This window comes from Leucobacter edaphi, from assembly GCF_016522535.1.
GTDB classification, from domain to species: Bacteria; Actinomycetota; Actinomycetes; order Actinomycetales; family Microbacteriaceae; genus Leucobacter; species Leucobacter edaphi.
In genome coordinates this window covers 511,183-568,532 of the sequence record NZ_JAEHOI010000002.1, presented here as the reverse complement: position 1 = coordinate 568,532, position 57,350 = coordinate 511,183, and the positions used below count along the sequence as shown (strand labels likewise).

The 57,350-nt window shown below is 68.8% G+C and carries 51 protein-coding genes and 1 tRNA gene (2 of these 52 only partly in view); 12 read left to right on the top strand and 40 right to left on the bottom strand.

Going from position 1 to position 57,350, the window contains the following annotated elements:
* Positions 1 to 147 carry the 3' end of a beta-ketoacyl-[acyl-carrier-protein] synthase family protein gene (locus tag JD292_RS03965; protein WP_200131408.1) on the top strand. 1,095 nt of this gene lie to the left of the window's left edge, so the window shows 147 of its 1,242 coding nt (coding positions 1,096-1,242); the start codon falls outside the window, past its left edge; it ends in the stop codon at positions 145 to 147.
* Between the two features lie 116 nt (positions 148 to 263).
* Positions 264 to 1,052 carry a glutamine amidotransferase gene (locus tag JD292_RS03960; protein ID WP_200131407.1) on the top strand — a complete coding sequence of 263 codons (789 nt, stop codon included), beginning with the start codon at positions 264 to 266 and terminating at the stop codon, positions 1,050 to 1,052.
* Here the strand turns inward: JD292_RS03960 and efeB are convergent.
* The 5 genes from efeB to JD292_RS03935 all read right to left on the bottom strand — a co-directional run bounded on the left by efeB (position 1,049) and on the right by JD292_RS03935 (position 6,321).
* On the bottom strand, positions 1,049 to 2,392 hold the full coding sequence (gene efeB / locus JD292_RS03955) for an iron uptake transporter deferrochelatase/peroxidase subunit (RefSeq protein ID WP_439649261.1): 1,344 nt from the start codon (positions 2,390 to 2,392) through the stop codon (positions 1,049 to 1,051). The genes JD292_RS03960 and efeB overlap by 4 nt on opposite strands.
* A 6-nt stretch (positions 2,393 to 2,398) precedes the next feature.
* Positions 2,399 to 3,616, bottom strand: a complete 1,218-nt coding sequence (gene efeO, locus JD292_RS03950) for an iron uptake system protein EfeO (RefSeq protein ID WP_369411138.1) — start codon at positions 3,614 to 3,616, stop codon at positions 2,399 to 2,401.
* A 13-nt stretch (positions 3,617 to 3,629) separates the two neighbouring features.
* The gene (efeU, locus tag JD292_RS03945) at positions 3,630 to 4,526 is read right to left on the bottom strand and encodes an iron uptake transporter permease EfeU (protein ID WP_200131406.1); all 897 of its coding nucleotides are present in this window, start codon (positions 4,524 to 4,526) and stop codon (positions 3,630 to 3,632) included.
* 174 nt (positions 4,527 to 4,700) lie between these two features.
* Complete coding sequence (locus tag JD292_RS03940; RefSeq protein WP_200131405.1) at positions 4,701 to 5,189, bottom strand: Dps family protein; 489 nt, start codon at positions 5,187 to 5,189, stop codon at positions 4,701 to 4,703.
* A gap of 238 nt (positions 5,190 to 5,427) precedes the next feature.
* Positions 5,428 to 6,321 (bottom strand): hypothetical protein, encoded by an 894-nt coding sequence (locus JD292_RS03935; protein ID WP_200131404.1) that lies wholly within the window; start codon positions 6,319 to 6,321, stop codon positions 5,428 to 5,430.
* A gap of 144 nt (positions 6,322 to 6,465) precedes the next feature.
* Between JD292_RS03935 and JD292_RS03930 the strand changes: the two genes are divergently transcribed.
* A complete protein-coding gene (locus tag JD292_RS03930; RefSeq protein WP_200131403.1) occupies positions 6,466 to 7,035 on the top strand; it encodes an NADPH-dependent FMN reductase in 570 nt (189 codons plus the stop codon).
* Between the two features lie 31 nt (positions 7,036 to 7,066).
* Here the strand turns inward: JD292_RS03930 and JD292_RS03925 are convergent.
* A tRNA-Ile gene (locus JD292_RS03925) sits at positions 7,067 to 7,140 on the bottom strand.
* Positions 7,141 to 7,195: 55 nt separating this feature from the next.
* Complete coding sequence (locus JD292_RS03920; protein WP_200131402.1) at positions 7,196 to 7,657, bottom strand: Lrp/AsnC family transcriptional regulator; 462 nt, start codon at positions 7,655 to 7,657, stop codon at positions 7,196 to 7,198.
* Between the two features lie 147 nt (positions 7,658 to 7,804).
* On the opposite strand from JD292_RS03920, the gene JD292_RS03915 reads away from it, so the two are divergent.
* The 3 genes from JD292_RS03915 (at position 7,805) to JD292_RS03905 (ending at position 11,300) form a co-directional block, all read left to right on the top strand.
* A complete protein-coding gene (locus JD292_RS03915; protein ID WP_200131401.1) occupies positions 7,805 to 8,488 on the top strand; it encodes a cyclase family protein in 684 nt (227 codons plus the stop codon).
* Between the two features lie 62 nt (positions 8,489 to 8,550).
* Positions 8,551 to 9,810: a kynureninase gene (kynU, locus tag JD292_RS03910; protein WP_200131400.1), complete on the top strand. Its 1,260-nt coding sequence runs from the start codon at positions 8,551 to 8,553 to the stop codon at positions 9,808 to 9,810.
* 44 nt (positions 9,811 to 9,854) lie between these two features.
* Positions 9,855 to 11,300, top strand: coding sequence for an amino acid permease (locus JD292_RS03905; protein ID WP_369411137.1), 1,446 nt, complete (start codon positions 9,855 to 9,857; stop codon positions 11,298 to 11,300).
* A gap of 105 nt (positions 11,301 to 11,405) precedes the next feature.
* Here JD292_RS03905 and JD292_RS03900 read toward each other — a convergent pair whose 3' ends face one another.
* From JD292_RS03900 to efp, 12 genes are all read right to left on the bottom strand, one after another.
* Positions 11,406 to 12,035 (bottom strand): DUF308 domain-containing protein, encoded by a 630-nt coding sequence (locus JD292_RS03900; RefSeq protein ID WP_233613269.1) that lies wholly within the window; start codon positions 12,033 to 12,035, stop codon positions 11,406 to 11,408.
* A 161-nt stretch (positions 12,036 to 12,196) separates the two neighbouring features.
* On the bottom strand, positions 12,197 to 13,282 hold the full coding sequence (locus tag JD292_RS03895; RefSeq protein ID WP_200131567.1) for a DMT family transporter: 1,086 nt from the start codon (positions 13,280 to 13,282) through the stop codon (positions 12,197 to 12,199).
* Positions 13,283 to 13,350: 68 nt separating this feature from the next.
* The gene (gmk, locus tag JD292_RS03890; protein WP_200131399.1) at positions 13,351 to 14,265 is read right to left on the bottom strand and encodes a guanylate kinase; all 915 of its coding nucleotides are present in this window, start codon (positions 14,263 to 14,265) and stop codon (positions 13,351 to 13,353) included.
* Between the two features lie 30 nt (positions 14,266 to 14,295).
* Complete coding sequence (gene pyrF, locus JD292_RS03885) at positions 14,296 to 15,165, bottom strand: orotidine-5'-phosphate decarboxylase (RefSeq protein WP_200131398.1); 870 nt, start codon at positions 15,163 to 15,165, stop codon at positions 14,296 to 14,298.
* On the bottom strand, positions 15,162 to 18,458 hold the full coding sequence (gene carB / locus JD292_RS03880; RefSeq protein ID WP_200131397.1) for a carbamoyl-phosphate synthase large subunit: 3,297 nt from the start codon (positions 18,456 to 18,458) through the stop codon (positions 15,162 to 15,164). The genes pyrF and carB overlap by 4 nt, the downstream gene beginning before the upstream one ends.
* A gap of 6 nt (positions 18,459 to 18,464) precedes the next feature.
* A complete protein-coding gene (carA, locus tag JD292_RS03875) occupies positions 18,465 to 19,667 on the bottom strand; it encodes a glutamine-hydrolyzing carbamoyl-phosphate synthase small subunit (protein ID WP_369411135.1) in 1,203 nt (400 codons plus the stop codon).
* Positions 19,664 to 20,218: a PH-like domain-containing protein gene (locus JD292_RS03870; RefSeq protein WP_200131396.1), complete on the bottom strand. Its 555-nt coding sequence runs from the start codon at positions 20,216 to 20,218 to the stop codon at positions 19,664 to 19,666. The genes carA and JD292_RS03870 overlap by 4 nt, the downstream gene beginning before the upstream one ends.
* The gene (locus JD292_RS03865; protein WP_200131395.1) at positions 20,215 to 21,603 is read right to left on the bottom strand and encodes a dihydroorotase; all 1,389 of its coding nucleotides are present in this window, start codon (positions 21,601 to 21,603) and stop codon (positions 20,215 to 20,217) included. Before JD292_RS03865 ends, JD292_RS03870 begins: the two co-directional genes overlap by 4 nt.
* On the bottom strand, positions 21,600 to 22,556 hold the full coding sequence (locus JD292_RS03860) for an aspartate carbamoyltransferase catalytic subunit (RefSeq protein ID WP_200131394.1): 957 nt from the start codon (positions 22,554 to 22,556) through the stop codon (positions 21,600 to 21,602). Before JD292_RS03860 ends, JD292_RS03865 begins: the two co-directional genes overlap by 4 nt.
* Positions 22,553 to 23,110 (bottom strand): bifunctional pyr operon transcriptional regulator/uracil phosphoribosyltransferase PyrR, encoded by a 558-nt coding sequence (gene pyrR, locus JD292_RS03855; protein WP_200131393.1) that lies wholly within the window; start codon positions 23,108 to 23,110, stop codon positions 22,553 to 22,555. The genes JD292_RS03860 and pyrR overlap by 4 nt, the downstream gene beginning before the upstream one ends.
* 233 nt (positions 23,111 to 23,343) lie before the next feature.
* The gene (gene nusB, locus JD292_RS03850) at positions 23,344 to 23,760 is read right to left on the bottom strand and encodes a transcription antitermination factor NusB (RefSeq protein ID WP_200131392.1); all 417 of its coding nucleotides are present in this window, start codon (positions 23,758 to 23,760) and stop codon (positions 23,344 to 23,346) included.
* Positions 23,760 to 24,323, bottom strand: coding sequence for an elongation factor P (gene efp / locus JD292_RS03845; RefSeq protein ID WP_200131391.1), 564 nt, complete (start codon positions 24,321 to 24,323; stop codon positions 23,760 to 23,762). Before efp ends, nusB begins: the two co-directional genes overlap by 1 nt.
* A gap of 241 nt (positions 24,324 to 24,564) precedes the next feature.
* Between efp and JD292_RS03840 the strand changes: the two genes are divergently transcribed.
* Entirely contained in the window at positions 24,565 to 25,521 is a 957-nt protein-coding gene (locus JD292_RS03840; protein ID WP_200131390.1) for a hypothetical protein, read from the top strand.
* A 181-nt stretch (positions 25,522 to 25,702) separates the two neighbouring features.
* Entirely contained in the window at positions 25,703 to 26,266 is a 564-nt protein-coding gene (locus JD292_RS03835) for an acyl-CoA thioesterase (RefSeq protein ID WP_200131389.1), read from the top strand.
* 4 nt (positions 26,267 to 26,270) lie between these two features.
* Here JD292_RS03835 and JD292_RS03830 read toward each other — a convergent pair whose 3' ends face one another.
* Positions 26,271 to 27,215: a serine/threonine-protein kinase gene (locus JD292_RS03830; RefSeq protein ID WP_200131388.1), complete on the bottom strand. Its 945-nt coding sequence runs from the start codon at positions 27,213 to 27,215 to the stop codon at positions 26,271 to 26,273.
* Positions 27,216 to 27,246: 31 nt separating this feature from the next.
* Positions 27,247 to 29,187, bottom strand: coding sequence for a vWA domain-containing protein (locus JD292_RS03825; RefSeq protein ID WP_200131387.1), 1,941 nt, complete (start codon positions 29,185 to 29,187; stop codon positions 27,247 to 27,249).
* A gap of 123 nt (positions 29,188 to 29,310) precedes the next feature.
* On the opposite strand from JD292_RS03825, the gene JD292_RS03820 reads away from it, so the two are divergent.
* Positions 29,311 to 30,798: an AAA family ATPase gene (locus JD292_RS03820; protein ID WP_200131386.1), complete on the top strand. Its 1,488-nt coding sequence runs from the start codon at positions 29,311 to 29,313 to the stop codon at positions 30,796 to 30,798.
* Positions 30,799 to 30,855: 57 nt separating this feature from the next.
* On the opposite strand, the gene aroB is transcribed toward JD292_RS03820, so the two are convergent.
* The 10 genes from aroB to JD292_RS03770 form a co-directional block, all read right to left on the bottom strand.
* Positions 30,856 to 31,941, bottom strand: coding sequence for a 3-dehydroquinate synthase (aroB, locus tag JD292_RS03815; protein WP_200131385.1), 1,086 nt, complete (start codon positions 31,939 to 31,941; stop codon positions 30,856 to 30,858).
* 2 nt (positions 31,942 to 31,943) lie between these two features.
* Positions 31,944 to 32,834, bottom strand: a complete 891-nt coding sequence (locus tag JD292_RS12430) for a shikimate kinase (RefSeq protein ID WP_200131384.1) — start codon at positions 32,832 to 32,834, stop codon at positions 31,944 to 31,946.
* Entirely contained in the window at positions 32,831 to 34,027 is a 1,197-nt protein-coding gene (gene aroC / locus JD292_RS03805) for a chorismate synthase (RefSeq protein ID WP_200131383.1), read from the bottom strand. The genes JD292_RS12430 and aroC overlap by 4 nt, the downstream gene beginning before the upstream one ends.
* 5 nt (positions 34,028 to 34,032) lie before the next feature.
* Positions 34,033 to 34,932: a shikimate dehydrogenase family protein gene (locus JD292_RS03800; protein WP_369411134.1), complete on the bottom strand. Its 900-nt coding sequence runs from the start codon at positions 34,930 to 34,932 to the stop codon at positions 34,033 to 34,035.
* Positions 34,933 to 34,934: 2 nt separating this feature from the next.
* Entirely contained in the window at positions 34,935 to 36,041 is a 1,107-nt protein-coding gene (gene mltG / locus JD292_RS03795) for an endolytic transglycosylase MltG (protein WP_200131382.1), read from the bottom strand.
* Positions 36,038 to 36,547: a Holliday junction resolvase RuvX gene (gene ruvX, locus JD292_RS03790; protein WP_200131381.1), complete on the bottom strand. Its 510-nt coding sequence runs from the start codon at positions 36,545 to 36,547 to the stop codon at positions 36,038 to 36,040. The genes mltG and ruvX overlap by 4 nt, the downstream gene beginning before the upstream one ends.
* Before the next feature lie 3 nt (positions 36,548 to 36,550).
* Complete coding sequence (alaS, locus tag JD292_RS03785) at positions 36,551 to 39,205, bottom strand: alanine--tRNA ligase (RefSeq protein WP_200131380.1); 2,655 nt, start codon at positions 39,203 to 39,205, stop codon at positions 36,551 to 36,553.
* A gap of 170 nt (positions 39,206 to 39,375) precedes the next feature.
* The gene (locus JD292_RS03780; protein WP_200131379.1) at positions 39,376 to 39,615 is read right to left on the bottom strand and encodes a hypothetical protein; all 240 of its coding nucleotides are present in this window, start codon (positions 39,613 to 39,615) and stop codon (positions 39,376 to 39,378) included.
* 198 nt (positions 39,616 to 39,813) lie between these two features.
* Positions 39,814 to 40,443 (bottom strand): 30S ribosomal protein S4, encoded by a 630-nt coding sequence (gene rpsD / locus JD292_RS03775; protein WP_200131378.1) that lies wholly within the window; start codon positions 40,441 to 40,443, stop codon positions 39,814 to 39,816.
* Positions 40,444 to 40,739: 296 nt separating this feature from the next.
* A complete protein-coding gene (locus JD292_RS03770) occupies positions 40,740 to 42,158 on the bottom strand; it encodes a replication-associated recombination protein A (RefSeq protein WP_200131564.1) in 1,419 nt (472 codons plus the stop codon).
* A 201-nt stretch (positions 42,159 to 42,359) separates the two neighbouring features.
* Here JD292_RS03770 and JD292_RS03765 point away from each other — a divergent pair, with 201 nt between their 5' ends.
* Together JD292_RS03765 and JD292_RS03760 are read left to right on the top strand one after the other, a co-directional pair.
* Positions 42,360 to 43,595, top strand: coding sequence for a DUF349 domain-containing protein (locus JD292_RS03765; RefSeq protein WP_200131377.1), 1,236 nt, complete (start codon positions 42,360 to 42,362; stop codon positions 43,593 to 43,595).
* 107 nt (positions 43,596 to 43,702) lie between these two features.
* Complete coding sequence (locus tag JD292_RS03760) at positions 43,703 to 44,248, top strand: hypothetical protein (RefSeq protein ID WP_200131376.1); 546 nt, start codon at positions 43,703 to 43,705, stop codon at positions 44,246 to 44,248.
* 35 nt (positions 44,249 to 44,283) lie between these two features.
* On the opposite strand, the gene JD292_RS03755 is transcribed toward JD292_RS03760, so the two are convergent.
* From JD292_RS03755 to leuA, 7 genes are all read right to left on the bottom strand, one after another.
* A complete protein-coding gene (locus JD292_RS03755) occupies positions 44,284 to 46,539 on the bottom strand; it encodes a RelA/SpoT family protein (protein WP_200131375.1) in 2,256 nt (751 codons plus the stop codon).
* Positions 46,540 to 46,619: 80 nt separating this feature from the next.
* Positions 46,620 to 47,660, bottom strand: a complete 1,041-nt coding sequence (gene secF, locus JD292_RS03750) for a protein translocase subunit SecF (protein WP_200131374.1) — start codon at positions 47,658 to 47,660, stop codon at positions 46,620 to 46,622.
* A gap of 2 nt (positions 47,661 to 47,662) precedes the next feature.
* Positions 47,663 to 49,408 (bottom strand): protein translocase subunit SecD, encoded by a 1,746-nt coding sequence (gene secD / locus JD292_RS03745; protein ID WP_200131373.1) that lies wholly within the window; start codon positions 49,406 to 49,408, stop codon positions 47,663 to 47,665.
* Between the two features lie 59 nt (positions 49,409 to 49,467).
* Positions 49,468 to 49,929, bottom strand: coding sequence for a preprotein translocase subunit YajC (yajC, locus tag JD292_RS03740; protein ID WP_200131372.1), 462 nt, complete (start codon positions 49,927 to 49,929; stop codon positions 49,468 to 49,470).
* Positions 49,930 to 50,022: 93 nt separating this feature from the next.
* Positions 50,023 to 51,042, bottom strand: a complete 1,020-nt coding sequence (gene ruvB / locus JD292_RS03735) for a Holliday junction branch migration DNA helicase RuvB (RefSeq protein WP_200131371.1) — start codon at positions 51,040 to 51,042, stop codon at positions 50,023 to 50,025.
* Positions 51,039 to 51,671: a Holliday junction branch migration protein RuvA gene (ruvA, locus tag JD292_RS03730; RefSeq protein WP_200131370.1), complete on the bottom strand. Its 633-nt coding sequence runs from the start codon at positions 51,669 to 51,671 to the stop codon at positions 51,039 to 51,041. The genes ruvB and ruvA overlap by 4 nt, the downstream gene beginning before the upstream one ends.
* Before the next feature lie 126 nt (positions 51,672 to 51,797).
* Positions 51,798 to 53,567 carry a 2-isopropylmalate synthase gene (gene leuA / locus JD292_RS03725; RefSeq protein ID WP_200131369.1) on the bottom strand — a complete coding sequence of 590 codons (1,770 nt, stop codon included), beginning with the start codon at positions 53,565 to 53,567 and terminating at the stop codon, positions 51,798 to 51,800.
* A 257-nt stretch (positions 53,568 to 53,824) separates the two neighbouring features.
* On the opposite strand from leuA, the gene JD292_RS03720 reads away from it, so the two are divergent.
* On the top strand, positions 53,825 to 55,765 hold the full coding sequence (locus tag JD292_RS03720) for a DUF2207 domain-containing protein (RefSeq protein ID WP_233613267.1): 1,941 nt from the start codon (positions 53,825 to 53,827) through the stop codon (positions 55,763 to 55,765).
* A 60-nt stretch (positions 55,766 to 55,825) separates the two neighbouring features.
* On the opposite strand, the gene era is transcribed toward JD292_RS03720, so the two are convergent.
* On the bottom strand, positions 55,826 to 56,731 hold the full coding sequence (gene era, locus JD292_RS03715; RefSeq protein WP_200131368.1) for a GTPase Era: 906 nt from the start codon (positions 56,729 to 56,731) through the stop codon (positions 55,826 to 55,828).
* On the bottom strand, positions 56,728 to 57,350 hold the end of the coding sequence (locus tag JD292_RS03710) for a hemolysin family protein (RefSeq protein WP_200131367.1). 676 nt of this gene lie beyond the right edge of the window; only the last 623 of its 1,299 coding nucleotides appear in the window; the start codon falls outside the window, past its right edge; it ends in the stop codon at positions 56,728 to 56,730. Before JD292_RS03710 ends, era begins: the two co-directional genes overlap by 4 nt.

Genomic DNA, 57,350 nt, shown 5'->3' with positions numbered 1-57,350 from the left:
AACCTGGTCTCCCCCGATCCCGAGATCCCGCTCACGGTTTCTGGCGAGTCCCAGGCACTCGGCGACGGGCCGCAGCTCGCGATCTCGAACTCCTTCGGGTTCGGCGGCCACAACGCGGTCGTGGCGATCCGCTCCTACGACGCCTAGGCATTCTTCGGCCCCGGGCCCCGATTCCGACCTTCGTCGGCGGGACCGGGGCCGTTTCGTGTCTCCGGGTGACAGTGGTCGCGCCGCGGGGCGCGCGGGGGCGATACGGTAGAGGGATGAAGCCGTTTCTGCTCATCACGACCCGTGGTGAGGACGATGTCGCTGCCGAGGAGCACGCGTCGTTCTGTCGTCTGACCGGGCTGCTTCCCGAGGACCTGGTGTGGCTTCGCGCCGATCAGGTGCCGCTCGGGGCGATCGACTTCGCTGGTTTCTCCGGCATCATTCTCGCCGGAAGCCCGTTCACGGTCAGCGAGCCCGTCGAGCGGAAGTCCGCGGTCGAGCTGCGCGTCGAGCGCGAGCTGGGGGTCCTGCTCGACGAGGTCGTCAGAGTGGATATGCCGTTCCTCGGGATCTGCTACGGCATCGGTACGATCGGTGCTCACCAGGGGGCGCGCGTGGATCGCACGTACGGCGAGACCTCGCAGGCGGTGACGATTTCCTTGACTGCGGAGGGGCAGGCGGATCCCCTGTTCACCGAGCTGCCCGCGGAGTTCGACGCGTTCGTCGGGCACAAGGAGGCGATCTCCGAGGTGCCGGATTCGATTACGGTGCTGGCGAGTTCGCCGTCGTGCCCGGTGCAGGCGTTCCGCGTGGGACGCAACGTGTATGCGACGCAGTTCCATCCCGAGCTCGACGTCGCCTCGTTCACGGCGCGGGTGCGCGCCTACGCTGATCACGGGTATTTCGAGCCGCACGAGCTGGAGACGATCATCGCCCGCGTGGACGCTGCCGACGTCCGGGCGGCGCACATGGTGCTGGGCCGCTTCGTCGAGGAGTACATCGATTCTCGCCCGGTGACGCCGCCAGCGAAGCCCGGCCCGACGGTGCTGGTCGAGGGCGCCTAGTCGAAGAGCGCCTGCGCGACGAACTCTCCCTGCCGGATCCCCCCGGGGATCGCCCAGAGGCCCGAGGCGATGTGCCGGATGTACTCGTTGAGCAGGTCCGGTTTGAGGGAGCGCTGCACGGTGACGAAGGTTTCCGGGGTCTTCTGGAAGCAGATGAAGAAGAGGCCGGCGCCAAGCTGTCCGAGCCCGTTTGACCCGTCGACGTAGTTGTAGCCCCGCCTGAGCATCTGCACCCCGCCGTTGTTTTCGGGGTGGGCGAGACGAACGTGCGCCTCGACGTCGATGGCCGGGGCTCCGCCGCGCTCGGCCGAGAAGTCGGGGGCTTCGAACTCGGTGCCGCCGGACAGGGGCCCGCCCTCGATCTTGGTGCGGCCGATGATGCGCTCCTGTTCTCCGAGGGAGGCCCGGTCCCAGGTTTCGATCGTCATCTGGATCTTCCGCGCGACGAGATAGCTTCCGCCCTGCATCCAGCCCGGCGCCTCGCTTCCGACCCAGATGTCGCGGTTGAGCGCCCTGGTGTCCTGGGCCATCACGTTCGCCGTGCCGTCCTTGAACCCGAAGAGGTTGCGGGGCGTGTCCTGCTCGCGGCTGGTCGATGCGGTGCGGCCGAAGCCGAGCTGGCTCCACGCGAGGTGCGCCCGCCCAGCGGCGATACGGGAGAGGTTCCGGATCGCGTGGACCGCGATCTGCGGATCGTCCGCGCACGCTTGCACGCAGAGGTCTCCCCCGGACTGCGTGGCGTCGAGCAGGTCGAAGGCGAAGGACGGCAGCGGCTCGAACGCTGCGGGGAGGCGGTGCCGAATGCCGTAGGGGTCTTCTCCCGTGGTCTCGTCCGCGGGCACGAACAGGGTGCGACCGAGACCGAAGGTGATCGTGAGATGGCCTGCTCCGAGGCCGAGCGCCTCACCCGTGTCGTCCGGCGGGAGAAGCGCGTTCTCGGGTGCAGCGCCCGCCCCGACGGGCTTTCCCGCGGTGAGCAGCGCGGCCGCCTCGGTCCAGTCCCTGAGCAGCTTGATGAGTCCCTCGCGGCCGACGTTGGGAAGCATGTTGAACGCGGCGAAGTGCAGGCGATCCTGCGCGGGCGTGATGATGCCCGCCTGATGGGTCCCGTGGAACGGGACGACGCCGCGCGCGCTGCCCTGGTTCCCCGTGTCGAATGAGGCCGAGACGACGGCAGCTGAGCCGGCCCCGCCGATCGCTGCGCCGGCGAGCCCGGCTCCGAGCGCGCCGAGGAGGCCCCGGCGCGTGGGGCGGGGGTGTCCGGGCGTCGGCTCGGTGCCGGTGTCCTCCGAGCCCAACGCGGGGTTCGGCTCGGAGGACTCGTGGGGGCGTTTGTTCACAGCCTCTTACTTTACGACAGCCGCGGTGAGCTTCGACATGGGCTCGCTGAGCGCGCTCAGGGCAGCCGCGAGTTCGGCGCGCTGCTTCTCGTCGACCTTGTCGTAGCTCGTGAACCCCTTCTCGTAGCTGCCGTAGCTCGCGAGGAGCTTCGTCATGTCAGCGAAGCGCGCATCGAGTTCTTTGACGAGGTCCTTTTCGCCGTTCTTTTCTGCGAGCGGGCGCACGGTGTCGAAGGCCACCTGGGCTCCCTCGACGTTCGCGGTGAAGTCGTAGAGGTCGGTGTGCGCGAATTCGTTCTCCTCGCCAGGCAGCTTGCCGTCGGGCTTCGCGATCTCGTCGAGCAGGCTCTTGGCGCCCTCGGTGATGTTGGCGAGCGTGAGGGTGAACTCCTTGCTCGCGACCTTGTCCTTGAGCTCGGTGACGTCGGCGATCAGCTGCTCGCCGACCTTGGTCCGCTCCGCGGCGGACATCGGCACGAGATCGTCCTTCGGATAGTGGGCCTTGTCCGGCTCAGCGTAGTTCTTCTTCGCTTCGTCGAGCCAGAGATCCTGTTCGATGCGGTGGAAACCGGTGAACGGGATGCCTTCCTCGATGGCCCCCGGCTTACGGTAGTCGATCTTCGGATCGAGGTCGCCGAACTGCTCGGCGGTCGGCTCGATGCGCTCGTAGGCGATGCGGGCGGTCGGGAAGAGTTCCTTCGCCTTCCCCGTGTCGCCGGCGATCCACGCGCGCACGAACTCCTCCGTGGCGGGCACGAGCTCCTCCGTCTGCGACTTCACGTAGCCGACGTACTGGGCAACGACGGCCTCGTGATCCGCGTTGCTCGCGATCGACTCGCCGGTCACCGCGAAGGCGGCCTCTCCGATGCCCTTCCCGATCATGCCGGGGCGGCAGCTGGTGAAGTAGTTCCCGGGGTTCGCCTGGACGGTGAGCTGGCGGGTCGCTCCCGGTGCGATGTTCTCCACCTCACCGATGATCGTCAGCTTGTTGGCGCCGAGCACGTAGAACTCGTTGACCTTGCTGCCCTTGTTGGTGACGTCGAACGTGATGGTGCCGCTCTGTGCGCTCGCACTCGAGACGGTGCAGCCATCGTCATTCGCGGTGACCGCGATCGCCGCGGCCCCCGGGGCTGCGTTCTGCACGCAGCCGGAGAGCAGCAGGGATGCCGCACCCAGCGCGACGATCGATGTGGCGACGTTGCGACGTGAAGGGATCTGAGCCACTTCTGGTCCTTTCTCAGTGGGCAGCCGCGGGGACCGCGGCTCGCTTCTCTCGTTCCTGCGCGAACGAGCCGCGCAGGAACAGGGTCATGGTGGGTACGACGTAGAGCAGCCAGACAGCGACCTCGAGCCAGGTCATCTGCGGCGAGAACCCGATGGTGCCCTTCAGCAGCGTGGCGAGCACCCCGTCGGGAGGCACCGATCCGGAGACGTTGAACGCCCACGCGCCCTCCCCGTACCAGCTGGCAAGCGGGCCGGCGTTGGCCGGCGCGGGCGCGAAGGGGCCGGGCAGGACCGCGGCCTCCTGGAGGTCGTGCACCCCGTATGCCAGGACGCCAGCGGCGAAGACGATGAGGAGCACGCCGGACCACCGGAAGAACCGGGTGAGATTGATGCGCAGCATGCCTCGATACAGCGCCCACCCCAGCACGAGCGCGATGGCGATGCCCGAGATGGCGGAGAGGAAGCCGAGCAGCGGGCTCACCGAGCTCGCACGCGTGGTCGCCCAGATGAATAGCGCCGTCTCGATGCCCTCGCGGCCGACCGAGATGAAACCGATGACCGCGACTCCCCAGCCGCTTCCGATGAGCGCCCGGTTGAGCTGCCCGCGGAGCTCCGTTCCGAGCCCGGCGGACGCGCGCAGCATCCAGAACACCATCCAGGTCACCATGCCGACTGCGAGAATCGAGAGGGACCCGCCGATGATCTCCTGCGCCTGGAACGACAGGCCGTAGGCGCCATAGGTGAGCACCGCGCCAATTCCGAGCGAGAGGGCGACGGCCGCGGCGACTCCGTACCAGATGAGCCGGACGGCATCCGGCCGCCCGGCCTTCTTCGCGGCGGCAAGAAGAATGCTCACGACGAGGGCGGCTTCGAGACCCTCGCGAAGGCCGATCATGAGGGTTCCGAGCACGTGCGGGCACCTTCCGGTTCATGTGACTGAGGTAAGGCTGCCCTTACGGGAAGAACTTACCACAGGATCATCGGATGAATCGAGGGTGAATTCCGCAGGCCGGCGCGCCAGGGGACACAGCAAACGGGGCGTGCCCGGCACCGTGGCCAGGCACGCCCCGTTCAGGCGGTAAAACTACGCAGCGAGATGAGAGGAGAGGAACCAGCGATCCTTGTCGAGCTGCTGGGCAATCGCGATCACGATGTCCTGGCTCACGAGGTCGATGTCGTCAAGACCCTTCACGGCCGCGTAGACCGTCTCGAGGGTGGCGTCGAGCTGCGCGACCATCTCCTTGATGGTCACGGTGGAGTTCTGGAAGCCGTCGCTGAGCTCCGGCGTCGTGGCACGAGCCGCTACCGTGCCGATCCGGCCGTCGACGGGGAGGCCCAGAGCGACGATGCGCTCCGCGACGGTGTCCGACGCATCCTGGGCGTGCGCGACGAGATCATCGAGGAACTCGTGGACCCCGATGAAGTTCTCGCCACGAACGTGCCAGTGAGCCTGCTTGCCGTTGACGGCCAGCGCGATGAGATCCTGCACGACCGGGGTGAGGAGCTGGGCGACACCGGACGGACGGTGCAGGTCGCCCTGAGCGGCGGGGATGGTGATCTGAGTGGAAGTCATAGACGTGGTTCCTTTCATCCGAACTGCGCTTGTTGGGTTCAACGCTACGCTCTTCTCGGCATTCCGCAAGCAAGGTAAGGCTGCGCTAAACGGCGCAATCACGCGGAAGTTGACGCCTTCTCGACGGGAGCTCGCGCCCTCCCCCTGCGGGAACGAGTGACGCGCTGCGCCATGCAATCGCCCGTTTTCCGGGCTACGCCGCAAGTCAGCACCGCCTCCACGCGCGGTCAGTGATCCGTCACACGATTTCTACCTGCGCCATTGCCACGACATTCGCGGCGCTCATTTCCGCGTAGGTGTGCCCATCCTTGGAATAGATGCTCACGTACTTGATTTCTTTCGGACTCGCGAGATTCATCTGCTTCGCGCCAGCCACCAGGGCATCGGCAACCTTCTGCCCCGACAGCTTGTCGAGTTGAACCTTGGTGATTTCGTTCGGGTTCGGGGATGTGCACGTCGTGGAATAGGTCACGCCATTGGGGTATCCGAAGCCCATGTCGAGCTGGCAGTCTTCGGTCCCGGATTTGACGATGGGACCCGAGATCGAAAGCAGCGGATCCGTGCTGTGGATTGACATCATGATGCCGGTGCTCTCGTTCCCCATCGACTCGCGAGCGCCGGCGATGTACTGCTCAAGGGAGCTCGCGTCGGTGAGATCCTTCGTGAGTCCGATGTCCTTGCCATTGAGGGACTGCAGCATGGGTGGGCCAGAGTCCTTCGGGCAACTCCCGTTGATGAGGCTCCCGTTCTCACCGAACAAGACGGCCTCGGCGTTCCCCTCACCCGCGCACTTCTCGCCAGCGCGCTGAGCCATCTTCACGAGGCCAGCGACCGGCACTTTGTCCACTGGCACGCCCGTCATGAAGTCTGCGGCCTCAGAGGTCGCCTCGCCGCCGCTAAGCGAGACCCAGGAGGGAGGCGCGTCGCCTTTTCGGTAGCCAATCATGCCATCGCCGTCCTGCCCGAGGGAGACGCTGAAAACGCGATCCCCACCCTTGGCTGAGAGTTGGGTCTCAATCGCTTTGCTTACGGCTGCTGGGTCTTTCGCATCGACGCCGGAGCCCCCGCAGGCGCTCAGGCTCAGTGCAGCGGCGACGCACACCAGGCCGCCCGCAAGAACACGGATCTTCATGTCGGCTCCAATCCGGGGTGCTGCCTCGACACCTCCCGTGCAAGCATAACCGTCACACAGCCATCGCACAGCTTCGGTGGGCACTGATCGGCGATATGCTCCGAGAATGGGAAGCAGGCATCACGGATCCACAGGGAGAGCCGCATGGTAAAACTCATGATCATCCTCGGCAGCGTGCGCGAGGGGCGCGTCGGACTTCCGATCGCCGAGTGGGTGCGCGACCGGGCCGAGGCCGACGGCCGCTTCGAAGTGGACTTCGTGGACCTCAAGGAACTGGCACTGCCGCTCATGGCGGAACCGAACCACCCGCGGCTGCGCCAGTACACGATGCCGCACACCTTCGCCTGGTCCGAGCGGGTCGACGCCGCCGACGCCTTCATTATGGCCTTCCCCGAGTACAACCACAGCTACTCCCCCGCCATCAAGAACGCGATCGACTATCTCAACGCCGAGTGGGATCTCAAGCCCGTCGGTTTCGTGAACTGGGGCGGCGCCTCGAGCGGGACCCGGTCGCAGGCTGCGCTGCGACCCGTCGTGACCTCATTGGGCATGGTCCTCACGCATCGCATGGTCGAGATCAGCGGCCCTCAGTCCCAGGTGGACGACGACGGCCGGTTCATCGCCGACGAGAAGCAGAACGGCGTGCTGACCAGGGAACTCGACGAACTCTTCGCGCTGGATCGGGCCCTGCGACCGCTGCGCGAGGCCCGATAGCGAGCGCTCGCGACCCGCGCGGGCCAGGAAGTAGGGCGTGCGGGGCTTGAACCCGCGACCGACGGATTATGAGTCCGCTGCTCTAACCGACTGAGCTAACGCCCCGCACAACCCTGCCAGCTTAGCGGAGCCGTGCGATCCGTCGCGCCTCGCGGCGCCGCTAGACGGGGAGTTCGCCGGGCAGGTGCTCGAACACGATCTGCGTCTGCGTCTGCGCGAACGAGGGGTTTTCCCCGAACGTCTCGGCGACCAGGTCGCGGAGCGCGGGGACGCTCGCGCAGGCCAGGTGGACCATGATGTCGCGGTCACCGCCGATCAGGAAGACCTGCTGAACGCCCCGGACGCTGCGCAGCTCCCGCGCGAGGTCTGGGATCGAGTGACGGTCCTGGCTGTGGACGCGAACCTGGACGAGCGCGTTGACACCGCGCCCCACCGCCTCCTGATCGAACTCGGCGCGGTAGCGGGTGATCACCCCGCGGCTCTCCAGCGCCCGCACTCTGGCGTGGCAGGTCGAAACGGCGAGACCAACCCTCGCCGCGAGCTCCTTGTACGGAACGCTGCTGTCCTGCGCGAGGGCGGCGACGATGTTCAGGTCCGTCTCCGACAGCGGGATCGTATTCACCTTTGCCTCCGTTTCGTCGCCAACAACTCGACATTCATTCCAGTTTATCCACTGAAACCGAATCAGATCCGGATCGCGAGCGGAACGGCACGCCGCCGTGTCATGATCGCCCCACCTCACGTATCTGTCCGGAAAGGATGCGCAACGATGCTCATCGATCTGAGTCCCGCGGTGGACGCCCAGGCGCCCACGTGGCCCGGCGATGCCCGTTTCTCGGTGGAGGAGCGCTGGAGCCACGCGCGCGGAGATGCCGTCGAGGTCGCAACGGTGACGACCACGGGTCATGTCGGCGCGCACTACGACGCACCGCGACACATCCTCCCCGGAGCAGCGGACGGCGCAGCCGTCGCGCTCGAATCCACGATCGGGCGGTGCCTGGTCCTCGACGTGCGAGAGGATGTCGGCCGCGGCACTCAGCCGTGGTCCCCGGTGCCAGCCGAACGACTCATCACCGTGATCTCCGAGGCTGCACCGCTTTCCGGATCCCGGCCCGGGGCCCCGGAACAGCGCGTCGAGCGAGTCCTGATCCGCCACTTCGACACGGCGCTCGCCACCTGGGAGCCGGCCACGCCGGGAATCGACCCCGCGTTTGTGGACTGGTTCGGTGAGCAGGGCGGACTCCTGATCGGAACCGATCTCGCCTCGCTCGATCCCGCCGCGAGCAAGGATCTCCCGGCGCACCGGGCCGCGCTCGATGCCGGCATCGCAATTCTCGAGGGCCTCGATCTCTCCGAGGCGCCCGTCGGGGTCCATGAACTCATCGCGCCGCCCGTGCACTGGCTCGGCACCGACGCGCTGCCCGTGCGCGCGGTGCTCCGCGTCGAGGGCTGATCCGCCACGCATCCGCAGGGCGCACCCCATCGCCGCCCGCTCCCGAACACGAAGGAGATCCCATGTCAGAGCTCACCACCCGCGAGGCCTGCGTCGCCGCCGATGCCGCCGATCCGATCGCGCATTTCCGCGAGCGGTTCACACTGCCGGACGGCCTCATCTACCTCGACGGCAACTCGCTCGGCGTGCTTCCGGCCGCGGCGCCCGCGCGCGCGGCCGATGTCGTCACGCGCGAGTGGGGCACCGACCTCATCGGCAGCTGGGGCAAGAACGACTGGTTCGAGACCCCGGTGCGAATCGGCGAGAAGCTCGCGCGTCTGCTCGGCGGCTCCGAGGGCGCGGCAGTCGCTACCGACACGACCTCCATCAACGTGTTCAAGGCGCTCGGTGCCGCGATCGGGATCCAGGCGGAGGATCATCCTGAGCGCCGCGTGATCGTCTCGGAGCGCGAGAACTTTCCCACCGACCTCTACATGGTCGAGGGCCTCATCACCCTGTTGGATCGCGGCTACGAGCTGCGCCTCGTCGACGGTCCGGACGATATCGACGCCGCGCTCGGCGAGGACGTCGCCGTCGTGCTGCTGACGCACGTCAACTACCGGACCGGCCGCATGTGGGACATGGCCGGGGTGACCGCGAAGATCCACGCCGCCGGCGCGCTCGCCATCTGGGATCTCTGCCACTCCGCGGGCGCGGCTCCCGTGGAGCTCGATGCGGCCGACGCCGACTTCGCCGTCGGCTGCACCTACAAGTACCTCAACGGCGGCCCGGGCTCCCCCGCGTTCCTCTGGCTCGCCGCGCGCCACCAGGATCGCGCCCAGAACCCGCTCTCGGGGTGGTGGGGCCACAACGTCCCGTTCGAGATGGCCCTCAACTACACCCCGTCGGACGGCGCGCGCCGCTTCCTCGTGGGCACGCAGCCCATGATCTCCCTCGCGACGATGGAGGTCGGCGTCGACATCGCCCTCGAGGTGGACCAGGCCGAGCTGCGCGCCAAGTCGCTCGCGCTCACGAACCTGTTCATCGAGCTCGTGCAGACGCGGCTCGCCCACCACCCCCTCACGCTCGTCACCCCGCTCGACGAGAGCGAACGCGGCAGCCACGTGAGCTTCCGCCACCCTGAGGGCTACGCCGTCATGCAGGCGCTCATCGCGAACGGCGTGGTCGGCGACTACCGCGAGCCCGAGGTGCTGCGGTTCGGCCTCACCCCGCTCTACCTGGGCTACGCCGACGTCTGGGACGCCGTCGAGACCCTGCGCCGGGTGCTCGACGAGGAACTGTGGCGCGCACCCGAGTTCCAGATCCGCGGCGCCGTCACCTAGGCCGCTCCCCATCACGCACATCAGCCGCCCGAAGGAGAGCGACAGTGAGTAAAGATTTCAGCGATATCCAAACCCGGGAGATCGGGCTCAAGAAGACCCTGACCGCGGGGCAGCTCGGCATGATCGCGCTCGGCGGTGCGATCGGCACGGGACTCTTCCTCGGCAGCAAGTTCGCGATCGGTTTCGCCGGTCCGAGCGTGATCCTCAGCTACATGATCGGCGGCGCGATCGCCCTCATGCTGATGGCGGTCCTCGCGGAGATGACCGTGAAGCACCCCACCTCGGGATCGTTCGGCGCCTATGCCGAGTACTACATCGGGCCGCTCGCGGGCTTCCTCACCCGCTACATGTACTGGATCTGCATCGTCCTCGCCGTCGGCACGGAGGTGACCGCCGTGGGCGAGTACATGCAGCTCTGGTTCCCCGGTGTTCCGCCCTGGATCTGGGTCGTCGTGTTCGCGGCGGCGCTGATCCTCGTCAACGCCATGAACGTGAAGAACTTCGGCACCCTCGAGTACTGGTTCTCGGCGATCAAGGTGTTCGCCATCATCGCGTTCGTGATCATCGCGGCCTGGCTCGTGTTCTTCAGCGGCAACCAGGACTACGGCGTGAAGAACGTCACGGCGGAGGGCGGTTTCATGCCGAACGGCCTGACCGGCATGTGGTTCGCGGTGATCGTCTCGATCTTCAGCTACCTCAGCATCGAGATGATCGCGGTCGCGGCCGGCGAGGCCAAGGAACCCGAGGCCGCCGTCAAGAAGGCCTTCAAGGCGACGATTCTCCGCCTGCTCGTCTTCTACTTCGCCACGCTGACCCTGATCGTCATGATCGCCCCGGTCTCGGAGATCATGGCCGGTGGCAGCCCGTTTGTCACCGTCATGCAGGTCGTCGGCATTCCGTTCGCGGACTCGATCCTGAACTTCGTGGTGATCATCGCCGCCCTGTCCGCGATGAACAGCCAGCTCTACATCTCCACGCGCATGATGTACTCGCTTTCGCGCGCGGGCGAAGCGCCCCGCGCGTTCGGCAAGGTCCGGAAGAACGGCGCGCCGCTCAACGCGCTGCTGCTCTCGACCGCGGGCATCGCGGTCGCGACGATCATCTACGTCCTCTACCCGGATGAGGCGTTCACGATGATGTTCGCGGTCTCGATGTTCGGCGCGATGTTCACCTGGTTCATGATCTTCCTGACGCACATCCTCTTCCGGAAGAAGCTCGCGGCGAAGGGCGAGAAGCTCGGCTACCGGATCAAGGGATCGCGGATCGGGGCCTATCTCGGCGCCCTCATGATGATCGCGGTGACCGTGTCGACGGCCTTTACCGAGCAGTTCAGGGCCACGCTGCCCTTCGGTATTCCGTGCCTGATCCTGACCGTGATCGCCTTCTTCTTCGTGCAGCGGAACAAGCGCAAGCGGGGCATCGCCGGAGGGCACGACGGGGCGATCGCCGCATCACCCGAGGACGCGAGCGCCGGAGGGCACGCGGGCTAACCCGCACGAGCCTCCCCACTGATTCCGGGCGGTGCGCTGTCTGCCCAACAGCGCACCGCCCGGTCCCGTTTTCCCCGACCGAGCACGGGCCAAAGCGGTGCTGGCCTAGCGGTCGGAACTCCCGACGGGCGAAGCACCGCCGGCGCCGCCCGCATCGGGGCGGTCGACGATGATGATCGTCTCCTCCGCAGCCGGGGTGCGGCGGACGGAAACCGCACCGCGCACGATCATCACGCCGACGGCGATCATCACGACCCCCGTGACAACGGCGATGATGCTGAGCGCAATGCTCGGCCAGATCAGGGCGACGATACCGGCGACGAGGAGCAGGATTCCCGGGATGAGCACCAGCGGGCGCGCGCCCGCCAGCCGCGAACCGACCGCCAGCCACCCGATCGCCACCACGACGAGGAATCCACCGAGCAGGGTCACGAGAACGCTCGCGGTCGTCGGAGTGAACGCCATCGCGAAGACGCCGAGCAGGATCAGGAGCGTTCCGCCGACGAGCGAGCCGGGACCGCGGCGCACGAGCACCGCGATGCCGTTCGCGATGATCGCGGTCCCGAAGATGAGGACCAGGAGCCAGCTCGCCGAGAAGAATGGCCAGATCACCAACGCGACGCCGGCCAGCGCGACGATCACCCCGGCGATGACCCCGCCGATCCTTGCAGAACGTCCTCCCGCGGGAGAAGCCGACGCCGAGGCGCGCCGGGCAGGGAACGGGGACATGGTCATCGGGGCTCCTTCCGCGCGCCCACCGAGCGATCCTGGCGCCGCGCTCTCCTCAGGCTATGCCAATGAGCAGGGGTTCCCCCGAGAAACCGGGAGACTCCCCGACGCTGCTGGCGAACGCTCGCCCGGCTGCCTTCCCGGGACGACGCCGGCCCGGCGACCGCTCAAGCCCGCTCGCCCTGGTCCCCGGTCCCGGGGAGTCCGGAGTCGTGAGCGGGTGACGGGTCCAGGTCGCCCTCCGAGGCGACGGCATCGGGCCCCGCGGTTGCTGCCGAAAGCTCCCCGTGCTCGACGGCGTCATCCACCGACTTTCCCGTTTGCGGGTGGAAACGGGCGAGCCCGAGCACCCCGATCACGGCGACCGCGCCCGAGATGACGAACACGACGGTGGCCCAGAGCGGCGCGTGGGCAGCCTCCTCGAGCACCACGATGCCGATGAGCACCGCGACGATCGGGTCGATCACCGTGAGCCCCGCAACCACCAGGTCGGGCGGCCCCGAGGAGTACGCGTTCTGCACGAACACCATGCCGAGCAGGGCGCCGAGGATGAGCGCGAGCACGCACGCCCAGGTGAGCCACTCGAACTCCCCCTGGAGCAGACGCCCGATCACGGCCTTCGCGAACGTTGCCACGAAGCCGTAGAGCACGCCGGCACCCACGATGTAGACGAGCGCGACGCCCCGGTGGCGCAGCCCGAGGAAGAGCAGGCAGGCGAGCACGAAGACGACCGCGAAGGTGATCAGGATCGTGATCAGCTTCTGATCCGTGACGGGCAGGTCGACGGAGTTGAACGCCGCGATCGTCACGAACACGACGATGCCGAGCACGGCCAGCGCAATCGAGCTCTGCACGCGCTTGCCGAGGCGGACCCCGCTCAGGCGGGAATTCAGGATCGACGTGATCACCAGCCCCACGACCCCGATCGGCTGCACGATCGTCAGCGGCGAGAGCGACAGCGAGCCGATCTGAAAGACGACCGCGAGGCCCAGCAGGACCGTGCCGATCAGCCAGGAGGGCCGCTTGATCAGCCGCTTGAGGTGCGTGAAGGACAGTCCCGAGCCGGCTCCCGAGCCGACCATCCGCTCGACCTTGTTGAGCCCGCGGGACTGATACTGGGCGCCAAAGGCCAGCAGCGCTGCGCCGATGAGCGCGAGCGGGATCCCGAGGAACTGCTTCGGGTCGAGCGTCGCGCCGTGCGCTGCGGCCTCGGTGGCACGGGGGTCCGACAGGATCGCGAGGAAGTCGGTCATGGTCGGATGCACGGATCCACCCTAACCCTCAGGGTCTCGCGGACCCCCGTGGCGCACCGGAACGGGGGTTACTCTCCCCCGCGCATGAGCTCGACGAGGCGAGCGGCGGCCCGCGGCACCTCGTCGTTCACGATGACCTCGTCGAATTCCTCGGCGGCCGCGAGCTCGACCTTCGCGGTCTCCAGGCGGCGAGCACGCTCCTCGGCGTCCTCGGTGCCGCGACCGACCAGGCGGTTGACGAGCTCTTCCCAGCTCGGCGGCGCGAGGAACACGAGACGAGCCTCGGGCATGCTCGCGCGCACCTGGCGGGCGCCCTGGAGGTCGATCTCGAGGAGCATGGCCTCGCCGCGCTCTGCGGCCTCGAGGACGGGACCGCGCGGCGTTCCGTAGCGGTGGGAGTTGTGGACGGTCGCCCACTCGAGCAGCTCGTCGCCCGCGAGCATGCGGTCGAAGCCCTCATCGTCGACGAAGTAGTAGTGCGAGCCCTCGACCTCGCCCGGGCGGGGCGAGCGGGTGGTCGCCGAAACGGAGAGCTTGATCTCCGGGTAGTGCTCGCGCACATAGGCGGCGACGGTGCCCTTGCCGACGGCCGTCGGGCCGGCGAGCACGGTGAGCGGCGGGCGATCCGCGTCAGCGCCGGCCCCCGTGCGCTCGCGCACGAAGAACTCGAGGCGATCCCGCTGCAGCTTGCCCAGACCGCCAAGACGCTTGCGATCCGAGATCTCCAGCTCGTTGCGCACGCGCTCGGCCTTGACGGCGCCGATCGCCGGAAAGGAGAGCAGGTAGTCGGTGATCCGCAGCGAGGCCGCCGGGGTTCCGGGGACCCGGGACTGCTCGAGCACGCGCAGGGGTGAGATCTCCCCCGCCCGAAGCTTCCGCTTCAGCTCGGCTCTGGCCTGTCGCGCCGCGATCGCTGCGCGGTTCGCTGCGATGCGATCCACCTTCGGCATCTCTCGCGTGGTCGTTGCCCCACTACCCGTCATCGTGCTCTCCCCTTAGGTCTGTAATCCAGATTACGCTCGACGGTCGTCGAGCGCGTCGGCGATCGCAGCCCCGCGCTCCCGAATCCTCTCGGTGATCCCGGCTGACCCCCCGGCCAGGATGCTCCGCGATTCATTCGCGAGCAGCGCGTGCCCAATTCCCCCGAAGAGCGTTCGCGCTTCCTCCACGCGCCCGCCCTGGTGGCCGAAGCCTGGGGCAAGTACGGGGAGTGCAGGTCCGTCCGGTTTGGCGCCGGTATCGATCCCGAAGTCTGCGAGATCGAGCGTGGCACCGAGTACCACTCCGACAGACCCCACGGCTTCCCGTGGAGCCTCCGCCCGGTTCCAGGCGGCCGCATCGTCCACCATAGCGGCGGCGACGGTTTTTCCGTCCATTCTTTGTGCCATCTGCACCTCTCGCGCCTCAGGATTTGAGGTCGCCGCGAGCACAAAGACTCCCTTCCCGTGTTCGCGAACGTGACGTAACGCTCCGGTGAGTGTTCCAAAGCCCTGATAGGCCGAAACGGTCATCGCGTCCGATTCGAGGGGTGACCCGGGGGTGAGCCAGGCGTCCCCGTAGGCCGCGAAACTGGTGCCGATATCGCCTCGTTTCACGTCGGCAATTACCAGGAGATTCGCAGCACGCGCATCAGAAAGCACGCGCTCCAGAGCTGCGAATCCGGCGGATCCGAAGCGCTCGAAGAACGCGATCTGCGGTTTCACGCACGCCGCGAGCCCGGCCGCGGCCTCGACGACGACCCGGCCCATGCGCTCCGCGCCGGCCGCGTCATCGGCGAGGCCCCAGTCCGCGAGGAGCGGGGCGTGCGGGTCGATGCCCACGCACAGGTGCCGGCCCGCTGCGAACTCCGCGGCGAGCCGGCCCCCGAAAGTGCGATCCGTCATCGCGCGGCTGCCTCGCGCGCGGACACGCGGTCGATCTCGTACTCCTGCAGCGACTTCACATCGAAGCCGTCGCGCTGCGCGGACAGGGCTCCCACCGCGGCCGAGAGCTCGGAGACCGTCGTGAAGATCGGCTTATCGGCCGCGACCGCCGCCGCGCGGATCTCGTACCCGTCGGCGCGGGCCGAGCTGCCCGAGGGCGTGTTGATGATCATGTCGACCTCGCCGCGGTTGATCAGGTCGACGATCGTCTCGCCCTCGGCCTGCTTGGAGTGCTTGCGCACCACCTCCGACTCGATCCCGTTGCGTCCGAGCACCACCTGGGTGCCCTGCGTCGCGAGGAGCCGGTAGCCCAGCTCGACGAGGCGGAGCGCGGGCAGCACGACCGAGCGCTTATCGCGGTCGGCAACCGAGAGGAACACGGTCCCGGCCTTCGGCAGCTCGCTGCCGGCAGCCGACTGGCTCTTCGCGAAGGCGGTCGGGAAGTCCCGATCCATGCCCATGACCTCGCCGGTGGAGCGCATCTCCGGCCCGAGCAGCGAGTCGACCACGAGCCCCTCGTGGGTGCGGAAGCGCTTGAACGGGAGCACGGCCTCCTTCACGGCGATCGGCGCGTCGATGGGCGCGCGAGAACCGTCGCGCTCGGGCAGGAATCCCTGATCAATGAGCTGCTGGATGGTCTCCCCCGCCATGATCCGCGACGCGGCCTTCGCGAGCGGGATCCCGAGCGCCTTCGACACGAACGGCACGGTGCGGGACGCGCGCGGGTTCGCCTCGAGCACGTAGAGCACGCCCTGGCCGATCGCGAACTGGACGTTCAGCAGGCCGCGGACCCCGAGGCCGGCTGCGATACCGAGCGTGGCCTCGCGGACCTCGGCGATCTGGTCGTGGCCGAGCGTGACGGGCGGCAGCGTGCAGCTCGAGTCGCCCGAGTGCACGCCGGCCTCCTCGATGTGCTCCATCACGCCGCCGACATACAGCTGCTCGCCGTCGTAGAGGGCGTCGACGTCGATCTCGATCGCGTCGTCGAGGAAGCGGTCGACGAGCAGCGGGTGGCCGGGGCCGACGAGGGCGTGGCCCTCGATGCGCTCGAAGTAGCCGTGCAGCGAGTCGCGGTCGTAGACGATCTCCATGCCGCGGCCGCCGAGCACGAAGGAGGGGCGCACGAGCACCGGGTAGCCGATCTCCTCGGCGATCCGGATCGCGCCCTCCTCGTCGATCGCGGTGCCGTTCCGCGGCGCGAGCAGGCCCGCGCGATCGAGAATGCCGGAGAACGCGCCGCGCTCCTCGGCCAGGTCGATCGCCTCGGGCGTGGTCCCGAGGATCGGGATCCCCGCGTCCTTGAGCGGCTGCGCGAGGCCGAGCGCCGTCTGGCCGCCCAGCTGCACGACGACGCCGAGAAGCTCGCCCGCGGCGGCTTCGGCGTGGATGACCTCGAGCACGTCCTCGAGCGTGAGCGGCTCGAAGTAGAGGCGATCCGAGGTGTCGTAGTCGGTCGAGACCGTCTCCGGGTTGCAGTTGATCATGATCGTCTCGTAGCCGGCCTCGGAGAGCGCGAACGACGCGTGCACGCACGAGTAGTCGAACTCGACGCCCTGGCCGATGCGGTTCGGGCCCGAGCCGAGGATGACGACCTTCTTGCGGTCCGACGGCACGACCTCGGTCTCGAAGTCGTACGACGAGTAGTGGTACGGCGTGAGCGCCGGGAACTCGCCAGCGCAGGTGTCCACGGTCTTGAAGACGGGACGCAGGCCGAGGCCGTGGCGCAGGCCGCGGATCTCGGACTCGGAGACCCCGCGGATCGCGGCGATCTGCGCGTCGGAGAAGCCGTGGTCCTTGGCCTCGCGCAGCACCTCGAGCGTGAGCTGCGGGGCGATCCTGACCTGCTCGGCGACCTCGTTGATGAGCTGGATCTGATCGAGGAACCAGGGGTCGATCGCGGTCGAGGCGTACACCTCGTCGATCGACGCGCCGAGGCGGAGCGCCTGCTGCACGTCGACGATGCGGCCGTCCGTCGGACGCTTGATCGTCTCGAGCAGCTCCGCGACCGGGCGATTCTCCTCGCCCCAGTGGAACGAGGTGCCGCGCTTCTCGAGCGAGCGGAGCGACTTCTGCAGCGCCGTCGTGAAGTTCCGGCCGATCGCCATCGCCTCGCCGACCGACTTCATGGTCGTCGTGAGCGTGTCGTCGGCCGCGGGGAACTTCTCGAACGCGAAGCGGGGCGCCTTCACGACCACGTAGTCGATCGTCGGCTCGAAGCTCGCCGGGGTCTTCTGCGTGATGTCGTTCGGGATCTCGTCAAGGCGGTAGCCGAGCGCGAGCTTCGCGGCGATCTTCGCGATCGGGAAGCCCGTGGCCTTCGAGGCGAGCGCCGAGGACCGGGAGACGCGCGGGTTCATCTCGATGACGATGATGCGGCCGGTCTTCGGGTCGATCGCGTACTGGATGTTGCAGCCGCCGGTGTCGACGCCGACGCGCCGGATGATGTCGATGCCGATGTCGCGGAGCTTCTGGAACTCCCGATCAGTGAGGGTGAGCGCGGGCGCGACCGTGATCGAATCGCCCGTGTGCACGCCGACGGCGTCGACGTTCTCGATCGAGCACACGACGACCGTGTTGTCGGAGGTGTCGCGCATGAGCTCGAGCTCGTACTCCTTCCAGCCGAGGATCGACTCCTCGAGGAGCACCTCGGTGGTCGGGCTGTAGTGGAGGCCGTCGCCCGCGATGCGGACGAGCTCCTCCTCCGTGTACGCGAAGCCCGATCCGAGACCGCCCATCGTGAAGGACGGGCGCACCACGAGGGGGTAGCCGAGATCCTTGGCGAACTCCTTCGCCTCCTCGATCGTGTGCGCGATGTGCGAGCGGGCCACGTCGGCGCCGGCCTCGAGCACCAGGTCCTTGAAGATCTGGCGGTCCTCGCCGCGCTGGATCGCCTCGACCTTCGCGCCGATCAGCTCGACGCCGTGCTTCTCGAGGATGCCCTGCTCGTGCAGCGCCATGGCCGCGTTGAGCGCGGTCTGGCCGCCGAGGGTGGGGAGGATCGCGTCGGGGCGCTCCTTGATGATGATCGACTCGATGACCTCGGGCGTGATCGGCTCGACGTAGGTGGCGTCGGCGAAGTCGGGGTCGGTCATGATCGTCGCGGGGTTCGAGTTCACGAGGATGACGCGGACGCCCTCCTCGCGGAGCACGCGGCAGGCCTGGGTGCCGGAGTAGTCGAACTCGCAGGCCTGGCCGATGACGATCGGGCCGGAGCCGATGACGAGGACGGAATTGATGTCTGAACGCTTGGGCATGTGGCTTTAGGCTCCCTGGACGTCGGTGCCGGCGGCGCGGTCCCTGACCAGCGCGCGGAAACGATCGAAAAGATAGAAGGCGTCGTGCGGACCGGCCGCGGCCTCGGGGTGGTACTGGACGGAGAAGGCGGGGATGTCGAGGCACTCGAGGCCCTCGACGACCTGGTCGTTCAGGCTGTAGTGGCTGACCTGCACGCGGCCGAAGCCCTCCGGCGCGGGGAATTCGCCCTCGATCGGGGCGTCCACCGCGAAGCCGTGGTTCTGCGCGGTGATCTCGACGCGGCCCGTGCGCTTGTCGAGCACGGGCTGGTTGATCCCGCGGTGACCGAAGGGCAGCTTGTAGGTGTCGAGGCCGAGCGCGCGGCCGAGCAGCTGGTTGCCGAAGCAGATCCCGAAGTACGGGATGCCGTCGCGGAGCAGCTCGCGCAGCACGAGCACCTGCGCGTCGCTCGCCGCGGGATCGCCGGGTCCGTTCGAGTAGAACAGCGCGTCCGGCGCGATCGCGCGGATCTCCTCGAGCGTGGTGCGCGCGGGCAGCACGATCACGTCGAAGCCGTGCTCGGACAGGTAGGTGACCGTGGCGCGCTTGATCCCGAGATCGAGCACCGCGATCGAGCCGACGCGCTCGACGCCCTCGGCGGCGGGAACGTCGTAGCGCTCGGGAGTCGTGACCTCGTCGGAGAGGTTCCTCCCCGCCATGCCGGCCTGCTCGCGCACCGCTGTGAGCTGCTCCTCGTCGCTGAGCGCCAGCTCCGCGCCCGAGAAGATACCGGCGCGCATGGCGCCGGCCGAGCGGATGCGGCGCGTGATCGCGCGGGTGTCGACGCCCGAGATGCCCACGACCTCGTCCGCCACGAGGTCCTCGTCGAGGGAGCGCTGCGCGCGGAAGTTCGAGACGCGGCGTGCGGGATCGCGCACGACGAAACCGGACACCCAGATCTTGCGGGACTCCATGTCGGTGTCGTTCGCGCCGGTGTTGCCGATGTGCGGGGCCGTCATCAGGACGATCTGGCCGGCATATGAGGGATCGGTGAGCGTCTCCTGGTAACCGGTCATGCCGGTCGAGAACACGACCTCCCCGAGCGTGCGCCCCGTGGCGCCGTACGCGCGACCCGCGTAGCGGGTGCCGTCCTCGAGCACCAGCACTGCGGCGCCCTCGGGCACCGCTGCTGCGGGCGGCGCCGTCACTTCGAACGTATTGGTGGTCACGCATCCTCCTGGGGTGTGCTGGGATTCTCGGTCTGGGTTGCGCCGGCGACCACGCTGATCGCGTCGGCGAAGCGGTGCTGCTCGCGGGCGTCCGCGAGCCGGAAACTGGATTCGAGCTCGCGCTGCTGGCCGGCGCGGTTCTCGGAGCGCCAGCGCAGCAGGGAGAGGCCGTCGCGCTCGACGGTCTTGCCGATCCTGCTGCCGGCGGTTGTGGAGCCGATCACGTGATCGGCGGGGATCAGGACGGGCTTCTCGCCCGTGACCGCGATCAATACGCCGTCGCGGCGCAGCACGACGTCGGCGAAGCCCTTGTAGCGCAGTCCCGGCATGCTGACGCGCTCGAGCGGGGCGCCCGCGGGCGTCGTGGAGACGTAGGAGGCGCGCGGGAACTCGGCGATCACCTCGCCGGTGAGCGGGGCGACGTCGAGTGAGCCCGCGATGACGCCCTCGGGCGCATCCCGCCGGGCTCGAGCGCGCCACGCGAGCCACATGAACACGAGAATCGCCGCGGCGATCCCGGCCATGAGCAGGGCGAACTCTGCGCGATTCACTGCTCGACCCCCGCGGTCACCGCGGTGCTCGCCGCCGCGGCAGCGACGTCCTCGGCCGGGACCAGCTCGCCGTCGTCGAGCGTGAGGTAGCCGTGGCGCACGGTGAACGCGACGCGTCCGGGCACCTCCATCCCGAGGTAGGGCGAGTTGATGCTCTGGCCCCGCAGGCGGTCGAGATCGAACTCGCTGGATCCGGACGGGTCGACGAGCACGAGATCGGCGACCGCTCCCTCGACGAGCGCTTCGGGCGCGCCCTCCAGTCGGCCGATCTCCGCGGGCCGGTGCGAGAGCAGCGTCTCGAGCTCCGCCCAGCTGGCGTGTCCTTCCCTGATCAAGGTGAGGATCGCGATCGGGAGGGCCGACTCGAGACCGACCATGCCGAACGCGGCGGCATCCCACTCGCACTCCTTCGCCTCGACGGGATGGGGGGCGTGATCCGTCGCGATGATGTCGATGACCCCGTCCGCCACGGCCGCGCGCAGCGCGCGCACATCCTCCTCGCGGCGGAGCGGCGGGTTGACCTTGTAGCGAGGATCGTAGCTGCGCACGAGATCCTCGGTGAGGATCAGGTGGTGCGGGGTGACCTCCGCCGTGATCCTGATCCCGCGTGCCTTCGCCCAGCGCACGACCTCGACGGATCCGGCCGTCGAGAGGTGGCAGACGTGCAGGCGGGCCCCCGTGTGCTCGGCGAGGAGAGCGTCGCGGGCGATGATCGACTCCTCGGCGACGGCAGGCCAGCCCTTCAGGCCGAGCTCGCTCGAGAGCGGTCCCTCGTTCATCTGCGCCCCCTCGGTGAGGCGCGGATCCTGGGCGTGCTGGGCGATCACGCCGTCGAATGTCGAGACGTACTCGAGGGCGCGACGCATGAGCAGCGGATCGTGCACGCACTTGCCGTCGTCGGAGAAGACGCGCACCTGTGCACGGGACTGGGCCATCGCGCCGATCTCGCTCAGCCGCTCCCCCGCGAGATCCTCGGTGACGGCGCCGATCGGGCGAACGGTCGCGTAGCCCGCGGCGTCGCCGAGGGCCTTGACCTGCTCGACCACGCCGGCCGTGTCCTGCACCGGGAGGGTGTTCGCCATCGCGAACACGCTCGTGAAACCGCCGGCAGCCGCCGCGCGGGTTCCCGTGAGCACGGTCTCGGACTGCTCGAAGCCGGGCTCGCGCAGGTGGGTGTGGAGGTCGACGAGGCCGGTCAGCGCGACGAGGCCGGCGGCGTCGATAACGCGCTCGCCCTCTCGGGCCTCGAGGCCGGTGCCGCGCTCGACGATGCGGCCGCCGTCGATCCGGAGGTCGGTGGCGGGGGCCGAAGCGATGTCGGCGCCGCGCTCGGTGAGATCGGCCGCGATGCGGGTGTTGCGGATCAGGATGCCGGGATTGGTCATTCGGAAACTCCTCGTTCGCCGGACAGCAGAAGGTACAGGGCGGCCATACGAACCGAGACGCCGTTGGCGACCTGCTCGAGCACCGTCGAGCGCGGCGAGTCGGCCGCGCCTGACGAGATCTCGAGCCCTCGGTTCATGGGGCCGGGGTGCATGATGATGGCGCGGTCCGAGAGACCGGCGACCCGGGGATCGTCGAGCCCCCAGTTGCGGGCGTACTCGCGCTCGTTGGGGAAGAAGGCGGCGTGCATGCGCTCGCTCTGGATCCGGAGCATCATGACCACGTCGGGCCGTTCGGCACGGAGCGCCTCGTCGAGCGAGTGGTGGATCGTGACCGGCCAGCCGCGCGATCCGAACGGGATCAGGGTTTCCGGTGCCACGAAGCTCACCTTCGCGCCGAGGGTGTCGAGCAGCCACAGGTTGGAGCGGGCCACACGGGAGTGGGCGATGTCGCCCACGATCACCACGGAGACGCCATCGAGATCGCGCCCGCGGCTCGCCTCGCCGAAGAGCCTCCTGCGCATCGTGAACGCGTCCAGCAGGGCCTGGGTGGGGTGCTCGTGCGTGCCGTCGCCGGCGTTCAGCACGCCGGCGTCGATCCAGCCGCTCGTCGCGAGCCGCTCGGGGGCGCCCGACGCGGGATGGCGGATCACCACGCCGTCGGCGCCGATCGCCTGCAGGGTCTGCGCCGTGTCCTTGAGCGATTCGCCCTTCGAGACCGAGGAGCCCTTCGCGCTGAAGTTGATGACGTCCGCCGAGAGCCGCTTCGCCGCGGCCTCGAACGAGATCCGCGTCCGCGTCGAGTCCTCGAAGAACAGGTTCACGACCGTCTTCCCGCGCAGCGTGGGAAGCTTGCGGACCTCGCGCTGCTGCGTGGCCGCCATCTCCTCTGCGGTGTCGAGGATCAGGATCGCCTCGTCGCGCGTGAGCCCCTTGGTGCCGAGCAGATGCCTCATCGCGCGGCCTCCGCGGGGGCCTCGTCCTGCGAGATGGTGACCTCGTCGACGCCGTCGTGCTCGACGAGGCGCACCGAGATCCGCTCGTGCTTCGAGCTCGGCAGATTCTTGCCGATGTAATCCGCTCGGATCGGGAGTTCCCGGTGGCCGCGGTCGATCAGCGCCGCGAGGCGGACCGCGCGCGGGCGACCGTGATCGTTGAGCGCGTCGAGCGCGGCGCGCACCGTACGGCCCGAGAACAGCACATCGTCGACGAGGACGACGGTGGCGTTGTCGATCCCGCCGACCGGCATCTCGGTCGGCCGCGGAGAGCGCGTGGGATGCTTCGCGAGATCGTCGCGGTACATCGTGACGTCGAGGCTTCCGACCGGGACGTCGGTGCCCTCGATCCGGGAGATCTGCCCGGCGATGCGCTGGGCGAGCGAGGTGCCTCGAGTGGGAATGCCCACGAGGACGAGCCCCTCAACGCCCTTGTTCGCTTCGATGATTTCGTGCGAGATTCGAGTCAGTGCTCGCGAGATTTCGGATTCTTCCAGAACCGTACGCGACCCCATATTCGAGCCCCCCTTCTCCGCCTCACAGGACGGGAGTTAAAGAAAAGCTGCAACCCCTCCACCCTAGCGCACCCCGGCGGGATTCGTGCCGCGACGGATGTCTGGCAGGCTCCCCGCGCGTGACGGCGCGCCGTGCAGGGGGCCGCCACCGCCCGGCGTGGCGCGAACGACGAGGGGCCGGTGCGAGAAACGCTCTCGCACCGGCCCCTCGATCCGGGATTCCCTGGCTCGGATCAGGCTTTCGCCTGGTCCGCGATCTTCCCGAGCACCCCGTTGACGAAGCGGCCGGAATCCTCCGTCGAGTACTCCTTCGCGAGCTCGACGGCCTCATCGATGGCCACGGCGGCCGGCACCTCAGGGTTGAAGAGGATCTCCCACGCGGCAACGCGCAGGAGCGCACGATCCACGTTGGGCATCCGGTCCAGGGTCCACCCCTGGGCGTAGCTCATGAGCAGCTCGTCGATCTCATCGCGGTGATCGGTGACCCCGTCGACGATCTCGCGGGCGTACAGCCACGAGGCCTCACGGTCCGGCTCGCTCGCCGCGCGGCGAGCCTCCGCCTGCACGATCGCGAGGATCGGCTCACTGCGGACATCGGCCTGGAAGAGCATGTCGAGCGCGCGCTTGCGCGCCTTCGTGCGGGCTGACACTAGTCGTTGACGCGGCCGAGGTAGTCGCCCGTGCGGGTGTCGACCTTGACCTTCGTGCCGGTCTCGAGGAACAGCGGAACCTGGATCTCGGCACCGGTCTCGACGGTGGCAGGCTTGGTGCCGCCCGTCGAGCGGTCGCCCTGCAGGCCCGGCTCGGTGTAGGTGACCTCGAGGATCACGGACGCGGGGAGCTCGAGGTAGAGGGGCTCGCCCTCGTGCAGCGCGATCTGCACCTGCGTGTTCTCCATCATCCACTTCACGGCGTCGCCGACGACCGTGCCGGAGACGGTGAGCTGGTCGTAATCGGCCTGGTCCATGAAGACGAAGTCAGCGCCGTCCTGGTACAGGTACTGGTAGTCGCGGCGATCGACCGTGGCGGTCTCGATCTTGGCGCCGGCGTTGTAGGTCTTGTCGATGATCTTGCCCGACACGACGTTCTTCTGCTTCGTGCGGACGAATGCGCCGCCCTTGCCCGGCTTGACGTGCTGGAACTCGACCACGCTCCAGAGCTGACCGTTCTCCTTGATCACGGTGCCGTTCTTGATGTCGTTCGAGGTTGCCATGCAGTGTTTCTCCGGGTTCTGTGAAGTTCGAGCGCGGAACGCGCCGATCCAGCTTACAGCCTGCGGCTGAACTTCGACTGCATCGGGCCGCAGCGGAAGGCACGGGCATCTGCCGGGCAGCTCCCCCATGACCCGAGCGGGAACGCAAAACATAGCGACTTCATGTGAATCCCACGGTAAAGTGCTGAGAAAAAGAACCACCCCACTGTTCCGGGACGCCGGCGGACACGCGAGGAAGCACATGCGCAAGAAACTGATCCCCACCCTCATCGCGGGAGGCGCCGCGATCCTCCTCACCGCCTGCAGCCCGGCAGGATTCGGCGGCTCGCAGACGTTCAGCGACGGCGCGTCCCTGAAAAAGCGCGTCGGCGAGATCGCCAAGAAGGCGGGGTCGAGCGAGCTGCTGCGGATCTCCATTCCCGTCGAGGGGAAAACGTCCGGGTCGATCGACCTCCTGACCGGCGAGGGCAAGGTGGGCAAGACCCTGCCGGAGGGCGACGATCTCTACGCCGACGGCACGGTGCCCGCTCCCCACTCGGCGACGATCCCGATCGATACGTTCCCCTACGATCTCATCGTGAAGCGCGCCCAGCAGGATCTCGGATGCGCCGAGGGAACCGAGCCGACCGCCGTGGAGTCGTCGGTCACCCCCGGCGGCGCGCTGTTCACGGCCGCCGCCTGCAGCGGCGATGGCGCGAAGGCCTGGGGAACGTCGTGGCTCGGCGAGGAGAAGGTTCCCGTGCTGCAAGACCCGTTCTCCGACGCGAGCCTCACGACCGCCCTCGCAGAGGCGAAGACCGCGATCGGCCCGGAACTCCTCGAGTTCAAGATCGAGGGGGTGTACGGCCCCTTCGGCGAGGAGGGCGCCGGCTACACGTTCATCGGCCCGGAGCAGGAGACCGCGGCCGGCAAGCGAAAGACCCAGTTCACCAGGCAGTTGCGCGTCGACCCGCAGGTGATCTTCAACGACGTCGAGGGAACCTCGAGCGCCACGAAGACGTTCAAGCTCGCCGACGTGTCTGCGAAGGATCTCCGCGAGGGACTTGACTATCTGCTGAACTCCGAGCATCTGCGGGCAACGACCACCGATGAGCTCGCCTCGGCGACCTTCCGCATCGGCGAGGACGGGCGCCCGAGGCTCGAGGTGCTCGGCAAGGAGATGGGCGATATGGCCTGGGTCGCGTTCTCGAACGACTAGCCTCCCCCGCCACCCAGGCACACGCGGGGCACACGCAGCGCTCCGGGTCCAGGCGCGCCGGGCCGATCGACTCTTCGGTGATGGGTCTTTTCCCACAGCGGGGCGCCCGGGGCCCCACGACCCGTCTCAGAGCGCCCACAAATCGGCGAGGCCGATCATCCACTGACCATAGGATCGCACCATGCACATGATGTTCCGCACGCTCTGGCACTTCCTGTTCGTCGGCCCTCGCGGCCGTCGCCTCTCGTTCGGCGACGTCTCCCGCTCCCGCTTCCGCGTGTGGCCGACGGATCTCGACTTGCTTGGGCACATGAACAACGGCAAATACCTGTCGATCATGGACGTCGCCCGCTTCGACCTGATCCAGCGCACCGGCGTGCTCGAGGTCTTCAAGCGCGAGGCCTGGTATCCGGTTGTCGTCGGCCAGACGATCTCCTACCGGAAGTCGCTCAACCCGTGGAAGCGCTTCTGGATCGAGTCCCGGATCATCGGCTTCGATGCGCAGGCGGTGTTCATTGAACAGCGCTTCGTGCGACGCCCGCGGGGCGAGGCCGAGATCTACGCGCGGGCCATCGTGCGGGCGCGCATCCTCCGCAAGTCAGGGGGAGTCGTGCCCATCGACGACGTGATCGCCAAAACCGGCGCGAACCGCGCGGACTTCGCGCTGCCGGACGGGATCCTCGAGTGGGCCGAAGCGACGCGGCTCCCCTCCACGCGCGCCGAAGCGCCGAGCGAGTGGGACTGAGCCGCTAGCTCCCGGCGGGCGGCCGCGCCCCCATGTGCGGCCCCTGGCTCCCGACCTCGCGCGCGCTCAGGCGGATCGCGTGCTCCCCGGCGTCGTAGACGTGACGCGCCGCGAGCTTTCCCCCGCCGATATGCCCGTCGAGCCAGGTGAAGGTCCCCGGATCCACGAGCGCGCCGGCCTCCGCGAACCTCCCGAGCTGCAGCGCCAGCATCTCGGCAACCGTCGGATGCGGGCCGTGGGCGTGGGAGAGTCCGAGCACGGCCGGCCGCGAGTCGGCGGGGATCGCGCGGAGGCTCCACTCGATCCTGCGCCCGAACGCGAGGGGCACTCCCACCGAGGGAACCCCGCCCGGCAGGCGATCGAGCTGGGCGAAACCGTCGCGCACCTCGGACGCGAACACCAGTTCGGGGCCCTGAACACTGCGGAAAGCTGCGTCCCAGGCTTCGGCACCGATCCCGTGCGGCGCCGCAACGATCTCGAGCGTCGGGTCCGCAGCAACGGCCGCGGCGAGAACGGCGGGGTCCACGCCGGCCGCGACGAACGCCTCGGGCTCGGGAACCGGAAGCCCGAGCGGCTCGAAGAGTCGACGCATGCGGGCGATCGTCGCGATCGCCCGGCCCTCGACGTCGGCGTCCGCGGGTCCGGAAGCGCGGCTCGCTCCCGGCTCGCCTCGCGTTTCCCCCGCGCGGTCGCCCGCTCCACCGGACCGGCTCGCCGCCGGGCCGGTGGGCGCGTCTGCTGACTGCCCCGGAGCCGCGGGGGCCGCGGCCGCGGAGAACCCGACCCGCGGGAGCGCTCCGGCCGCCTCGTCGAGCACCGCGTCGAGGGCGGAGAGCGGATCGGCTCCCCCGTTCCGTTCGAGCGCACGATCGAGCAGCGCAGCGGTCTCGGGGAACATCGCCCTGGCGAGCGCGAGTTCGTCGTCTGAGCGATTCTGCGGAGCGGTCATCGGGTCGCCAGCCTTCCTTCGGGGTCGAGGATCACGCTAGCTCACGCTCGATCAGTCGCAGAATCGTGTCGGGAAGTGATCGCGGGTCCTCGAGCCTGACGCCTCCAGGGGCGAAGCGATCGACGAGTTCCCCCGAACCGATCCCGATCGCGTGCACGGAGACCCCTGCCGCCCGGAGCTCCCGGAACTCTCGATGCGCGGCCCCCGGATCGTTCGATCCGCCGTCCCCCACGATGAAGAGCACGCGCTTGCGCTCGAGCGTGCTGGCCGGTTCGCCTCCCCCGAGGAGGCGCCGCGTCCCACCCGGCTGGGAGTTCGGCCGGGGCGCGATACCGAATTCGATGGCTGCGGCTCGAAGCGCCGCGGCGTCGTTCGTGGCGCCCCGCGGGGATCGCGTCGCCCCGTGGAGCGCCAGGCGATGGGCGTCGTCCATGCCCCTGGACAGGGGTTTCAGCACCAGTGGTTCCGCGTCGAACACCACGAGCGAGGTGCGGAGGTCGAGATCGAGATCCAGGTCGGTGCGGCTACCGGCGTGCGCGATGTCCCGGCCGGCGGCGGCAAGGGCCTCCGACAGGATGATCATCGCGTCCGCTGCGGCCTCTGCCGGCGGACCCTGCATGGACGCCGAGCGATCCACGAGGAGCACGTAGTCGGTGCTCCCGGCCCGGCGCGTGCGGCGGGGCCGGTGCTCGCGGCGCGTGAACGCACGTGGCGCGGGAACCCCGGCCCGAGCCTCTGCGAGCGCGCTTGCGAGCGCGTGTCCGGCGAGGTCCTCGCCCTCGGAATGAGCGATGCGGCTCATCGTTCCCCGGGAGCCGAGACGCTCGGAGATGATCCGCTCGAACACCTGTCGCATGCGCTCGATCGCTTCGGCGAGCTCCGAGACGCGCCGACGGTAGTCCCCCAGCGCGGGCAGCGAGGAGCCGCTTCCCGCGCCCACCGTCGGCTCCGTGATGGAGCGCTCGGAGTCCGCGACGGCCCCCTGCGGAAGATCGAGCGCGGCGTCGATGGCGGCGGCACCGGCCGGCATCGGCGTCTCGAGCACCGACTCGACGAAGCCCGCCTGCTCCGCGGCGAAGAGGTCGGCTCCCTCCGCGGTCTGCCGCCCCTCGCCCTTCCTGGCACGCTCCGTGTCGTCTTCCCGCGAATCGCCGTCCGCGTCGTCGGCGTCGGCACCGTCCGCGGCGCTCGCGTCCTCGTCGCCCGCACCAGCGGACGCCGCGTCGGCTCGATCGTCCGTCAGCAGCGCCTCGGCGTCCTCACCGGTGTCCCCCGACTCCTGCGACCCCCGGTCCGCGATCCCCCGCTGCGCGAGATCGGCAGCGAGCAGTCGATCGTGACCGGGAAGAAGCAGCCCGAGCAAGCGCTCGAAGCGTGCGAGCCGACCGCGAGCCGGATCCCCGATGAGCGCGAGCACGAACGGGTGCCTGTCGTCCGGGAGCAGCTCGGCGATGGCCGCCCACTCCGCGAGCACCTCCGGTGCCAGGCCGGGGACGCGTTCGGCCTCGCCGCGTTCACCCGATACCGCGGCAGCGCCCGCCACGAGCACGAGCCACACCCACTGCAGATGGCGCGGCAGATCACCGGGGTTCGGGAGCGAGGTGCGGCGCAGCCCGGCGGCGAGCGGTCCGCGCAGGCCGGGCATGGCCTCGAGGAGCTCGCTCGCGGCGATGACGCGAAGGAGCGCAGTGATCAGGGCATTCAGATCCGGGCGACGGCGTCGCAGGGAGTCCGCGCGTCGTTCCCGGTCGCCGGAGACCCGGACGGCACGCGGCCCCTGCCAGAGTTCGAGGAGCGCGAGCGAGACCGCCTCGTCCGCGGGAATCCCCCGCTCGGAGTACCACCCGAGTCCGACCCGCAGGGCGCCGTCCTCGAGCGCCCAGCTCGCGTCGTCGGTCACCCGGATCTCGAAACCGAGGATCGCCGCGCTCGCCCGCAGCCGTTCGCGCAGGGGATCTCGCGCGTCGCTCATGAGACCACCCTAGCCGCCGGCGCGGCGGCGCCCTCCCGCCGGAGCGCGCTCCAGCGGCCCGGGTGCGGGCGGCGCGGCGAATCGCGACGAGTCGCGGTGAGTCGCGGTGATAGCGTGGCCGATATGTCCGCTCACCTGCACGATCCGATCGCCTCAGAGGTCGCGGAGCTCCGCGCCGATCGCCGCCTCGTCGTTCGTGCCCTGCGCGCGCTCGACGCGGCCGAGACGGGCGGCTCGGATGGCTCCGGCGGCACCTCCGCCAGCGCCGAAGCGCTCCGCGCGGAACTCGCGGGGCTCGACGCGCGGCTCGCCGCGACGCTCGCGCAACCGGGGGCGGAGGCTGCGCTCTCGACCGCGGCGCAGGAGCGGTCGGCGGTGCTGCGCGGCGTCGTCGCGGCTCGGCGCGCGGAGGCCCACCGTCGCGCGGCACTCGATCGCGCCACCGAGATGCGCGCCCAAGCCATGGCGAGCGCGCGCGAGCTGACCCGGGACGAGGCGGCTCGGATCCGGGCGCTGCAGGAAACGGCGGCACAGGCGCACTCCGCCGAACTCGGCGAAGACAGCGGCCGGTCCCTCTGGACCGCGGCGATCACCTCGCCGACCCGGCGGGATCAGGCGATCGTCGCCCTCGCGGCCCTCCGCATCCGCGAGGCGCGCACGCAGCTCAACGATGGCCTCCTCATGACCGAGCAGATGCGCGGCATCATCGCGGAGGCGGTCCCCGGGCTGCTGCGGGGCGATCCCGTGCTGCTCATCGGCGAAACCGGCGGGGCGAAGACCGCGCTCGCCGAGCACCTCAGCCGCTCCGGGCTCGGCCGCGAACCCGAACTCGTGTCCGGCTACGGCGACATCACCACCTCCCAGCTGATCGGCTCCCACGAGCTGCGGGCGGAGGGCGGCGCGACCATCAGCGTATTCGTGCCTGGCCCGCTTCACCGCGCCATGACCGAGGGCCGTCCCGTGATCCTCGACGAGGTCAACGCGATGCCGCCGGAGTTCCTCAAACGGCTCAACCGGATCCTGCAGTTGCGTCCAGGAGATCGGCTCGGCGTGCAGGAGGACGGCGGCAGGGAAATCCAGATCGCCAAGGGATTCGCGATCCTCGCGACCGCGAACGAGCAGACGCCGCACCGCTATCGCGGCCTGGATCGGCTGAGCGCGGAGCTCGTGAACCGCTTCGGGGCCAACGCCTACCGCGTGCACTACCCCGACACGGGACTCGCCTACGACGACTTCCCTCGCGAGAACGCGCTCCTGGCCGCCGCCGCCGTGGCGGACGCCCACGGCGCGCTCCCCTCTGGCATCTCCCCCGCGGACCTCGCCGCCGTGGCCCGCGCCGCCTTCATCAGTCAGCAGGTGTTCGCGGGCGAGCACGGCGAGGGGTTCGGCGAGTACGTCAGCACCGAGCGCGGCATCGACGGCCGCCCCGGCCTCGAGGAGTCGGTGCTCGCGCCCCGCACCCTCGTCGCCGTGCTGCGGAAGGTGGCGGGAAGCGCCGGTGCCATTTCCCTCGATCGCGCGCTCACGCGCTTCGTCGAGGGGGTCATGCACGCCGAGGACCGCAGGGTGCTCGCGCTGATCCTGACGGGGCAGGGATTCCGGATCGGCTGATCCCGCACAACTGGTGCGTCGCTCAGCGCGTGCGCGGGGGGCGTCCGGCCCGCGAAACTACTGCGCGATCTCCTGGTAGGCGAATTGCAGCACCGACTCGTCGGTTCCCGCCAGCACGCGCGGCTTCGCGATGTCATCGAGCACGATGAAGCGCAGCATCCCGGCGCGCGCCTTCTTGTCGCGCTGCATCGTCGCGAGCAGACCCGCCCAGCGGCCAGCGGGGTACGAGAGCGGAAGGGTGAGCGAGGAGAGGATCCTGCGGTGGCGCTCGACAGCCTCGTCCGACAGCGAGCCGGCCATCCGGCCGAGCTCGGCCGCGTACATCATGCCGATCGAGATCGCGACGCCGTGGCGCCACTGGTACCGTTCGGCGTGCTCGATCGCGTGGCCGAGCGTGTGCCCGTAGTTCAGGATCTCCCGGAGCCCGCCCTCTTTGAAGTCTTCCGACACCACGCGCGCCTTCACGCCGATGGCCAGTTCGACGAGCCTGCGGAACTCCGGCGTGCCGGGATCGGTCGCTCGCGCCACGTCGGCCTCCAGAATGTCGAGGATCTCGGGTTCCGCGATGAAGCCGCACTTCGCGACCTCGGCCATGCCAGCGAGGAGCTCGTTCCGCGGCAGCGTCTCGAGCAGGCTGAGATCGCAGAGCACGGCAGCTGGCGCGTAAAAGGCTCCGACTAGGTTCTTCCCCTCGGTCGTGTTGATGCCGGTCTTGCCGCCGACCGCCGCGTCGACCATCCCGAGGACCGTCGTCGGAATCTGCACGAGGCGAACGCCGCGAAGCCAGGTGGCCGCGACGAAGCCCGCGAGGTCCGTCACCGCGCCGCCGCCCAGACCGATCACGGCATCGGTCCGCGTGAAATCGGCCTGCCCCATGATCTGCCAGCAGAACGCGGCGACCTCCACGCGCTTTGCGGCCTCGGCATCGGGCACCTCGGCGAGCAGCACCTGCTGGAACCGGCTCTGCAGCGACTCCCGCAGCTCCGAGGCGATCTTCCCCACGGTCGGGGTGTGCACGATCAGGACCTTCGCGACGCGTTCCCCGAGGGCCGCGGGCACTCGATCGAGAATGTCCCTGCCCACGGTGATCGTGTACTCGGTCTCGCCCGTCACGGCGATCTCGGTCGCGGGTACCTCGGTCATGTCTACTCCTCCTCGCCGCGGGTTCGCGCGGCGGCATTCTTCTTCGCAAAGGTGCGGGACCACTGCGCCACGCGGCGCGCGAGCTGTTCCTTCGTAGCGCGGTCGGTCCGGTAGGTGATGTCGGCCACCTCCTCGTAGAGCGGACGCCGCTCCTCGAGGATGCGACCCCACGCGTTCGGATCGTCGCGCAGCAGCGGCCGTCGCGACAGGTTCGCGGTGCGCAGCACGGCCGCCTGCGTGGTCATGAGCAGGACGACCGGGTAGGCCGCGAGCAGCGCCCTCGTGCTCTCGGTGATGACCGCGCCCCCGCCCAGGGCGATGATCCGGCCGCCGGGCTGCGCGAGCTCCGCCGCAATCAGCTCGGCCTCGATCCTGCGGAACTCCGGCTCGCCATGAGACGCGAAGAACTCGGTGATCGGGCCGTGCAGGCGGACGAACACGGCGTCGGTGTCGACGAAGGGCACGCCGAGTTCGCGCGCGACTCGCTTCCCCAGACTCGTCTTCCCGGCCGCCATCGGGCCGACGAACACCACCGCGCGATCGGGCAGGCGGCCCCGTCCGCGGCGGCGCCGACGGCGCCGGGCACGGGGCGGCTGCCCCTGCGCGGTCGCGGCGCCCTCTTCGACGGCGCCGACGCGGCCCGATCCGGCCTGGCGACCCCGCCCGGCCGGCTGCTGCTGGGACCGCTTCTGCTGGCGCGAACGGCCGCCGCCGTTGCGGGAACCCGTCGGGCGGGGTCCCGCTGGCTTCGCCGGAGCGCCCGGCTGCGACGCGGGCGACCGGCTGTCCTCGCCGGACGGAGACGCGCTGGTCTGGGGCGCTGCTGGCGGCGCCGGCTTCGGCCGGGGAGCCGGCGGACCGACCTCCCGCGCCGAACGACGCGACTCGCTCACGACTCGATGACGGTCGTCAGGCGCTCGGGAATCGCCTGGAGGTACGACTCGAGGTTGCGACGGGTCTCGGCGACACTGTCACCGCCGAACTTCTCGACAACGGCATCGGCGAGGATCAGGGCCGTCATAGCCTCCGCGACGACACCCGCAGCGGGAACCGCGGAGACGTCGCTGCGCTGATGGTGCGCCTTCGTCTCCTCGCCAGTGGCCGTGTCGATCGTGGGAAGCGCGTGGGGAACCGTGGCGATCGGCTTCATGCCGGCGCGAACGCGCAGCACCTGGCCCGTCGTCATGCCGCCCTCGATGCCACCCGCGCGATCCGTGTCGCGCGCGATCTTCCCGTCCTCGATGTGGAGGGGATCGTGGGCCACCGATCCGCGGCGGCGGGTCGTCTCGAAGCCGTCTCCGACCTCGACGCCCTTAATGGCCTGAATGCCCATGAGCGCGCCGGCGAGCCGAGAATCGAGCCGCCGATCCCAGTGCACATAGGAGCCGAGCCCGGGCGGCAGGCCGTACGCGAGGACCTCAACAATTCCGCCGATCGTATCGCCCGACTTCTTCGTGTCGTCGACCTCCGCCACCATCCGCGCGCTCGTCTCAGGATCGAAGCAGCGCAGCGGATCGGCGTCGAGCGTGTCGACGTCCGCCGGGCGCGGGAGCCGCGCGCCGTCCGGCACGACCACGTCGCCGAGCGAGATGGTGTGGCTGACCAGCTCAATTCCGAGCTCGGCGAGGAAGCCCCTGGCCACGGCGCCGAGCGCGACGCGCGCCGCCGTCTCGCGCGCGCTCGCGCGCTCGAGCACCGGGCGTGCTTCGTCGAAGCCGTACTTCTGCATGCCGGCGAGGTCGGCGTGACCGGGTCGCGGGCGCGTCAGCGGCGCCCCGCGTCCCCGCGACTTCTCTGACAGCTCGACCGGCTCGGGGCTCATCACCTCGGTCCACTTGGGCCACTCGGTGTTGCCGATCCGGATCGCGATGGGGCCGCCGATCGTGACGCCGTGCACGACACCGCCCGACAGGTTCAGCTCGTCCTGCTCGAACTTCATGCGGGAGCCGCGGCCATAACCGAGCTTCCTGCGCGCGAGATCAGCTCGGATCTCGTCGAGGGAAACGGGGACGCCAGCCGGCATCCCCTCGAGGACGGCGATCAGTTCGGGGCCGTGAGATTCTCCGGCGGTCAGCCAACGCAGCATACTGGCTATCCTCCCACACCGGAGGCGGCGATCGCGCGATCGACGGCCTCCCGCACCCGGTCCTCACTCGGAAGCGGCACGTCGCCGCTCCCGCTGAGGAAGATCCGGATCTGCAAAATCGCCTGTTCAACCAGCATTCCCAGGCCGGAGCTCGCGGATCCGCCCGCTGCGCTCCAGCGCGTGGCGAGCGGCGACGGCCAGGGATCGTAGGCGACGTCGAAGAGCGGGACCGCCATGAGCGACTCCGGGAGCGCAACGTCGCGCGCCGCCGGGCCGGGGAGCGTCGAGATCACGAGCGTCGGGGCGCCCCCACCCGCACCGTGCGCGGCGCTCGCCCCCGCGTCGGCGCGGCCATTGGTGAGCTCGGCGAGCCCGACGGACCGCACCTCCGGGGCGATCCCGCTTCCCGGCTCGCGTCCCTCGCCGAAGCGGTCGACGATTGCCCGGCTCGCGTGCGCGTTGCGTGCCGCGATGGTGATCGTCGTCGCCCCGAGGCTCCTCGCGGCCAGCAGCGCGGAGATCGCGGTGGCGCCGGAACCGAGGACGAGGGTGCGTTCGGCGGAGAATCCCGCCGCGCCGATCGCCGCGGCGAGGCCCCCAACGTCGGTGTTGAAGCCGTCCCAGGCGCCGTCGTCACGACGGCGGAGGGTATTGACGACGCCGCTCTCGGCGGCGACCGGGTCGAGGCTCGCGGCCAGCCTGCGCGCCTCGTCCTTGAGCGGCATCGTGAGGGAGAGGCCCCGCCACGAGGCGTCGCGTCCGGCGAGGAACGCCGCGAGCGCGCTCTCCCCGCACCGCACCCTGCCGTAGTGCCAGTCCAGTCCGAGTTCCGCGTAGGCTGCGCGGTGGATGAGCGGTGAGCGCGAGTGCGCGATCGGCGACCCCAGAACCGCGAGCCGCTCCACGGTCAGCAGCCCTTTCCGGGATTCGCCTTGCACCAGGCGTTGAGCTTCGACACGTTGGCGTCGTGCTCCTCCTGCGTCGCCGAGAAGGCGGATTCGCCCGTGTCGAGATTGATCGCGACGAAGTAGATCCAGTTGCCGTCCGCCGGCTTCACGACCGCGTCGATCGCGTCGCGTCCCGGGTTTGCGATCGGTCCCTTCGGCAGGCCGGTGTGCACGTAGGTGTTCCACGCATTGTTGTCCGCAAGCGCCTCGTCGGTGGACCAGACGTTCCCGTCGGCGTGCTGGCCCATGCCGTACTGCGCGGTGGAGTCCATCTGCAGCTTCATGCCGTCGGCGAGCCGGTTGTCGATGACCCGGGCAACCTTGGGGAAGTCCTCCACTCGTCCGCCCTCGCGCTGCACGATCGAGGCCTTGGTCAGGACCTGCTCGCGCTGCTCGACCGGCACGCCGGCCTCATCGAGCACCTTCTTCTGCGTCTCGACCATGTGGGCGATGGCCTGCTCCCCCGTGGTCTCCTGCTCGAACTCGTAGGTCGCGGGGAAGAGCCAGCCCTCGAGTGAGTCGACGCCCTGCGGCAGGCCGTATGCCCCGACGTTCTTGGCGGCCGCCTGCAGATCCTTGAGCGGGATGTCGGCGCCGGCCGCGACGAGCTCGAGCGTCTGGGCGACGGTCTTCCCCTCGGGGATCATCGCGGTGTACTCCATGCGATTCGCGGGGTCCTGCAGGGCCGCGAGCGCGCTCTGGGAGCTCATCTCGAGCTTGAGCTTGTACGAGCCCGGCTTGAACTCGACGGCGGGCTCCTGCTTGAGGAGGAGCTGGTAGAAGGCCTCGGAGGTCTTCACGACGCCCGCGTCCGCGAGCGATCCCGCGATGTCCTCTCCGATCTCGCCCTTCTTGATGACCACAACCGTCTCGCCGTGGCCCTCCCCCTCGAAGTCATTCGAGGTCCACCCGAGGGCGAGGGAGATCTTGTCCCCGAAGGTTCCCCACAGCGATGCCGCGGCGACGCCCAAGCCTCCGAGCAGGACGAACGCGACGATGAGGCTGATCAGGACTCGTTTCCCGGTCGAGCTCTCTCCCCGCTGCGTTCGGTTCCGTGCTGCGCTCATGCGGTGCTCCCCTGTTCCGTGGTGGTCACGGGGACCACTTCCGTTCCGGGCGCGGCCCCACGCGCCCGTTCGATGTCGAGTGCGTGCTGCAGGATCACCACAGCCGCGGCCTGGTCGATAATCGACCGGCTCTGTTTGGTCTTCTTCCCGGCCTGCCGGAGCTGTCCCTGCGCGGACACGGTCGAGAGCCGCTCGTCGACGAGGCGCACCGGGGTGCCGGTGCGCTGCAGCAGGGCCGCGAGATCCGAGGCGAACGCCTCAGCGTCCTCGGTCGAGGGCGTCCGCTCACCACGGAGGTTCAGCGGCAGGCCGACGATCACCTCGAACGCTTCGAGCTCGGCCGCGATCGCGGCGATCCGTGCGAGATCGGGGCGCTCGGTATCCGCGCCTGAGGCCGCCCGTGCGACCGTCTCGACCGGGGTGGCGAGCATTCCGTGCAGGTCGCTGCGCGCGACGCCGATGCGGGCCTTGCCCACATCGATGCCGAGGCGTACGCCAGTTCTCACGCGCTATCCCGCCAGCGTCCGTCGGATCTCGGCGAGCGCTTCGCCGATCTTCGCGGGATCCGTGCCACCGCCCTGAGCAAGATCGTCCTTTCCGCCCCCGCCGCCTCCGAGCACCTGTGCGGCGACGCGAACGAGCTGGCCGGCCTTGGCGCCCGACTCCCGGCCCGCCGCCGTCGTTGCCGCGATGACGACCGGCTTGCCGCCGGCCTCGCCGGCGAGCACGACGACGCCCGGCTCTGCACCCAGCCGCTCACGCACCTTGATGACGAGCCCACGGATGTCGTCGGCCGAACCGACCGAACCGAGGGAGGAGGAAACGACGCTGAACGCCCCGATCCGCTCCGCACCGGCGACGAGCTCGGGAACGCGCTGCCCCAGGCGCTCCGCCTCGAGCGCCGCGATCCGCTTCTCGGCCGCGCGCAACTGGCCGCCCAGATCCTGAACCTTTGAGACGAGCTCGGACCGCGGAACCTTCAGCCCGCTCGCGAGCTGCTGGACAATGGCGCGCTCGGCGGCGAAGTTGCGGAAGGCCTCGAAACCGACGAGCGATTCCACGCGCCGATTCGTCGACCCGACCGAGCTCTCCGAGATCAGGCTGATCATGCCGACCTCGGAGGAACTGCCGACGTGGGTGCCAGCGCACAGCTCGCGCGACCATTCGCCGCCGATGTCAACGACGCGCACGCGCTCACCGTACTTCTCGCCGAACAGCGCCATCGCGCCGAGCGCCTTCGCGTCGTCGAGCGCCATCTCGCGCGTGACGACCTCCAGGTCCGAGCGGATCGCGAGATTCGAGATCTCCTCGATCTCGCTCTTCGTCTCCGTGGAGAGTGCGTCGCTGTGCGTGAAGTCGAGGCGCATGTAGCCGGCCTTGTTGTAGGAGCCGGCCTGGTGCGCGTTCGAGCCGAGCACCTGGCGGAGCGCCGCGTGCACGACGTGGGTCGCGGAGTGCGCCTGGTTCGCGCCCCGACGGTAATCGTGATCCACGCGCGTTTCGGCGCGCTGGTCAAGCCCAATGGTGCCCAGGGTCACCTTGACCGTGTGCACGATCAGGCCGGGAACCGGCTTCTGCACGTCCAGCACCTCCGCGGTGAAGCCGTCACCGACGATCGTGCCCTGATCGGAGTCCTGGCCGCCGCCCTCCGCGAAGAGCGCGGTCTCCGCGAGCACGAGCTCGGCGATCTGCCCCTCGTGCGCCTCCTGCACGGGCACGCCGTCAACGACGATGCCGAGCACGCGGCTCTCCGCCTCGAGCTGGTCGTAGCCGAGGAAGGAAGTCTCGCCGAGTCCGCGCAGCTCCTTGTAGACGGACAGGTCGGCCCGCTGGCCCTTCTTCGCCTTGGCGTCGGCCTTGGCGCGATCGCGCTGCTCCTGCATGAGCGAGCGGAAGACCTCGCGATCGACGCCGATGCCCGCCTCCTCGGCGACCTCGAGCGTGAGCTCGATCGGGAAGCCGTAGGTGTCGTGAAGCAGGAACGCGGTGTCGCCGGGCACGGAGGTGCCAGCGCCCTTCGCCGCATCGACCGCGGCGTCGAGGATCTGGCTGCCCGACGCGAGCGTGCGCAGGAAGGTGCGCTCCTCGGCGTATGCCGCGCGGGAGATGAAGTCAAAGTCCCGCTCGACCGCGGGATACGCCGATTTCATGGCGTCGCGGGACACGGGGAAGAGCTCCGCGAAGCTCGGGCCCTCGAAGCCGAGCAGACGCATCGAGCGCACGACGCGACGCAGGAGGCGGCGGAGGATGTACCCTCGGCCCTCGTTCGACGGGGTCACGCCGTCGGCGAGCAGCATGAGGCCGCTGCGCACGTGATCGGCGATCACGCGCAGCCGGACGTCGTCCTCGTGCGACGCCCCGTAGGTCTTCCCCGCGAGCTCAGCGGCCCGATCGAGCACCGGGCGCACCTGGTCGATCTCGTACATGTTGTCGACGCCCTGCTTGATGAACGCGACGCGCTCGAGGCCGAGGCCGGTATCGATGTTCTTCTTCGGCAGCTCGCCGAGAATGGTGAACTCGGTCTTCGACTTCACGTCGGCCACCTGGTACTGCATGAACACCAGGTTCCAGATTTCGACGTAGCGGTCGTCATCGGTGGCGGGGCCGCCGTCGATCCCGTACTCGGGTCCCATGTCGTAGAAGATCTCGGAGCAGGGGCCAGCGGGGCCCGGCTGACCGGTCGACCAGTAGTTCGTGTCCTTGCCGAGCCGCTGGATGCGCTCGTCGGGCAGCGTCGAGAGCCGCTGCCACAGCTCGAACGCCTCGTCGTCGTCCTCGTAGACCGTGACCCAGAGATCGTTCGGGTCGAAGCCGAGGCCGCCCTCCTCCTCGCTCGTCGTGAGGAGCTCCCAGGCGAAGCCGATGGCGCCTTCCTTGAAGTAGTCCCCGAATGAGAAGTTGCCCGCCATCTGGAAGAACGTGCCGTGGCGGGGGGTCTTGCCCACCTCTTCGATGTCGTTGGTCCTGATGCACTTCTGCACGCTCGTTGCCCGATCGTACGGGGCGGGGACGAGGCCCGAGAGATAGGGCACGAACGGCACCATTCCGGCGACCGTGAACATGAGACTCGGATCGTCGCTCACGAGCGAGGCAGAAGGCACGACCGTGTGGCCCCTCTTTTCGAAGAAGTCGAGCCAGCGGCGTTGAATTTCTGCGGTCTGCATCGTGATGCGGTCCTTCGGGGTTCGTGTGCGTGCGGAGAATCGGGCCGCGTGCGCGGCCGAATGAAGTGCTTCGGCATGGCGGACCCTTCGATGATCACGCCTCAGCCTGATGGTTCCCCGCGTGCGCGCGGATGGACAGCCGTCCGGGGCCGCGCCGCGGGGGTGGAACGCTACTTCGAGGAGCGGGATTCGCCCTCGCGCGCGGCGCGCAGCGCCGCCTCGAGATCGTCGGCTACTTCCTCGCTGGCGGCCTCACCCTCGTGGTAGCCGGTCGCGAATGCCCGCCGGAACTCCTGCACCGCGCGGTTCACGCGGTCGAAGAAGCGACGGCCCTCGGGGTTCTGATTCACGAAGTGGGCGGCGACGAAGCCGATCACGACGCCCCAGAACAGCCACATGAGCTTGCGCATTACTCCTCATTCCTCTTCGGGCGACGACCGGATCGAATTGCCCCGTTCCGTCCGTCGCGCTCGTCAAGCTTAGCGTGCGGGGGTGCGCCGCTCGCGGATGTCTCGGCGGCGGTGCGGTGAGCCTCCCGCCGACCTCCCTGGGGACGACGAAGGGGGCGCCGGCCGAAACCGACGCCCCCTTCGAGCGTGTTCTGAAGCTTAGCGACCCGAGTAGAACTCGACGACGAGCTGCACTTCACAGGTCACGGGGACCTCAGCGCGCTTCGGGCGGCGGACCAGGCGGGCCTGGAGCTTGTCGAGCTCGACCTCGAGGTAGCCGGGAACCGGGGGAAGCACCTCGGCGTGGCCACCTGCGGCAGCGACCTGGAAGGGCTCGGTGCCCTCGGAGCGCTCCTTGACGTGGATGAGCTGACCCGGCTTCACGCGGAAGGAGGGGCGGTCGACGATCTTGCCGTCGACGAGGATGTGGCGGTGCACGACCATCTGACGCGCCTGCGCGGTGGTGCGGGCGAAGCCGGCACGCAGCACGAGGGCGTCGAGACGCATCTCGAGGAGCTCGACCAGGTTCTCACCGGTCAGGCCGTCCTGGCGACGCGCCTCCTTGAAGGCGATCTGGAGCTGCTTCTCGCGGATGCCGTACTGGGCCCGGAGACGCTGCTTCTCGCGCAGACGAACGGCGTAGTCGCTGTCGCTCTTACGCTTGGTGCGGCCGTGCTGGCCGGGGCCGTAGGGGCGCTTCTCGAGGTAGCGCGCAGCCTTCGGGGTGAGGGCGATCCCGAGCTGGCGGGACAGGCGGGTCTGGGAACGGGTACGCGACGTAGTCGACACGTGGGTCCTTTCGGGGTTCTTGCGTTCGCGGCTCGGGATCGAGCCGCACTGTTCTCTCGGCCACGCTGCGCCCGCATTCACGATTGCTCGCAATGCACGCGACGCAGCACACCGGTATCGGTGAGGGAACGACCATCGCAGAAACCCGGCTACAGGGCGCCTGCCGCCTGCTTCCGCGCGCAGCCGGCGTGTGGAAGTGGCGTTGGCCAGCGTTCAGTTTAGCAGAAGTGCCGCGGCAGCGCGCGCAGGTGCCGGAAGCGTGTCTCCGCGCCCGATCGCACCAGCGATGCGACGGATCACGCGTTTCCTCGGCTGATCCGCCTGATCTTCTCGAGCCGCTCGGACACGTCCCGCTCCGCCCCGTGAGTGGTGGGCGAGTAGTACACGCGATCGACGAGCTCATCGGGGAGATACTGCTGCTCGAGCACCCCGCGCGGATCGCTGTGCGGATACCGGTACCCCTTCCCGTGGCCGAGCCGCTTCGCCCCCGGATAGTGAGCGTCACGCAGGTGATTCGGGACGAGACCGAAGCGACCCGCCTTTACATCGGCGATTGCCGAGTCGATCGCGGTGATCACCGCGTTCGACTTCGGCGCCGTGGCGATGTAGATCGTGGCCTCGGCGAGCGGGATCCTGGCCTCGGGGAGCCCGATGAGCTGGGTGGCCTGCGCAGCCGCGACGGCCACGCTCAGCGCCTGGGGGTCGGCCATTCCGACGTCCTCGGCCGCGTGGACCATGAGCCTGCGCGCGATGAACCGCGGGTCCTCCCCCGCCTCGATCATTCGTGCGAGGTAATGGACCGCAGCGTCCGGATCGGAGCCTCGCAGAGACTTGATGAAGGCGCTCGTGACGTCGTAGTGCTGGTCTCCGTTCCGGTCGTATCGCAGGAGCGCTCGGTTGACGGCGGTTGCGACGATGTCGGCGGTGACCTCGGGCGGCGCGGCGGGATCCGGCGCGGCGGCCGCGTCCGGCTCGGATCCTCCGTCTTTCTCGGCATCCCCCTCGGCTGCGGCGTCGCCCTCCTCCTGATTACCGGCCAGCGCAGAGGCGGCAGCGGCCTCGAGCCCCGTCAGCGCGCGCCGAGCGTCGCCGGAGGCGAGCTGCACGAGCGCGTCGAGCGCCTCTTCGGAGAGCACCACCGAGCCGTTCAGACCCCGCGGGTCCGCAACGGCGCGCTCGAGGAGCCCGCGCAGATCCGCGTCGTCGAGCGGCTCGAGCGTGAGGAGCAGTGAGCGGGAAAGCAGCGGGCTGATCACCGAGAACGACGGGTTCTCCGTGGTCGCGGCGACGAGGGTCACCCATCCGTTCTCAACGCCGGGAAGCAGTGCGTCCTGCTGAGCCTTGGTGAAGCGATGGATCTCATCGAGGAACAACACGGTGGACGTGTCGAACAGGTCGCGGTCATTGAGCGCGCGCTCCATCACCGTGCGCACGTCCTTGATTCCCGCGGTGATCGCGGAGAGCTCCACGAAGCGGCGGCCACTGGAATGGGCGATCGCCTGAGCGATCGTGGTTTTTCCCGTTCCGGGAGGCCCCCAGAGAATCACCGACACGGCTCCCCCGCGCCCGTCAGCATCCGCCGCGAGGGTGCGCAGCGGCGATCCCGGTCGGAGCAGGTGCTGCTGGCCCACGACCTCATCCAGGCTCGTGGGTCGCATCCGCACGGCGAGCGGCGCCGTATGGGTAGGTATTGGCCGATTCTCCACGGGTCCCATGCTACCGAGGACCACTGACACTCTCGGGAGCCTAGGCCGCCCCGCCGCATCCGGCGGGAGCGGATCGCCCGGCAGCGCACCCGATCACGATTCGCCCCGGATCGAGGCCGTTGGACCCCATACTCGCGGCCACTGGTGTGGCATAGTGGAGGGGTCTATCCGTGCGGCCTTCCGGCCCGAACACGACAGGTGAGCAGAACCTTGAGCGAAGCCAACAACGAAACCCCCTGGGGCCGAGTCGACGAAGACCGGACCGTGTACGTCCGGGAGGGCGACAGCGAACGCGTCGTGGGTTCGTTCCCCGACGGCACGCCGGAGGAGGCGCTCGCCTACTTCACCCGCAAGTTCGCGGATCTCGAGGGCCAGGTCACGCTCCTCGAGGCGCGTGTCGCGCGCGGCACGGCCGACGCCTCCGCCGCTGAGGTCGTCTCGAAGCTCACCGAGCTACTCGTCGAGCCCGCCGCCGTGGGCGATATCGCATCGCTGCGCGCCCGCGTCGAGAAGCTCGGGGCGAAGACCGCCGAGCTCTCGGAGAAGCAGCACGCCGAGCGCGAGGCAGCCCGCAAGGAGGCCATCGCGAAGCGCGAGGCGATCGTCGTCGAGGCGGAGCGCCTCGCCGCCCAGCCCGAGGCTTCGGTCCGCTGGAAGGAGACGAGCCAGGCGTTCGAGCAGCTCTTCACCGACTGGCAGACCTCGCAGCGCACCGGTCCGCAGATTCCCAAGGGCCAGGCGGACGCGATGTGGAAGCGCTTCCGCACCGCCCGCCAGTCATTCGATTCGGCTCGCCGTTCGCACTTCGCGCAGATGGACGCCAACAACAAGGAGGTGCGCCAGCGCAAGGAGCGGATCATCGCCGCCGCCGAGGCCCTGGCCCCGCGCGGCATCGACGGCATTCCGTCGTACCGCTCGCTCCTCGACGACTGGAAGGCCGCCGGCCGCGCCAGCAGGAAGCTCGACGATCAGCTGTGGGCCCGGTTCAAGGCCGCAGGGGACGTGCTCTACGCCGCGAAGGCCGCGGAGGCCGCGCAGACCAATGAGGAGTACGCCGCGAACCTCGCCGCCAAGCAGGAGATTCTCGCGGAGGCCGAGTCGATCCTCAGCGTCACGGAGCACACCGCGGCACGCAAGCAGCTCACCGGGATCCAGCTCCGCTGGGACGAGATCGGCCGGGTGCCTCGCGAGGCGCTCCGCGATATCGAAGGCCGGCTCCGCAAGATCGAGGACCACGTGAAGCGCCTCGAGGACGAGCACTGGCAGAAGACCAACCCGGAGACCAAGGCGCGCAGCGCCGGGCTCCGTGGGCAGCTCGAGGCCTCGATCGCGGAGCTCAAGACCGAGATCGAGACGGCTCGCGCCAAGGGAGACTCCCGCGCGGTGAAGGACGCCGAGGAGAAGCTGGCGACGCAGGAGTCCTGGCTCGCCGCCATCGGCGACTAAGCGAATCCATCGCTCACAGGCCGCGGTCCTTCGGGATCGCGGCCTGTGTTGTCCACAGAACGCCCGCTGCCCTCCGCACGGGCGCCGCCTCGGGGCACCATGGATCCATGTCGCACCGACTCGCCCGCCGCGATCCCCCGCGCTACGATCACTGGCCCGAGGCCGTGCGCTCCGCAGAGCTGCTCCGCGGCGCGCTGGTCCGGTGCGGCCCGGCGCTGCGCGGGGCCGGCTGGCCCGAGTGCCCGGAAGTGCGATTGCGGGCGATCACGGGAGTCATCGGTCCTGGCCGGGTCGCGATCGGGACCACAGCCGCGTGGGTCTGGGGCGCCCTCCGCGAGCCATGCGCCCCGCTTGAGGCGGCGATGCCCGACCGCCGGAGGCCCCCTCATGAGCATCGGCCGGGGGTGAGGACCAGGCAGCTCAGGATCGACCAGGAGGACATCGTGGCACTGGGCGGCGCGACGGTGACCTCGCGGCTCCGAACCGTACTCGATCTGCTGCGTTCCGAGGAGTCGCTCGATCCCCGGGTGCGCGTGGCCGTCCGCCTCCTCGCGCTCACCGTCCCCGGAGGCCGCGACCGGATCGCCGAGGTGCTCCGGGCCGGTCCGCGATCCGGATCGATCCGCGCGCTCGCGCGCTGCGCAGAACTCTGAGCCTGCGCCGGGCCGTACTGCGCCGGGGGCCGGGTTCAGTTCGTGATGCGGTAGACGTCGTAGACGCCGTCGATCCGGCGCACGGCGTTGAGCACGTGGTCCAGGTGGGTCGCATTCGCCATCTCGAAGACGAACTTGCTGATCGCGAGCCGGGAACTGGAGGTGTTCACGGAGGCGGAGAGGATGTTCACGTGATGGTCCGAGAGCGTGCGCGTCACGTCGTAGAGGAGGGCGGAGCGGTCGAGCGCCTCGACCTGAATCTGCACGAGGAAGACGCTCTTCGTCGAGGGCGCCCATTCGACGTCGACCACGCGATCCTGCTGCTTCCGCAGCTCGATGAAGTTGTGGCAGTCGACGCGGTGCACCGAAACGCCCTGGCCCTTCGTGACGAAGCCCTGAATCTCATCACCGGGAACCGGCGTGCAGCACTTCGCGAGCTTCGCGAGCACGTCGCTCGCGCCCTTCACCACGACGCCGCTCGAACCCGCGGAGACGCTCGCGCGCGGCGCCTCGATGATCGGCATCGTCGCGAGCGCTGGCTCGGAGGAGACCTGCTCGTCGAACACGAGCGAGGTCACCTTTTCCACGACGGACTGCGCGGAGACCTGACCGCCACCGACGGCCGCGTACAGCGCGGCGACATCCGCGAACCGCAGCTGCAGGGCGACCTGCTGCAACGACTCCGAGTTCATCACCCGATGCAGCGGCAGCTTCTGGCGGCGCAGCTCCTTCGTGATCTCGACCTTGCCGTGCTCGACGGCCTCCTCGCGGCGCTCCTTGGTGAACCAGCCGCGGATCTTGTTCTGCGCCCGCTTGCTCTTGACGAAGTTCAGCCAGGCCTTGTTCGGTCCGGCGTCCGGATCCTTCGAGGTGAACACCTCGACCACGTCGCCGTTGTTGAGCGCCGTCTCGAGCGGCACGAGACGGCCGTTCACGCGCGCGCCCATTGTGCGGTGGCCGACCTCGGTGTGAACCGCGTAGGCGAAGTCCACGGTGGTGCCTCCGGCGGGAAGCCCGATCACGCGGCCCTTCGGCGTGAAAACGTAGACCTCCTTTGCGCCGATCTCGTAGCGGAGGGCGTCCAGGAACTCGCCGGGATCCTCGGTTTCCGCCTGCCAGTCGGAGATGTGCGCGAGCCAGGCCATATCGTTCGAGGAGGGGCCCGACTGCGGCTGCCCCTGTTGCCGCTGCTTGTACTTCCAGTGCGCAGCAACGCCGTATTCGGCGCGCTGGTGCATCTCGACCGTGCGGATCTGGATCTCCACGGCACGCCCGTCCGGTCCGATCACCGTCGTGTGCAGCGACTGGTACAGGTTGAACTTGGGGGTTGCGATGTAGTCCTTGAAGCGGCCGGGGATCGGGGTCCACCGCGCGTGCACCGCGCCGAGCACCGCGTAGCAGTCGCGAATCGAGCCGACGAGCACGCGGATTCCGACCAGATCGTAGATGTCGTCGAAGTCTCGCCCCCGCACGATCATCTTCTGATAGATCGAATACAGCTCCTTGGGCCGCCCGGTGACCTCGCCACGGATCTTGGCATCGCGCAGATCCGACTCGATTGACCCGATGACGTCTCCCACGAGCTCGTCGCGCTGCGGGTTGCGCTGAGACACGAGGTTCTGGATCTCGGCGTACAGCTTCGGCTTGAGTACCGCGAAGGACAGATCCTCGAGCTCGGCCTTGATGGACTGGATGCCGAGGCGATGCGCCAGCGGAGCGTAGATCTCGATGGTCTCCTGCGCCTTGCGCTTCGCCGACTCACCCGAGACGAAACCCCAGGTCCGCGCGTTGTGCAGCCGGTCGGCGAGCTTGATCACGAGAACGCGGATGTCTTTCGCCATCGCTACGACCATCTTGCGCACGGTCTCGGCCTGGGCCGAGTCCCCGTACTTCACCTTGTCGAGCTTGGTGACGCCGTCCACGAGCATGGCGATCTCCTCGCCGAACTCGGCGGTGAGCTGCTCGAGCGTGTATTCCGTGTCCTCGACCGTGTCGTGCAGCAGCGCTGCCGCAATCGCGACAGGGGCGACCCCGAGCTCGGCGAGGATCTGCGACACGGCGATGGGGTGGGTGATGTACGGCTCGCCGCTGCGCCGCTTCTGGCCGCGGTGCGCACGTTCAGCGACCGTGTAGGCGCGCTCGATCACGGAAAGGTCCGCGCGCGGATAGTTCGCGCGGACGGTACGAACCAGCTGATCCACCGCGCCTGGCGAGCTTCCGCGGGAGAAGATCCGCGGCACAAGCCGCCTCAGCGCGGTCGAACCCGCGCTCGCAACATCACTCGAAGCCATGCCGCCCCCTCTCGAATGATTGAACGCTACACCAGGGTGTGGAATTCCGACGAACCGGGCAGCGGCTCAGGCAGTTTTCATCAGACCGAGGCGCCGGCCGACTCGGACTCGACGTCCTCGGCAGCTGCCGCGCCATCCTTCGCCCGAAGCCTGAGCACCTTCTCGTCGCGACGCTTGATCGCGGGCTCGCCCTCGCGCAGGTGCGCGTAGGTCGGGGCTGCGATGAAGATCGTCGAGTACGCGCCGACGAAGATACCGATGAAGAGCGCGAGGGAGATGTCCCGCAGCGTTCCGGCTCCGAGGACGAAGGCGCCGATGAAGAGAATCGACCCGACCGGGAGGAGAGCAACGATCGAGGTGTTGATCGACCGGACCAGCGTCTGATTCACGCCGAGGTTGACCGACTCCGCGAAGGTGCGGCGGTCGTTGAGCTCGCCGGGAGAGGTATTCTCTCGGATCTTGTCGAATACCACGACGGTGTCGTACAGGGAGTAGCCGAGGATCGTGAGGAAGCCGATCATGGCGGCGGGGGTGATCTCGAAGCCCGAGATTCCGTAGACGCCGGCGGTGATCACGAGGTCGTGCAGCAGCGCGATGATCGCGGCGAGCGACATCTTCCAGGTCCGGAAGTAGATCGCCATCACGAGGGCCGCGAAGATGATGAACACGATGAGGGCGATGATCGCCTGCTTCGTGATGTCCTGCCCCCACGCCGGGCCGATGTAGGAGTAGGTGACCTCGTCGGCTGACACCCCGTATGCCTTCGCGAGGGCGTCCCCCACCTTGCGGTTCTCCGCGTCGGTGAGCGCCTCGGTCTGGATGCGAATGTCGGTCGGGCCGAGCTCGCTGACGCGGGGCGCGCTGCTCGGCAGCACCTCCTTCACCGCGGCCTCGGCCGTGGCGTTGTCCCGCTTCTGCCCGTCGGCAAGGTGGACCTGGAACTGGCTGCCGCCCGTGAACTCAATGCCGAAGCTGAAGCCGCCCTTGAGCACCGGGCCCAGAACGGACACGACGATGAGGACGAGGGAGATCAGGTACCAGGTCTTCCGGCGGCCGATGAAGTTGATGGACTTCTCACCGGTGTAGAGCGCGTTGCCGAACTCGGCGAATGAGCGAGCCATGGTCAGCTCTCCTTTCCGGTGGTCTGCATTTCAGCGGCCTTGCGCTCGGCGATCGTCTGGCGGCGTTCCGCCTCGCCGGCGCTACGCTGCTTCTTCTTCGCGGCACCCTTGGTGCCGACCACGGGCTCGCGGAACTGCGCGCGCCCCCGGTACACGGCGCCGAGCGCGCGCGGGTCGAGGCCGGAGAACTTGTTGCCCTCCCGGTAGAACCTGGTTCTCGCGAGCAGGGTCATCATCGGGTGCGTGAAGAGGGCCACGACGAGCACGTCAACGAGCGTCGTGAGGCCGAGCGTGAACGCGAAGCCCTTCACGCTGCCGACCGCGAGGATGAACAGGATCAGCGCGGCAAGGAAGTTGACGCCGTCAGAGGCGAGCACCGTGCGGAAGGCGCGCTTCCAGCCGTGCTCCACCGCGGCCTCCATGCCGAACCCGTCCCGCAGTGCGTCGCGGATGCGCTCGAAGTAGACGATGAACGAGTCCGCGGTGAAACCGACCGCGACGATGATGCCAGCGACGCCCGCGAGCGAGAGCCGGTAGCCCTGGCGCCACGAGAAGAACGTGAGCAGCAGGTAGGTGAGGACGCCCGCGATCGCGAGAGAGGCGATCGTGAGCGAGCCGAGGGCGCGGTACTGGAACACCGAGTACACCACGACGAGGAGCAGGCCGATGAGCCCCGCGAGGAGACCGGCCGCGAGCTGGCTCGTGCCGAGCGTCGCCGAGATGTCCTCCTGGCTCTGCACGGTGAAGTCGATGGGCAGCGCGCCGAACTTCAGCTGGTCGGCGAGGGCCTTTGCGGACGCCTCGGTGAAGTTGCCGCTGATCGAGGGACGGCCGTCAAGAATCTGGCCCTGCATCTGCGGCGCGGACAGCACGTTGCCGTCGAGCACGAAGGCGAACTGGTCCTGGGGCGGCTGCGCTCCGAAGAGGCGGCTGCTCACCTTGCCGAACTCCTCGGCACCCTTCTTGTTCATGACGATCTGCACGACCCAGTTGCCCGTGGAGGCACCGGTCTGCGTCGTTTCGACCTGTGCCGAGGCGTCCGTGATCACGGAGCCGTTCAGCTCGACCGGGCCGAGGATGTACTTCTGCTGGCCCAGGTCGTCACAGGTGATCAGCGGCTGGTCCGACTTGGCGTCGCGCGCGTCGAGCGCCTCCTGCGAGTCGCAGGTGAAGGCGTCGAACTTGGTCTGCAGGCCGGGGGTGATCCAGGCGAGGTCCCCAGCGTTGGCGGGGGTCTTTGCGGGCACGAGGTCCTTCTCGGTGACCGCTGCGGCCTTGTCCTTGAGCTCCTTGAGCGACTTCTGCGCAGCTTCCTTCTGCTTCGGATCGGTGACCTGCTTGGTCGGATCGATGCCGATGCCCACCGCGAGCACGGGACGGAAGTCGAGTTTGGCCGAGGCTTCGATCCGCTGCAGCGTGGCCTCATCGGCCTTTCCGGGGATCGATACCGAGATGTGCTGGTTGCCCTGGGTGGTGATCTCCGCCTCGGAGACACCCGCGGCGTCGACGCGCTGGCGGATGATCGAGACCGCCTGCTGGAGCTGCTCCCCCGCTACGGCCTTCCCGTCGGTCTGCTCGGCCGCGAGCAGAATCTGGGTTCCGCCCTGCAGGTCAAGGGCCAGTTTTGGCGTCCACGTCGCATCACTCTTGAACACCCCGTAGGTGATGAGTCCGCCGAGGCCGACGATAAGGACCAGAAGGAACACCAGGGAACGGCGGGCCCTCCGGACGACAGGTGTGGACGCCAAAATTGACTGCTTTCTCTCAGGAAGTCAGGTGACTGAGGCCGCGGCGAGGCGGCGGGGCGTTAGGCCTTCGGGGTCTCCCCGGGCTCGCCGTCGGACTTGGGATCGATCTCGACCGACGGGTCGTTGGCCTCAGCAGGCGCGTCGAACGACGGCGTGTCCGTTGCGGGGGCGTCCTTCGCCCCGGCGATGCGCTCACCGAACTCGGGATCGTCGTCGGGTGCGAGGCCGGTCGCGGCAGCGGCGTCGGCGGGAGCCTCGGTCGGGGCGACGATCTGGGAGATGGCGTTGCGATGCACCTCGAGGGTGGTCGTGCCGCTGCGCAGGGTCACGCGGTTATCCGCCTCGTCGATGGACTCGATCGTGCCGAAGATCCCGGACTGGAGCATCACCTCTGCGCCGGGGCGCAGACCGTTCTGGAGCTCCTGCATCGCGGCCTGGCGCTTCTTCCCGTTGCGGAACATGAAGAAGATGAGAATCGCGATCAACGCGAACATCATGATTGTGATCGGGTCAATAGGCATGTGCCTGGGCGTCCTTTCATTGGAGTGCTCGCGCAAATGCACCGGGCACAGTTCAAATCAGTCTAGCGCGGTCAAAGCTGTGTGCCGCACAGCTCAGATCAGCGTCGCTGGGCCGGATGCCGCGGGCGGCGGGACGATACCCACGTGCTCCCACCCGAGCCTCGTGGCGATCCGCCCGCGCGGGGTGCGGGTCAACAGCCCGGTCCGGACGAGAAACGGCTCGACGACCGATTCGATCGTCTCGGCTTCCTCCCCCACGGAAACCGCGAGCGTCGAGAGCCCAACGGGCCCACCTGCGAATCTCTCGACAACGGCGCGGAGCACCTCGCGGTCGAGCCGATCGAGGCCGTTGGCGTCCACGTCGTAGAGTGCAAGCGCCGCGCGCACGCTCTCGGTGTCCCCCGGGGTCTCGTGCACGAGGCAGTAGTCGCGGACGCGGCGCAGCAGCCGGTTGGCGATGCGCGGCGTGCCGCGCGATCGACTGGCGATCTCATCGATGCCCTGCTCGGAGAGCGCGAAGTCGAGGAGGCCTGCGGCGCGACGGACGACGCTCGCGAGCTCGTCCTCGGCGTAGAACTCGAGATGGGCCGTGAAACCGAAGCGGTCGCGCAGCGGGTTCGGGAGAAGTCCTGCCCGCGTGGTGGCCCCGACGAGGGTGAAGGGCGACAGCTCGAGGGGAACCGACGTCGCGCCGGCGCCCTTGCCCACCATGATGTCGACTTTGAAGTCCTCCATCGCGAGGTACAGCATCTCCTCAGCGCTGCGGGCCATGCGATGGATCTCGTCGATGAACAGGACCTCACCCGGGGTGAGCGCCGACAGCACCGCCGCGAGGTCGCCAGCGTGCTGGATCGCGGGACCGGAGGTCTGGTGGAGCGGCTTGTCGAGTTCCGTTGCGACGATCATGGAGAGCGTCGTCTTTCCGAGCCCTGGGGGCCCGGCGAGCAGGATGTGGTCCGGCGTGTGCCCGCGCATGCTCGCGGCGTCGAGGAGCAGCCCGAGCTGACGCCTCACCTTTGCCTGACCGACGAACTCGGCGAGCGAGCCGGGACGCAGCGCGCCCTCGTACCCCTGTTCCGAGGGCGTGGCCTGCGGTGAGAGTTCGCCGCTCATCGACGGCCGCCTCTCGCTCCGGAGCGCGCGGCGTTCAGCAGCGCGAGCGCTGCGCGCAGCAGCCCGGCATGCTCCTCGGGAGCGCCGGCCTCGCGTGCGTCGTTCACCGCGAGCAGCGCCTCAGCCTCGCTCCACCCGAGGCCGACGAGGCCCTCCTGCACGGCAGCGGCGACCGCGTCGCGCGGTTCCCCGGCGACGGCCACGCGGGCATCGGGATCGGCGGACTCGAACTCGGCGAGCTTCCCCTGGAGCGACACCGCGATGAGTTTCGCGGTCTTCGGACCGATGCCCGACACCTTGCGGAACGGCTTCTCGTCTTCGGCGGCGACGGCGCGGGCCACCTCGGCCGGCGAGAGCTCGGAGAGCACCCCGAGGGCGCTGCGGGGGCCGACCCCCGACACGGCGATGAGGTGCCCGAAGACGGCGAGCTCGGCCTCGGTAGCGAAGCCGAAGAGCGTCAGCGAATCCTCGCGCACGATCAAGGAGGTGTGGAAGAAGGCCTGCTCCCCCGGCACCGCCTGCGAGGTTCGCCCGCTGGGGAGCTCAACGCGCATACCGACACCGCCGACCTCGACGACAGCCCATCCGGCTCCCGAGCTCAGCACCTCTCCACGAATTGCAGCGATCACGGCCTCAACACTAGAGCGAACCACTGACATCGCGCGCTCGCCACTCCGCGCCATTCGAACATAAATACGAACGGGGCGCCGCGCGATGATGCTCGCGCGGCGCCCCGTCTCCGTGGGAAACCCTGATCAGGCCTGGACCGCCTCCGGCACACGCTCCTCGCTCGCGTTCCGGATGGCCCGGTTCACCGAGCTGATGATCGCCTTCAGCGTCGCGCGGGTCGTGTCGGGGTCGATCCCGACGCCCCACAGACGCTGCCCGTCGACCTCGAGGTCGACGTAGGAGGCGGCGACCGCGTCCCCGCCCGAGCTCATCGCGTGCTCGACGTAATCGAACAGCGTCACCGCGTGCTCCCCGTCGTTCAGCGCGTTGATGAACGCGTCAACGGGGCCGTTGCCGCGCGAGGTCGACTGCTTGTTCTCGTGATCGGCGCGGTAATCGACGACGAGTTCCGTGATCCCGTCGCCCGCGCTCGTCGAGGCGGTACGGAAGATCTCGTAGAAGCCCCAGCGCTCGGCGGTCTCATCCTGAGCCGGCAGGTACTCGTCCTGTAAGATCCGCCAGATCTCCTCGCTCGAGACCTCGCCGCCCTCCGTGTCGGTGACGCTCTGGACGACCGCGCTGAACTCGATCTGCAGACGACGCGGCAGGTCCAGGTGGTGATCGGTCTTCAGCAGGTAGGCGACGCCGCCCTTGCCGGACTGCGAGTTCACGCGGATCACGGCCTCGTAGGAGCGGCCCAGGTCCTTCGGGTCGACGGGCAGGTACGGCACGGCCCACTCGATCTCGTCGATCGTCGTCCCCGCGGCCTCCGCGTCCTGCGACATCCGCTCGAAGCCCTTCTTGATGGCGTCCTGGTGCGAGCCGGAGAATGCGGTGTAGACGAGGTCGCCAGCCCACGGGCTGCGCTCGGGCACGCGCAGCTGGTTGCAGTACTCGGCGGTGCGGCGCACCTCGTCGAGGCGGGAGAAGTCGATCTGCGGATCGATTCCCTGCGTGAACAAGTTGATCCCCAGTGCGACCAGGTCCACGTTGCCCGTGCGCTCGCCGTTCCCGAACAGGCAGCCCTCGATGCGGTCCGCGCCGGCCATGTAGCCGAGCTCCGCGGCGGCGACCGCGGTGCCGCGATCGTTGTGCGGGTGCAGCGACAGGATCACGTTCTCGCGGTGCGCTAGGTGGCGGCCCATCCACTCGATGGAATCGGCGTAGACGTTCGGGGTGGCCATCTCGACGGTCGCAGGCAGGTTGATGATCACCTTGCGCTCCGGAGTGGGCTCGAACACCTCGAGCACGGCGTTGCACACCTCCACCGCGTACTCCAGCTCGGTTCCCGTGTACGACTCGGGCGAGTACTCGTAGTAGATTTCCGTGCCCTCGCAGATGTGCTCGCTCGCGCGGCACAGCTTGGCCCCCTCGACAGCGATCTGCTTGATGCCCTCGCGGTCGGAGCGGAACACGACGTCGCGCTGCAGGATGCTCGTCGAGTTGTACAGGTGGACGATCGCCTGCTTCGCGCCGATCAGCGCCTCATAGGTGCGCTTGATCAGGTGTTCGCGAGCCTGGGTCAGGACCTGGATCGTGACGTCGTCGGGAATCGCGCCGTCCTCGATGAGCTGGCGGACGAAGTCGAAGTCCGTCTGGCTCGCCGAGGGGAAGCCGACCTCGATCTCCTTGTAGCCCATCTTGACGAGCAGATCGAACATGATCCGCTTGCGCTCGGGGCTCATCGGATCGATCAGGGCCTGGTTGCCGTCGCGGAGGTCGACCGCGCACCAGCGAGGTGCCTCGGTGATGCGCTTCGCTGGCCAGGTGCGGTCTGGCAGATCCACGTCGATGGTCTCGTGGAACGGGCGGTAACGGTGGGTCGGCATGCCGGAGGGCTGCTGCGTGTTCTTCATGGGCTCGTCTTTCTCCTGGTGATTCGGATGCTCAGCCAAACGCAAACACCGCGACGAGGAAGGCCAGAGAAGTTAGGCCTCGTCGCGGCAGCTAAGGAGAAGCGAGCCGAACAGCATGTCGTCACTATACCACCCGGTCGGCGCGCGCCCGCTCAAGGCGGGCTGCCGGATCCTGCGCACCGTTGTGCGCGGTGCAATGATCCGGGTCTCACCGAGTTCTGCGGCGGTCGCGGGCCACCTCTGCATATTGTGGAGGTATGGAACACCTCACCGTGCCCCGGCCGCAGTCCCAGAACCGCGAAGCGAGCGCGGTGCACCGGACGGCACCGTTCCCGCTCGGAGCCTCACCGGATGCGCTCCGAGTCGTGCTGGCGGCTCTGCTCGGGATGCTGTTCGCCGCAGCGCTGCTCCTGGGGGCCGGAACGAGCGGGGCACGCGCCGACGTCGAGGACTTCCGCTTCGACTCCTGGAACGTCGGCGTCGAACTCTCCAAGCGGCCGGACGGGCATGCCTCGGCGCGGGTCACCGAGACGATCACCGCGCGCTTCCCCGACCGGGACCAGAACCGGGGCATCGTGGTCGCGAAATATCTCGACTATCAGGGAGCCTCGATCGACGCGAAGGACTTCACGGTCACGAATGCCTCGGGTGCGTCCGTCCCCTTCGAGCTGGAGCATCGGGACGGCTATGTCGCGGTGCTCACGGGCGATGATCGCTACGTTCACGGCGCCCAGACCTACGTGATCTCCTATTCGCTCTCCGACACGATCATGCCGCGCGACGACGGCACGGCCGACGAGTTCTACTGGGATCTCGTCAGCCCCGAGCGCAAGCAGCCGATCGGGAAGTTCTCAGCGAGCATCGTGTTCGACGAGCCCCTCGCCGCCGAGCTGAACTCCCAGCGGAAATGCTATGTCGGCGCCGCTGACTCACGGGACGAGTGCTCGATCTCGGGAACCGGCACCGCCGCGGACCCGCTCACGGTCGCGCCGGTCGCACTCCCCCCGATGCAGGGCGTCACGGTCGCCGTCGGACTGCAGCCGGGCTCGGTGACGCAGCCCGCCGGACGCGGTGAGCAGGGCGGGGACGCTCCGAGGAGCACCTTCCTGCGCGACAGCCCGCTCGTGGTCTACGGCCCCCTCGCGTGCGGCGGGGCGGCCGCCCTCGCCGGCGTGCTCGGCTACGTCTCGGTGCTGCGCATGAAGTTCCGCAGCCGTCGCGCGCGCGGAACGGTGATCCCCCAGTACGACGTTCCCGCGAATCTGCCGCCCCTCATCGCGGCCCCGATCGCCGGCGCCACCGGAAAAGCGTCCGCTGCGGAGATCGTCCATCTCGCGGTCTCGAATGCGATCCAGATCGAGCAGGCGGAGGGGAAACCCGGCTTCTTCGGCAAGAAGTTCCCCGATCCCGTACTCCGCCTCGTGGATCGAAACGCCGCAGGAGATCCGCTCGATTCACGGGCGCTGCAGGAGATCTTCCCGAGCGGCGGGCCGGGCGCCGCATTCACCGTGCCCGATGAGAGCACCGCGTTCGCCTCGCAGATGGATGACCTCGCATCCGCGGGCACCACTGCCGCGAGCGATCGGGGCTACTTCACCACGCGTCGCGCCCCGGCCTCCCGACTCGTGCGCATCGCGGGCCTGGTCCTCGTCGCGGCGGGCATCGTCCTCAGTCTGCTGAGCATTCCCGCGCGCGGCTTCGGTGGTGCGCTGGTCGGCTTCGTGCCACTGATCCCCGGGATCATCCTCATTCTCATGTCGTCAGCCAAGCACGTGGTCCACACGGAGCTCGGGGCGGAAACGCGAGAGTATCTCCTCGGCGTGCGGATGTTCATCTCGGTCGCGGAGGCCGAGCGGATCTCGATGCTGCAGTCGGCCCTCGGCGCCGAGCGTCGCGAGGTCGACGGCGCGACCGTCGTCGAGCTGTACGAGAAGCTGCTCCCCTACGCGATGATCTTCGGCCTGGAGAAGAGCTGGGCGAAGGTGCTGCAGACGTCGTACGAATCGGTGCCTGGGTACGCTCCGGCCTGGTATCCCGCTGCCGGAGCCGCGGGCTTCGCGGCGATCGGCTCAACGATCGAGCGCTTCACCTCGACGCTGTCCTCGTCCGCCGCGTACACATCGAGCAGTTCGGGCGGCTCGACGGGCGGAGGTTTCGTCGGTGGCGGCGGAGGCGGGGGCTTCTCGGGAGGGCGCTGATCCGGGCGTCGGCGCCCGGAGCCCGTCACGGCGCCTGGCGGGGTTGCCCGGCGCTACCGCTCAGAAGCCGAGGCGCCCCAGGGCCTTCGGGTCGCGCTGCCACTCCTTCATCACCTTGACGCGCAGCGAAAGGTAGACGCGGCGATCGAGCAGCGCCTCGATCTCGCGACGCGCGCGTTCGCCCACATCGCGCAGCCGGGAGCCGCCCTTGCCGATGATGATGCCCTTCTGGCTGTCCCGCTCCACGTAGATCGAGGCGTACAGCTCCAGGAGCCCGTCCTCGCGCTCCTCGCGGTCGTCGACCGTCGCTGCGATCGAGTGCGGGAGCTCGTCCCTGACGCCCTCGAGGGCGGCCTGCCTGATGAGCTCGGCGATCCGATCATCCGGGGACTCGTCCGTCGTCTGGTCCGTGTCGTACAGGGCAGGCGAGAGCGGCATGAGCGCGAGGAGCTCATCGGAGAGCACGTCGAGCTGATCGCGCGTGACCGCGGAGATCGGGATCACGGCGTCCCACTCGCGCAGCGCGCTGATCCGGGTCAACTGCTCGAAGATCTCCGCTTTCGACGCCCGATCCGTCTTGGTGACGATCGCCACCTTCTTGGCGCGCGGGAAGTCCTCGAGGCGCTCGCTGATGAAGCGATCCCCGGGGCCGAGCTTCTCGTTCGCGGGAATGCAGAAACCGATCACATCGACGTCCCCGAGCGTCGCCTCGACGAGCGCGTTCAGCCGCTCGCCGAGGAGCGTCCGAGGGCGATGAATCCCCGGCGTATCGACGACGATGAGCTGGCCGTCCGGCCGGTTGACGATTCCGCGGATCGCGCGTCGCGTGGTCTGCGGCTTGGGGCTCGTGATCGCGATCTTCTCGCCGACGAGCGCGTTGGTGAGCGTCGACTTCCCAGCGTTCGGCCGTCCGACAAACGAGACGAATCCCGCCCTGAACTCGGCGTTCTCCGGCGTCTCAGTCATTCCTCTTCTCCGTCCTGGGCGTCGTCGCGCCCCACCCAGCGCGCCTCGGCGGTGAGGAGCCGCTGGCGCTTGCGTTCGATGTCGACCGCGGTGAGCTCGATGCCCTCCACGATCACGGTATCCCCGATCTCGGGCAGGCGCCCCAGGTGCTTCGCGAACAGACCGCCGACGGTGTCGACTTCGTCGTCGTCGAGGTCCACGTCGAACAGCTCTCCGAGCTCGTCGACGTCGAGTCTGGCGCTCACGACGTATGAGCCGTCGGCCTGCTGCTCGGCCTCGGCGACGTCGCGATCGTGCTCGTCGTTGATCTCCCCGAGGAGTTCCTCGATGAGGTCCTCGAGGGTCACGAGGCCGGAAATCCCGCCGTACTCGTCGACCACGAGCGCGAGGTGCGTCGACTCGCTCTGCATCTGCCGCAGCAGCGCATCGGCGCGCTGCTGTTCCGGGGCGAACAGCACGGGCTTCATGATGCGGGTGACGTGCGCGGACTCCGCCTCGTCCGGCCGCCGGAGCACGAATCCGCTCGCGTCGCGCAGGTGCAGGATCCCGACCACGTCGTCCACGTCGCCGTCGATGACGGGGATCCGCGAGTGCCGGGCGGCGAGCAGATGCTCGAGCC

Excerpts from the sequence above, each read along its gene's own strand:
- JD292_RS03960 (WP_200131407.1), top strand. The coding sequence starts at position 264 with ATGAAGCCGTTTCTGCTCATCACGACCCGTGGTGAGGACGATGTCGCT.
- JD292_RS03940 (WP_200131405.1), bottom strand. The coding sequence starts at position 5,189 with ATGACTTCCACTCAGATCACCATCCCCGCCGCTCAGGGCGACCTGCAC.
- JD292_RS03935 (WP_200131404.1), bottom strand. The coding sequence starts at position 6,321 with ATGAAGATCCGTGTTCTTGCGGGCGGCCTGGTGTGCGTCGCCGCTGCA.
- JD292_RS03930 (WP_200131403.1), top strand. The coding sequence starts at position 6,466 with ATGGTAAAACTCATGATCATCCTCGGCAGCGTGCGCGAGGGGCGCGTC.
- JD292_RS03915 (WP_200131401.1), top strand. The coding sequence starts at position 7,805 with ATGCTCATCGATCTGAGTCCCGCGGTGGACGCCCAGGCGCCCACGTGG.
- kynU (WP_200131400.1), top strand. The coding sequence starts at position 8,551 with ATGTCAGAGCTCACCACCCGCGAGGCCTGCGTCGCCGCCGATGCCGCC.
- JD292_RS03900 (WP_233613269.1), bottom strand. The coding sequence starts at position 12,035 with ATGACCATGTCCCCGTTCCCTGCCCGGCGCGCCTCGGCGTCGGCTTCT.
- JD292_RS03895 (WP_200131567.1), bottom strand. The coding sequence starts at position 13,282 with ATGACCGACTTCCTCGCGATCCTGTCGGACCCCCGTGCCACCGAGGCC.
- gmk (WP_200131399.1), bottom strand. The coding sequence starts at position 14,265 with ATGACGGGTAGTGGGGCAACGACCACGCGAGAGATGCCGAAGGTGGAT.
- pyrF (WP_200131398.1), bottom strand. The coding sequence starts at position 15,165 with ATGACGGATCGCACTTTCGGGGGCCGGCTCGCCGCGGAGTTCGCAGCG.
- carB (WP_200131397.1), bottom strand. The coding sequence starts at position 18,458 with ATGCCCAAGCGTTCAGACATCAATTCCGTCCTCGTCATCGGCTCCGGC.
- JD292_RS03865 (WP_200131395.1), bottom strand. The coding sequence starts at position 21,603 with ATGACCAATCCCGGCATCCTGATCCGCAACACCCGCATCGCGGCCGAT.
- JD292_RS03860 (WP_200131394.1), bottom strand. The coding sequence starts at position 22,556 with ATGAGGCATCTGCTCGGCACCAAGGGGCTCACGCGCGACGAGGCGATC.
- pyrR (WP_200131393.1), bottom strand. The coding sequence starts at position 23,110 with ATGGGGTCGCGTACGGTTCTGGAAGAATCCGAAATCTCGCGAGCACTG.
- efp (WP_200131391.1), bottom strand. The coding sequence starts at position 24,323 with ATGGCAACCTCGAACGACATCAAGAACGGCACCGTGATCAAGGAGAAC.
- JD292_RS03840 (WP_200131390.1), top strand. The coding sequence starts at position 24,565 with ATGCGCAAGAAACTGATCCCCACCCTCATCGCGGGAGGCGCCGCGATC.
- JD292_RS03835 (WP_200131389.1), top strand. The coding sequence starts at position 25,703 with ATGCACATGATGTTCCGCACGCTCTGGCACTTCCTGTTCGTCGGCCCT.
- JD292_RS03830 (WP_200131388.1), bottom strand. The coding sequence starts at position 27,215 with ATGACCGCTCCGCAGAATCGCTCAGACGACGAACTCGCGCTCGCCAGG.
- JD292_RS03825 (WP_200131387.1), bottom strand. The coding sequence starts at position 29,187 with ATGAGCGACGCGCGAGATCCCCTGCGCGAACGGCTGCGGGCGAGCGCG.
- JD292_RS03820 (WP_200131386.1), top strand. The coding sequence starts at position 29,311 with ATGTCCGCTCACCTGCACGATCCGATCGCCTCAGAGGTCGCGGAGCTC.
- aroB (WP_200131385.1), bottom strand. The coding sequence starts at position 31,941 with ATGACCGAGGTACCCGCGACCGAGATCGCCGTGACGGGCGAGACCGAG.
- aroC (WP_200131383.1), bottom strand. The coding sequence starts at position 34,027 with ATGCTGCGTTGGCTGACCGCCGGAGAATCTCACGGCCCCGAACTGATC.
- mltG (WP_200131382.1), bottom strand. The coding sequence starts at position 36,041 with ATGAGCGCAGCACGGAACCGAACGCAGCGGGGAGAGAGCTCGACCGGG.
- alaS (WP_200131380.1), bottom strand. The coding sequence starts at position 39,205 with ATGCAGACCGCAGAAATTCAACGCCGCTGGCTCGACTTCTTCGAAAAG.
- JD292_RS03780 (WP_200131379.1), bottom strand. The coding sequence starts at position 39,615 with ATGCGCAAGCTCATGTGGCTGTTCTGGGGCGTCGTGATCGGCTTCGTC.
- JD292_RS03770 (WP_200131564.1), bottom strand. The coding sequence starts at position 42,158 with ATGGGACCCGTGGAGAATCGGCCAATACCTACCCATACGGCGCCGCTC.
- JD292_RS03760 (WP_200131376.1), top strand. The coding sequence starts at position 43,703 with ATGTCGCACCGACTCGCCCGCCGCGATCCCCCGCGCTACGATCACTGG.
- JD292_RS03755 (WP_200131375.1), bottom strand. The coding sequence starts at position 46,539 with ATGGCTTCGAGTGATGTTGCGAGCGCGGGTTCGACCGCGCTGAGGCGG.
- secF (WP_200131374.1), bottom strand. The coding sequence starts at position 47,660 with ATGGCTCGCTCATTCGCCGAGTTCGGCAACGCGCTCTACACCGGTGAG.
- yajC (WP_200131372.1), bottom strand. The coding sequence starts at position 49,929 with ATGCCTATTGACCCGATCACAATCATGATGTTCGCGTTGATCGCGATT.
- ruvB (WP_200131371.1), bottom strand. The coding sequence starts at position 51,042 with ATGAGCGGCGAACTCTCACCGCAGGCCACGCCCTCGGAACAGGGGTAC.
- leuA (WP_200131369.1), bottom strand. The coding sequence starts at position 53,567 with ATGAAGAACACGCAGCAGCCCTCCGGCATGCCGACCCACCGTTACCGC.
- JD292_RS03720 (WP_233613267.1), top strand. The coding sequence starts at position 53,825 with ATGGAACACCTCACCGTGCCCCGGCCGCAGTCCCAGAACCGCGAAGCG.
- era (WP_200131368.1), bottom strand. The coding sequence starts at position 56,731 with ATGACTGAGACGCCGGAGAACGCCGAGTTCAGGGCGGGATTCGTCTCG.